The sequence below is a fragment of the Pseudomonas sp. NMI542_15 genome, from assembly GCF_021283425.1.
In the GTDB taxonomy this organism is placed as follows: Bacteria; Pseudomonadota; Gammaproteobacteria; order Pseudomonadales; family Pseudomonadaceae; genus Aquipseudomonas; species Aquipseudomonas fortuita.
In genome coordinates, this window is the sequence record NZ_JAJSRO010000007.1 from 113,817 (window position 1) to 169,653 (window position 55,837).

56 protein-coding genes (1 of these 56 running past the window's edge) are annotated in these 55,837 nt (G+C 62.0%); 21 read left to right on the plus strand and 35 right to left on the minus strand.

Annotation, left to right across the window (positions count from 1 at the left end; all coding sequences use genetic code 11):
* Positions 1-137, plus strand: the 3' portion of a protein-coding gene (locus LU684_RS12990; protein WP_016485033.1) for a ZIP family metal transporter. It extends 757 nt beyond the left edge of the window; the window shows 137 of its 894 coding nt (coding positions 758-894); the start codon falls outside the window, past its left edge; its stop codon occupies positions 135-137.
* 44 nt (positions 138-181) lie between these two features.
* Here the strand turns inward: LU684_RS12990 and LU684_RS12995 are convergent, their stop codons facing one another.
* The 10 genes from LU684_RS12995 to LU684_RS13040 form a co-directional block, all read right to left on the minus strand.
* The gene (locus tag LU684_RS12995; RefSeq protein WP_016485034.1) at positions 182-454 is read right to left on the minus strand and encodes an HPr family phosphocarrier protein; all 273 of its coding nucleotides are present in this window, start codon (positions 452-454) and stop codon (positions 182-184) included.
* A 19-nt stretch (positions 455-473) separates the two neighbouring features.
* Positions 474-1,328, minus strand: a complete 855-nt coding sequence (rapZ, locus tag LU684_RS13000) for an RNase adapter RapZ (protein ID WP_016485035.1) — start codon at positions 1,326-1,328, stop codon at positions 474-476.
* A 2-nt stretch (positions 1,329-1,330) separates the two neighbouring features.
* Positions 1,331-1,795 (minus strand): PTS IIA-like nitrogen regulatory protein PtsN, encoded by a 465-nt coding sequence (gene ptsN, locus LU684_RS13005; RefSeq protein ID WP_016485036.1) that lies wholly within the window; start codon positions 1,793-1,795, stop codon positions 1,331-1,333.
* 12 nt (positions 1,796-1,807) lie between these two features.
* A complete protein-coding gene (gene hpf, locus LU684_RS13010; RefSeq protein ID WP_016485037.1) occupies positions 1,808-2,116 on the minus strand; it encodes a ribosome hibernation-promoting factor, HPF/YfiA family in 309 nt (102 codons plus the stop codon).
* 79 nt (positions 2,117-2,195) lie between these two features.
* Complete coding sequence (locus LU684_RS13015; RefSeq protein ID WP_232894711.1) at positions 2,196-3,689, minus strand: RNA polymerase factor sigma-54; 1,494 nt, start codon at positions 3,687-3,689, stop codon at positions 2,196-2,198.
* Positions 3,690-3,866: 177 nt separating this feature from the next.
* Positions 3,867-4,592: an LPS export ABC transporter ATP-binding protein gene (lptB, locus tag LU684_RS13020; RefSeq protein ID WP_003255132.1), complete on the minus strand. Its 726-nt coding sequence runs from the start codon at positions 4,590-4,592 to the stop codon at positions 3,867-3,869.
* A complete protein-coding gene (lptA, locus tag LU684_RS13025; RefSeq protein ID WP_016485039.1) occupies positions 4,593-5,117 on the minus strand; it encodes a lipopolysaccharide transport periplasmic protein LptA in 525 nt (174 codons plus the stop codon).
* Positions 5,104-5,676, minus strand: coding sequence for an LPS export ABC transporter periplasmic protein LptC (gene lptC, locus LU684_RS13030; protein WP_016485040.1), 573 nt, complete (start codon positions 5,674-5,676; stop codon positions 5,104-5,106). Before lptC ends, lptA begins: the two co-directional genes overlap by 14 nt.
* An 8-nt stretch (positions 5,677-5,684) precedes the next feature.
* Positions 5,685-6,209, minus strand: coding sequence for a KdsC family phosphatase (locus tag LU684_RS13035; RefSeq protein ID WP_023046949.1), 525 nt, complete (start codon positions 6,207-6,209; stop codon positions 5,685-5,687).
* Between the two features lie 11 nt (positions 6,210-6,220).
* Positions 6,221-7,195, minus strand: a complete 975-nt coding sequence (locus LU684_RS13040; RefSeq protein ID WP_016485042.1) for a KpsF/GutQ family sugar-phosphate isomerase — start codon at positions 7,193-7,195, stop codon at positions 6,221-6,223.
* 248 nt (positions 7,196-7,443) lie between these two features.
* Between LU684_RS13040 and LU684_RS13045 the strand changes: the two genes are divergently transcribed.
* The 13 genes from LU684_RS13045 to LU684_RS13105 all read left to right on the plus strand — a co-directional run bounded on the left by LU684_RS13045 (position 7,444) and on the right by LU684_RS13105 (position 18,253).
* The gene (locus LU684_RS13045; protein ID WP_016485043.1) at positions 7,444-8,253 is read left to right on the plus strand and encodes an ATP-binding cassette domain-containing protein; all 810 of its coding nucleotides are present in this window, start codon (positions 7,444-7,446) and stop codon (positions 8,251-8,253) included.
* Positions 8,253-9,050, plus strand: a complete 798-nt coding sequence (gene mlaE / locus LU684_RS13050; protein WP_016485044.1) for a lipid asymmetry maintenance ABC transporter permease subunit MlaE — start codon at positions 8,253-8,255, stop codon at positions 9,048-9,050. The genes LU684_RS13045 and mlaE overlap by 1 nt, the downstream gene beginning before the upstream one ends.
* Positions 9,050-9,535 (plus strand): outer membrane lipid asymmetry maintenance protein MlaD, encoded by a 486-nt coding sequence (mlaD, locus tag LU684_RS13055; RefSeq protein WP_016485045.1) that lies wholly within the window; start codon positions 9,050-9,052, stop codon positions 9,533-9,535. Before mlaE ends, mlaD begins: the two co-directional genes overlap by 1 nt.
* 9 nt (positions 9,536-9,544) lie before the next feature.
* Positions 9,545-10,192, plus strand: coding sequence for an MlaC/ttg2D family ABC transporter substrate-binding protein (locus tag LU684_RS13060; protein WP_016485046.1), 648 nt, complete (start codon positions 9,545-9,547; stop codon positions 10,190-10,192).
* On the plus strand, positions 10,189-10,491 hold the full coding sequence (locus LU684_RS13065; protein WP_016485047.1) for an STAS domain-containing protein: 303 nt from the start codon (positions 10,189-10,191) through the stop codon (positions 10,489-10,491). Before LU684_RS13060 ends, LU684_RS13065 begins: the two co-directional genes overlap by 4 nt.
* Positions 10,492-10,608: 117 nt before the next feature.
* Positions 10,609-10,848, plus strand: coding sequence for a BolA family protein (locus LU684_RS13070; protein ID WP_003255121.1), 240 nt, complete (start codon positions 10,609-10,611; stop codon positions 10,846-10,848).
* A gap of 23 nt (positions 10,849-10,871) precedes the next feature.
* Positions 10,872-12,137, plus strand: coding sequence for a UDP-N-acetylglucosamine 1-carboxyvinyltransferase (murA, locus tag LU684_RS13075; protein WP_016485049.1), 1,266 nt, complete (start codon positions 10,872-10,874; stop codon positions 12,135-12,137).
* A 126-nt stretch (positions 12,138-12,263) separates the two neighbouring features.
* Positions 12,264-12,899, plus strand: a complete 636-nt coding sequence (hisG, locus tag LU684_RS13080; protein WP_016485050.1) for an ATP phosphoribosyltransferase — start codon at positions 12,264-12,266, stop codon at positions 12,897-12,899.
* A gap of 134 nt (positions 12,900-13,033) precedes the next feature.
* Positions 13,034-14,359: a histidinol dehydrogenase gene (hisD, locus tag LU684_RS13085; RefSeq protein ID WP_023046950.1), complete on the plus strand. Its 1,326-nt coding sequence runs from the start codon at positions 13,034-13,036 to the stop codon at positions 14,357-14,359.
* Positions 14,360-14,361: 2 nt separating this feature from the next.
* Positions 14,362-15,408: a histidinol-phosphate transaminase gene (gene hisC / locus LU684_RS13090; protein ID WP_016485052.1), complete on the plus strand. Its 1,047-nt coding sequence runs from the start codon at positions 14,362-14,364 to the stop codon at positions 15,406-15,408.
* A 257-nt stretch (positions 15,409-15,665) separates the two neighbouring features.
* Positions 15,666-16,316 (plus strand): FadR/GntR family transcriptional regulator, encoded by a 651-nt coding sequence (locus tag LU684_RS13095; protein WP_060517605.1) that lies wholly within the window; start codon positions 15,666-15,668, stop codon positions 16,314-16,316.
* A gap of 13 nt (positions 16,317-16,329) precedes the next feature.
* The gene (locus LU684_RS13100) at positions 16,330-17,610 is read left to right on the plus strand and encodes a CynX/NimT family MFS transporter (RefSeq protein ID WP_060517603.1); all 1,281 of its coding nucleotides are present in this window, start codon (positions 16,330-16,332) and stop codon (positions 17,608-17,610) included.
* A 157-nt stretch (positions 17,611-17,767) separates the two neighbouring features.
* On the plus strand, positions 17,768-18,253 hold the full coding sequence (locus tag LU684_RS13105) for a nuclear transport factor 2 family protein (protein ID WP_060517601.1): 486 nt from the start codon (positions 17,768-17,770) through the stop codon (positions 18,251-18,253).
* Here LU684_RS13105 and LU684_RS13110 read toward each other — a convergent pair.
* The gene (locus LU684_RS13110; protein WP_143499763.1) at positions 18,232-19,131 is read right to left on the minus strand and encodes a hypothetical protein; all 900 of its coding nucleotides are present in this window, start codon (positions 19,129-19,131) and stop codon (positions 18,232-18,234) included. The genes LU684_RS13105 and LU684_RS13110 overlap by 22 nt on opposite strands.
* A 28-nt stretch (positions 19,132-19,159) precedes the next feature.
* Here LU684_RS13110 and LU684_RS13115 point away from each other — a divergent pair, with 28 nt between their 5' ends.
* Positions 19,160-19,444, plus strand: coding sequence for a GIY-YIG nuclease family protein (locus LU684_RS13115; RefSeq protein WP_016485057.1), 285 nt, complete (start codon positions 19,160-19,162; stop codon positions 19,442-19,444).
* On the opposite strand, the gene yejK is transcribed toward LU684_RS13115, so the two are convergent.
* A complete protein-coding gene (yejK, locus tag LU684_RS13120) occupies positions 19,445-20,452 on the minus strand; it encodes a nucleoid-associated protein YejK (RefSeq protein WP_016485058.1) in 1,008 nt (335 codons plus the stop codon).
* A 370-nt stretch (positions 20,453-20,822) separates the two neighbouring features.
* On the opposite strand from yejK, the gene LU684_RS13125 reads away from it, so the two are divergent.
* Complete coding sequence (locus tag LU684_RS13125; protein WP_023046954.1) at positions 20,823-21,104, plus strand: HU family DNA-binding protein; 282 nt, start codon at positions 20,823-20,825, stop codon at positions 21,102-21,104.
* 51 nt (positions 21,105-21,155) lie between these two features.
* Here the strand turns inward: LU684_RS13125 and rlmF are convergent, their stop codons facing one another.
* The 5 genes from rlmF to LU684_RS13150 form a co-directional block, all read right to left on the minus strand.
* Positions 21,156-22,109, minus strand: coding sequence for a 23S rRNA (adenine(1618)-N(6))-methyltransferase RlmF (gene rlmF, locus LU684_RS13130; RefSeq protein ID WP_016485059.1), 954 nt, complete (start codon positions 22,107-22,109; stop codon positions 21,156-21,158).
* Positions 22,110-22,281: 172 nt separating this feature from the next.
* Entirely contained in the window at positions 22,282-25,128 is a 2,847-nt protein-coding gene (locus LU684_RS13135; protein WP_060517599.1) for a valine--tRNA ligase, read from the minus strand.
* A gap of 185 nt (positions 25,129-25,313) precedes the next feature.
* The gene (locus tag LU684_RS13140) at positions 25,314-25,679 is read right to left on the minus strand and encodes a hypothetical protein (protein ID WP_016485061.1); all 366 of its coding nucleotides are present in this window, start codon (positions 25,677-25,679) and stop codon (positions 25,314-25,316) included.
* A gap of 5 nt (positions 25,680-25,684) precedes the next feature.
* Positions 25,685-26,113, minus strand: a complete 429-nt coding sequence (locus tag LU684_RS13145; RefSeq protein WP_024717624.1) for a DNA polymerase III subunit chi — start codon at positions 26,111-26,113, stop codon at positions 25,685-25,687.
* Positions 26,114-26,163: 50 nt separating this feature from the next.
* A complete protein-coding gene (locus LU684_RS13150; protein WP_232894712.1) occupies positions 26,164-27,657 on the minus strand; it encodes a leucyl aminopeptidase in 1,494 nt (497 codons plus the stop codon).
* 301 nt (positions 27,658-27,958) lie between these two features.
* Here LU684_RS13150 and lptF point away from each other — a divergent pair, with 301 nt between their 5' ends.
* Both lptF and lptG read left to right on the plus strand, forming a co-directional pair.
* The gene (lptF, locus tag LU684_RS13155; RefSeq protein ID WP_016485065.1) at positions 27,959-29,074 is read left to right on the plus strand and encodes an LPS export ABC transporter permease LptF; all 1,116 of its coding nucleotides are present in this window, start codon (positions 27,959-27,961) and stop codon (positions 29,072-29,074) included.
* Positions 29,067-30,128: an LPS export ABC transporter permease LptG gene (lptG, locus tag LU684_RS13160; RefSeq protein ID WP_016485066.1), complete on the plus strand. Its 1,062-nt coding sequence runs from the start codon at positions 29,067-29,069 to the stop codon at positions 30,126-30,128. The genes lptF and lptG overlap by 8 nt, the downstream gene beginning before the upstream one ends.
* A 90-nt stretch (positions 30,129-30,218) precedes the next feature.
* Here the strand turns inward: lptG and LU684_RS13165 are convergent, their stop codons facing one another.
* From LU684_RS13165 to gcvH, 6 genes are all read right to left on the minus strand, one after another.
* Entirely contained in the window at positions 30,219-30,707 is a 489-nt protein-coding gene (locus LU684_RS13165; RefSeq protein ID WP_023046957.1) for an RDD family protein, read from the minus strand.
* Positions 30,708-30,802: 95 nt separating this feature from the next.
* A complete protein-coding gene (locus LU684_RS13170; protein WP_016485068.1) occupies positions 30,803-31,015 on the minus strand; it encodes a cold-shock protein in 213 nt (70 codons plus the stop codon).
* 356 nt (positions 31,016-31,371) lie between these two features.
* Positions 31,372-32,493: a glycine cleavage system aminomethyltransferase GcvT gene (gene gcvT / locus LU684_RS13175; RefSeq protein WP_060517597.1), complete on the minus strand. Its 1,122-nt coding sequence runs from the start codon at positions 32,491-32,493 to the stop codon at positions 31,372-31,374.
* A gap of 27 nt (positions 32,494-32,520) precedes the next feature.
* Positions 32,521-33,897 (minus strand): L-serine ammonia-lyase, encoded by a 1,377-nt coding sequence (locus LU684_RS13180; RefSeq protein ID WP_232894713.1) that lies wholly within the window; start codon positions 33,895-33,897, stop codon positions 32,521-32,523.
* 108 nt (positions 33,898-34,005) lie between these two features.
* Positions 34,006-36,861 carry an aminomethyl-transferring glycine dehydrogenase gene (gene gcvP, locus LU684_RS13185; RefSeq protein WP_016485071.1) on the minus strand — a complete coding sequence of 952 codons (2,856 nt, stop codon included), beginning with the start codon at positions 36,859-36,861 and terminating at the stop codon, positions 34,006-34,008.
* 11 nt (positions 36,862-36,872) lie between these two features.
* Positions 36,873-37,256, minus strand: coding sequence for a glycine cleavage system protein GcvH (gcvH, locus tag LU684_RS13190; protein WP_016485072.1), 384 nt, complete (start codon positions 37,254-37,256; stop codon positions 36,873-36,875).
* Between the two features lie 700 nt (positions 37,257-37,956).
* On the opposite strand from gcvH, the gene LU684_RS13195 reads away from it, so the two are divergent.
* Positions 37,957-39,348: an NAD(P)/FAD-dependent oxidoreductase gene (locus LU684_RS13195; protein ID WP_332880190.1), complete on the plus strand. Its 1,392-nt coding sequence runs from the start codon at positions 37,957-37,959 to the stop codon at positions 39,346-39,348.
* A gap of 78 nt (positions 39,349-39,426) precedes the next feature.
* Entirely contained in the window at positions 39,427-39,918 is a 492-nt protein-coding gene (locus LU684_RS13200) for a RidA family protein (protein ID WP_023046960.1), read from the plus strand.
* Positions 39,919-39,976: 58 nt separating this feature from the next.
* On the opposite strand, the gene gltS is transcribed toward LU684_RS13200, so the two are convergent.
* The 7 genes from gltS to arcD (LU684_RS13235) form a co-directional block, all read right to left on the minus strand.
* A complete protein-coding gene (gene gltS / locus LU684_RS13205; RefSeq protein WP_232894715.1) occupies positions 39,977-41,182 on the minus strand; it encodes a sodium/glutamate symporter in 1,206 nt (401 codons plus the stop codon).
* A gap of 127 nt (positions 41,183-41,309) precedes the next feature.
* Positions 41,310-42,818: a sigma-54-dependent transcriptional regulator gene (locus LU684_RS13210; RefSeq protein ID WP_023046961.1), complete on the minus strand. Its 1,509-nt coding sequence runs from the start codon at positions 42,816-42,818 to the stop codon at positions 41,310-41,312.
* An 85-nt stretch (positions 42,819-42,903) separates the two neighbouring features.
* The gene (locus LU684_RS13215; protein WP_016485077.1) at positions 42,904-43,272 is read right to left on the minus strand and encodes a DUF5064 family protein; all 369 of its coding nucleotides are present in this window, start codon (positions 43,270-43,272) and stop codon (positions 42,904-42,906) included.
* Between the two features lie 56 nt (positions 43,273-43,328).
* Entirely contained in the window at positions 43,329-44,258 is a 930-nt protein-coding gene (arcC, locus tag LU684_RS13220; protein WP_232894716.1) for a carbamate kinase, read from the minus strand.
* A gap of 103 nt (positions 44,259-44,361) precedes the next feature.
* Entirely contained in the window at positions 44,362-45,372 is a 1,011-nt protein-coding gene (locus tag LU684_RS13225) for an ornithine carbamoyltransferase (protein WP_016485079.1), read from the minus strand.
* A 69-nt stretch (positions 45,373-45,441) separates the two neighbouring features.
* Positions 45,442-46,704 carry an arginine deiminase gene (arcA, locus tag LU684_RS13230; RefSeq protein ID WP_016485080.1) on the minus strand — a complete coding sequence of 421 codons (1,263 nt, stop codon included), beginning with the start codon at positions 46,702-46,704 and terminating at the stop codon, positions 45,442-45,444.
* A 33-nt stretch (positions 46,705-46,737) separates the two neighbouring features.
* On the minus strand, positions 46,738-48,165 hold the full coding sequence (gene arcD, locus LU684_RS13235; RefSeq protein WP_016485081.1) for an arginine-ornithine antiporter: 1,428 nt from the start codon (positions 48,163-48,165) through the stop codon (positions 46,738-46,740).
* Between the two features lie 432 nt (positions 48,166-48,597).
* Between arcD (LU684_RS13235) and arcD (LU684_RS13240) the strand changes: the two genes are divergently transcribed.
* Positions 48,598-50,025, plus strand: coding sequence for an arginine-ornithine antiporter (gene arcD / locus LU684_RS13240; protein ID WP_023046962.1), 1,428 nt, complete (start codon positions 48,598-48,600; stop codon positions 50,023-50,025).
* Here the strand turns inward: arcD (LU684_RS13240) and LU684_RS13245 are convergent.
* The 5 genes from LU684_RS13245 to LU684_RS13265 all read right to left on the minus strand — a co-directional run bounded on the left by LU684_RS13245 (position 50,005) and on the right by LU684_RS13265 (position 55,547).
* Positions 50,005-50,418: a YbaN family protein gene (locus LU684_RS13245; RefSeq protein ID WP_016485083.1), complete on the minus strand. Its 414-nt coding sequence runs from the start codon at positions 50,416-50,418 to the stop codon at positions 50,005-50,007. The two genes, arcD (LU684_RS13240) and LU684_RS13245, sit on opposite strands and share 21 nt — an antisense overlap.
* 54 nt (positions 50,419-50,472) lie before the next feature.
* On the minus strand, positions 50,473-51,066 hold the full coding sequence (locus LU684_RS13250) for a biliverdin-producing heme oxygenase (RefSeq protein WP_016485084.1): 594 nt from the start codon (positions 51,064-51,066) through the stop codon (positions 50,473-50,475).
* Between the two features lie 202 nt (positions 51,067-51,268).
* Positions 51,269-53,857 carry a TonB-dependent receptor gene (locus tag LU684_RS13255; protein ID WP_232894717.1) on the minus strand — a complete coding sequence of 863 codons (2,589 nt, stop codon included), beginning with the start codon at positions 53,855-53,857 and terminating at the stop codon, positions 51,269-51,271.
* 126 nt (positions 53,858-53,983) lie between these two features.
* On the minus strand, positions 53,984-54,946 hold the full coding sequence (locus LU684_RS13260) for a FecR family protein (protein ID WP_232894718.1): 963 nt from the start codon (positions 54,944-54,946) through the stop codon (positions 53,984-53,986).
* An 88-nt stretch (positions 54,947-55,034) separates the two neighbouring features.
* Positions 55,035-55,547 carry an RNA polymerase sigma factor gene (locus LU684_RS13265; RefSeq protein WP_003255059.1) on the minus strand — a complete coding sequence of 171 codons (513 nt, stop codon included), beginning with the start codon at positions 55,545-55,547 and terminating at the stop codon, positions 55,035-55,037.
* Positions 55,548-55,837 lie beyond the last annotated feature (290 nt).

Consider the following 55,837-nt stretch of genomic DNA (forward strand, 5'->3'; position numbering starts at 1 on the left):
CGGCGGGGGCGATGCTGCTGGTGGTGACCCAGGAAATCATCCCGGAATCGCGCAGTAACGGCCATCATCGTCTGGCCAGCCTGGGGCTGTGCATCGGGTTTTGCCTGATGATGGTGATGGATACCGCGCTGTCCTGATTCATGATCAGGTTTACGCGTTCCCAGCAGGACCGTGCAGGCTTCTATTCGCCTTCGTCGAAGAAGTTGTTGATCAGCTCGACCAACGCATTCATCGCCTCGTTGTCCTGCTCGCCTTCGGTATGCAGGTGCACCTGGGTGCCTTTGCCGGCTGCCAGCATCATCACCGCCATGATGCTCTTGCCGTCCACCAGCGTGTCCGGCGCGCGCCCAACGCGCACCTGGCAGGGATAGCGGCCAGCCACGCCGACGAACTTGGCTGCCGCCCGGGCATGCAGGCCCAGCTTGTTGATAATGGTGATTTCGCGGGCGGGCATCGTGGGGCGGATCCTTGGGCTAGAGGTCGCGGTGGCGGACCTGGACGTTTTTCAGGGATTGCTGCAGCAACTGGCCAAGGCGCTCGGTTATGTACACCGAGCGGTGGTGGCCGCCGGTGCAGCCGATGGCAATGGTAACGTAGGCGCGGTTGCTGGCGGCGAAGCGGGGGAGCCACTTGAGCAGGTAGCTGGAAATGTCGCTGAACATGTCTTCGACATCTGGCTGTGCGCCCAGGTAGTCGATGACCGGTTGCTCGAGGCCGGAGTGTTCGCGCAGTTCAGGCTTCCAGTAAGGATTGGGCAGGCAGCGCACATCGAATACCAGGTCCGCATCGACCGGCATGCCCCGCTTGAAACCGAACGATTCGACCAGGAACGCGGTGCCAGGCTCGGGCTGGTTGAGCAGGCGCAGCTTGATCGAATCACGCAGTTGATACAGGTTCAGGTTGGTGGTGTCGATCTTCAGGTCAGCCAGGTCGGCGATCGGCCCCAAAAGCTCGCTCTCGACGCGGATCGCCTCGGCCAGCGAGCGGTTGGCATTGGTCAATGGGTGGCGTCGGCGGGTTTCCGAAAAGCGCTTGAGCAGCATGCCTTCGTCGGCATCCAGGAACAGCACATCACACTGGATATTGCGCGCGCGGGCTTCTTCGAGCAATTCGGGGAAGCGCGTCAGGTGGCTGGGCAGGTTACGTGCGTCGATCGACACTGCAACCTTCGGTTGCAGCAGTTCGGTGTTGATCAGCGCCTCTTCCGCCAGCTCCGGCAAGAGCGCGGCGGGCAGGTTGTCAATGCAGTAGAAACCATTGTCTTCCAGGACATCGAGGGCGGTACTCTTGCCGGAGCCGGACCGGCCGCTGACAATGATCAAGCGCATGTTCAGTGCTCGTTCTGTTCGTCCAGGACTACCTGGAAGAGGGCCTCGTTACTGCTGGCGCTACGCAAGCGATCACGAACTTCCTTGCGATCAAGCATGCTGGCAATCTGGCGCAGCAGTTCCAGGTGGGCATCGGTAGCGGCTTCAGGCACCAGCAAGACGAACAGCAGGTCCACGGGCGCGCCATCGATGGCGTCGTATTCGATTGGGGCGTCCAGGTGCAGCAGGGCACTGACCGGTGCGGAGCAACCTTCAAGCCGGCAGTGAGGGATGGCGATGCCATTGCCGAAACCGGTCGAGCCGAGTTTTTCGCGGGCGACCAGTTTTTCGAAGACGTCTTGCATCTCCAGTTCTGGCACTTGATCGGCGATGAGGTTCGCAACCGTTTCCAAGGCGCGCTTTTTACTGCCGCCCGGCACGTTCACGAGGGAACGGCCGGGGGTCAGGATGGTTTCAAGTCGGATCATGGATGAGGGGGATCAGCGGGCAGCTGCACCTTGCAGCAGGCTTTGCTGTTTTTCCTTGTGTTTTTTCAGTTGGCGGTCGAGCTTGTCGGCCAAGGCGTCGATGGCTGCATACATGTCTTGGTCTTCGGCATTGGCAACCACTTCACCGCCAGGAATCTGCAGGGTCGCTTCGACCTTCTGCTGCAGCTTCTCGACTTTCATGATGACCTGCACGTTGGTGATCTTGTCGAAGTGACTTTCCACGCGGGCGAGCTTTTCAAGCACATAATCGCGCAGTGGCTGGGTGACTTCTACATGCTGTCCACTGATATTGACTTGCATACAGCTTCTCCTTTATTGCCCGTGCATAAAGAGGCAGGTCTTGCACCTGCCCCACAAACGCTGTGGCGCATCTCAGGGGCTACATCAGTCGCTTGCGTTCGCTCGACGGTGCTATGCCGAGCGACTCGCGGTACTTGGCGACGGTGCGACGGGCTACCTGGATGCCTTGTGCCTCCAGTAAACCAGCGATCTTGCTGTCACTCAATGGCTTTTTCTGATTTTCCGCTGCAACCAGTTTTTTGATGATCGCGCGGATCGCTGTAGACGAGCATTCTCCGCCTTCGGAGGTGCTGACGTGGCTGGAGAAAAAGTATTTCAGTTCGTAGATGCCACGCGGGGTGTGCATGTATTTTTGCGTGGTAACCCGAGAGATGGTCGACTCATGCATCCCCACCGCTTCGGCGATGTCATGCAGCACCAGCGGCTTCATTGCTTCATCACCATGGTCGAGGAAACCGCGCTGGTGCTCGACGATCTGCGTGGCAACCTTCATCAGGGTTTCGTTGCGGCTTTGCAGGCTCTTGATGAACCAGCGCGCTTCCTGCAACTGGTTGCGCATGAAGGTGTTGTCGGCACTGGTGTCGGCGCGGCGCACGAAGCCTGCGTATTGCGGGTTGACCCGCAGGCGCGGGATGGCTTCCTGGTTCAGCTCCACCAGCCAGCGGTCGCTGTCTTTGCGCACGATGACGTCGGGCACCACGTACTCGGGTTCGCTGGACTCGATCTGTGAGCCAGGGCGCGGGTTGAGGCTTTGTACCAGCTCGATGACCTGGCGCAGCTCGTCTTCCTTGATTTTCATGCGCCGCATCAGCTGGCTGTAGTCGCGGCTGCCGAGCAGGTCGATGAAATCGGTGACCAAGCGCTTGGCTTCGGTCATCCACGGAGTGTTGGCAGGCAGCTGGCGCAGTTGCAGCAGCAGGCATTCACCCAGGTTACGGGCGCCGACGCCGGCCGGTTCGAACTGCTGGATACGGTGCAGCACCGCTTCGACCTCGTCCAGCTCGATATCCAGCTCCGGGTCGAAACCGGCGCAGATTTCCTCAAGGGTGTCTTCCAGGTAGCCCTGGCCGTTCATGCTGTCGATGAGGGTAACGGCGATCAGGCGGTCGGTGTCGGACATCGGCGCCAGGTTCAGTTGCCACAGCAGGTGGCTTTGCAGGCTTTCGCCGGCCGATGTGCGGGTGGTGAAGTCCCACTCATCGTCATCGTTGCTCGGCAGGCTGCTGGCGCTGGTCTGGTAGATGTCTTCCCAGGCGGTATCGACCGGAAGCTCGTTGGGGATCCGCTCGCCCCACTCGCCATCTTCCAGGTTGTCGGCACTGACGGTGCTTTCCTGAAAGCTGTTGTCCTGGGCTTCGGCTGCCGGCTTGTTCTCGGCGTTGTCCGCCATCGGGTCGCTGTTGTCGAAGTCCTCGCCGTCTTCCTGACGTTCGAGCATCGGGTTCGACTCCAGCGCTTCCTGGATTTCCTGTTGGAGGTCCAGGGTGGAAAGCTGGAGCAGACGGATGGCCTGTTGCAACTGCGGTGTCATCGTCAGTTGCTGGCCCATTTTTAGGACGAGCGATGGTTTCATGGCTGGGGCTTAATACCTTGTTCGCCGGCGCGCATGCGCCATCCACTACACGAGGGCGCCGGGGCGCCAGATCAAGCAAGTTTTATGCCTTAAATTGTAGCGTTTGCCTAGAGCGCTGTAACAACTTTACCCGCGGTTTCACGGCTATGTGCCAGTGCTCCAGGCGCTTCCCCTGGGTCAGAGCCGGAACTCGTGGCCCAGGTAAACCTCTTTGACCAGGTCGTTGGCCAGGATGGTCTCGGCATCGCCTTCAGCGATCAGCCGGCCATCATTGACGATATAGGCGGTCTCGCAGATATCCAGCGTCTCGCGCACGTTGTGGTCGGTAATCAGCACACCGATGCCCTTGGCCTTGAGGTGGTGGATGATCTGCTTGATGTCACCAACCGAGATCGGGTCGACACCGGCGAAGGGTTCGTCCAGCAGGATGAACTTGGGTGCGGTTGCCAGGGCGCGGGCAATCTCGACGCGGCGGCGTTCACCACCGGAAAGGCTCATGCCGAGGTTGTCGCGAATGTGGCTGATGTGGAACTCCTGCAGCAGGCTTTCCAGCTCTTTGCGGCGGCCGTCGCGGTCGAGGTCCTTGCGGGTCTCGAGAATGGCCATGATGTTGTCGGCCACCGACAGTTTACGGAAGATCGAGGCTTCCTGCGGCAAGTAGCCGATGCCGGCACGGGCGCGGCCGTGCATGGGCTGGTGGCTGACATCGAGGTTGTCGATGAGCACGCGCCCCTGCTCGGCCTGGACCAGCCCGACAATCATGTAGAAGCAGGTGGTCTTGCCGGCGCCGTTGGGGCCGAGCAGGCCGACGATCTGGCCACTGTCGATCGACAGACTGACATCACGTACGACCTGCCGCCCCTTGTAGCTCTTGGCCAGATGCTGGGCTTTGAGGGTTGCCATTTACTCGGCCTTCTTCTTGGGCTGGATCACCATGTCGATGCGCTGACGTGGCTGGGTCACGTTGCCACCACGACCGGCGGTCGCCACCTGGGACTTGGTGTTGTAGACGATCTTCTCGCCTTCGGTCGTGTTGCCCTCGTTTTCGACCTTGGCGCGGTCGGTGAGGATCACGGTGTCTTTCTGCGCCTGGTACTGGATTGTCACTGCCCAGCCTTTCATCTTGTCTGGCTTGGCAGCGCTCTGTTGTTGCTCGAAGTAGGCCAGGTTGCCGACCGAGGTGACCACATCGATGTCGCCGTTGGCGGCGCGGGTCATGGTCACGGTGTTGCCTTTGATCATCATCGAACCTTGGGTGATGATCACGTCACCGGTATAGGTGGCCACGCCTTGCTTGTCATCCAGATGGGCCTGGTCGGCCTGGATGCGGATCGGCTGATCACGGTCATTCGGCAGTGCGAAGGCGCTCGCGCTTCCCAGTGCTGCGCTCAGGCTGAGCAAAAGGGGGAGGGTTTTAACGAGCCTCATACTGTCCTCTTACGTTAGAGAGCAGGTCCATCCTGCTTTCTTTCAAATACGCTTTCATTCCTTTGCCCGTAGTCGTGCCACCGGCGCCGTCGATTCTAACGGCTTGCTCGGTCTGCGCATATTGCTTCTGCGGGAACACGGTCATGCGTGAACTGGTAATGATGGTTTCACGCTGTTTTTCGTCGATGCGTGCAATCCGTACCTTGTCGATCAGCTCGACCTCGGTGCCGTCCGGGTTGACCTCGGCGCGAGTGCTTTGCACGTGCCACGGGTATTGGGTGCCGCGGTACAGGTGCAGGTCCGGCGTGGTCACCAAGGTGATTTCGCTGGTCTTCATGTGCTCGACCTTGTCGGCGGTCATTTCGTACTGCAGCTTGCCGTCGGGCAGAAATTGCACACTGTGGGCGTTGATCGCATAGTAGTCGATGGCGCTTTCGTCGACCTGGGCCACCGGCTTGTCGAGGAAGCTTTCCGGGCTGACATTCCAGTAGCCGACCGCCGCCAGCAGGGCGGCGATCACTGCTAGCAGCGCAATATTGCGGGCTTTCTTGCTGAACATGGGCAGCCTTACAGGTAGTTGGCGTTGGCAGCGTCCAGGGTACCCTGGGCCTGCATGATCAGTTCGCAGAATTCACGGGCTGCGCCTTCGCCGCCGCGTGCCTGGGTCACGCCGTGAGCGTGCTGGCGAACAAACGGGGCGGCGCTGGCCACGGCCATGCCCAATGCCACCCGGCGAATGACCGGCAGGTCGGGCAGGTCATCGCCCAGGTAGGCCACTTGATCATAGCTTAGGCCCAGTTCGGCGAGCAGGCCGTCAAGCACGACCAATTTGTCCTCGCGGCCCTGGTACAGGTGCGGGATGCCGAGGTTTTTTGCCCGGCGCTCGACCACAGGGGTTTTGCGCCCGCTGATGATCGCGGTGGTCACACCCGAGGCCATGAGCATCTTGATGCCCTGGCCGTCGAGGGTATTGAAGGTCTTGAACTCGCTGCCATCTTCGAGGAAGTACAGGCGCCCGTCGGTGAGCACGCCGTCTACGTCGAACACTGCCAGCTTGATGGCTTTGCCGCGTTGCATGAGGTCCTGGTTCATTCCATCGCTCCTTACATTACACCGGCGCGCAGCAGGTCGTGCATGTTCAGGGCGCCGGTCGGGCGGCCCTCGCGGTCCACCACCACCAGTGCGCTGATCTTGTGGTCTTCCATGATCTTCAGGGCTTCGGCAGCGAGCATGTCGGCGCGGGCCGTTTTGCCGTGCACGGTCATGACCTGGTCGACCAGGGTGGTGTGTACGTCGATGTTGCGGTCCAGGCTGCGGCGCAGGTCGCCGTCGGTGAAGATCCCGGCCAGCGTGCCGTCGGCTTCGACGATCACGGTCATGCCCAGGCCTTTGCGGGACATTTCAAGCAGCGCATCCTTGAGCAGGGTGCCGCGGGCTACCTGGGGCAGCTCGTCGCCGCTGTGCATCACGTTCTCGACCTTGAGCAGCAGGCGACGGCCCAGTGCACCGCCCGGGTGCGAGAAGGCAAAGTCTTCAGCGGTGAAACCGCGGGCTTCGAGCAGGGCGATGGCCAGGCAGTCGCCCAGCACCAGCGATGCCGTGGTGGAGGAGGTGGGTGCGAGGTTAAGCGGGCAGGCCTCTTGCGCGACGCGGGCGTCGAGGTTGACCTCGGCGGCCTGGGCCAGGGGCGAGTCCGGGTTGCCGGTCAGGCTGACCAGCTTGATGCCCAGGCGCTTGATCAACGGCAGCAGGGTGACGATTTCGGCAGTGCTGCCGGAATTGGAAAGCGCAAGGATGACATCATCGCGGGTAATCATGCCCATGTCGCCATGGCTGGCTTCGGCCGGGTGCACGAAAAACGCCGGGGTCCCGGTGCTGGCCAGGGTGGCGGCGATCTTGTTGCCGATATGCCCGGACTTGCCCATGCCGACCACGACCACCCGGCCCTTGCTGGCCAGGATCAGCTCGCAGGCTTTGACGAAATTGTCGTCGATGCGCGCCAGCAGGGCCTCTACGGCCTCGAGTTCCAGGCGCAGGGTGCGTTGGGCGGATTGAATCAGCTCGCTGGATTGGCTCATGTCGAGAAAGCAATGCCTGATGAAAAGGTCGCGATTATACGCGCAATGACGAAAACCCTCACCCCTTCGATTGCTGTAGCGAATGTCATCAAAGCCTGTCACGGGGCTGAACGACTGCTTGTCCGGCCTTGGGGCGGCACTGTCAGCGGTGCTATAGTTCGCCGCTATTCGGCCTGCCAGGGGCGCTTGTGCCTTCCTGATGGAGGCCGGCGTCCATTAGGACGAGGCTGCACTAGCAAGGAGTCTAGATGAGTGTGGATAGCGCCTACGCGGTCGAGTTGAAGGGGGTTACCTTCAAACGTGGTTCGCGCAGCATTTTCAGCAACGTCGACATTCGCATCCCGCGCGGCAAGGTCACCGGCATCATGGGGCCATCGGGTTGCGGCAAGACCACGTTGCTCCGCCTGATGGGTGCGCAATTGCGCCCCTCCAGCGGTGAGGTATGGGTTGCCGGCCAGAACCTGCCGACGCTGTCGCGCAGCGACCTGTTCGACGCCCGCAAACAGATGGGTGTGCTGTTTCAGAGTGGCGCGCTGTTCACCGACCTCGATGTGTTCGAGAACGTCGCGTTCCCGCTGCGCGTGCACACCCAGCTGTCGGACGAAATGATCCGCGACATCGTGCTGATGAAGCTGCAGGCCGTGGGCCTGCGGGGTGCCATCGACCTGATGCCTGACGAATTGTCCGGTGGCATGAAGCGCCGTGTGGCGCTGGCGCGGGCAATTGCCCTGGACCCGCAGATCCTTATGTACGACGAGCCGTTCGTCGGCCAGGACCCGATCGCCATGGGCGTACTGGTGCGCCTGATCCGCTTGCTCAACGATGCCCTGGGCATTACCAGCATCGTCGTTTCCCACGACCTGGCGGAAACCGCCAGCATCGCCGACTACCTCTACGTGGTAGGCGACGGCCAGGTGCTGGGGCAGGGGACGCCCGACGAGCTGATGGGCTCGGACAACCCTCGCATTCGCCAGTTCATGAAGGGCGACCCGGACGGCCCGGTACCCTTCCACTTTCCTGCGCCTGACTACCGCGCCGACCTGCTGGGAGCGCGTTGATGCGCAGAAAATCCTTACTCGAACGTGTTCGCCTGCTGGGCCGTTCGGCAATCGATGTGCTGGCCGTGCTCGGGCGTTCCTGCCTGTTCCTGTTCCATGCGCTGGTTGGCCGTGGCGGTATCGGCGGCGGCTTCCAGCTGCTGACCAGGCAGCTGTACTCGGTGGGCGTGTTGTCGCTGGCGATCGTTGTCGTGTCCGGGGTGTTTATCGGCATGGTGCTGGCGCTGCAGGGCTACAGCATCCTGGCCAGGTACGGCTCGGAGCAGGCAGTGGGGCAGATGGTCGCCCTGACCCTGCTGCGTGAGCTCGGCCCGGTGGTAACGGCGTTGCTGTTCGCCGGCCGTGCAGGGTCCGCCCTGACCGCCGAAATCGGCAACATGAAGTCGACCGAGCAGCTGTCGAGCCTGGAAATGATCGGCGTCGACCCGCTCAAGTACATCGTCGCGCCGCGCCTGTGGGCCGGTTTCATCTCGCTGCCGTTGCTGGCGCTGATTTTCAGCGTGGTCGGCATCTGGGGTGGCTCGTGGGTGGCCGTGGACTGGCTGGGCGTCTACGAAGGCTCGTTCTGGGCCAACATGCAGAACAGTGTTTCTTTCACTGACGACGTGCTTAACGGGCTGATCAAGAGCCTGGTGTTCGCCTTCGTCACAACCTGGATTGCCGTATTCCAGGGGTACGACTGCGAGCCCACCTCAGAAGGGATCAGCCGTGCCACCACCAAGACCGTGGTCTATGCCTCGTTGGCAGTGCTGGGTCTGGACTTTATTCTGACCGCCTTGATGTTTGGAGATTTCTGATGCAAAACCGCACCCTGGAAATCGGTGTCGGCCTGTTCCTCCTGGCCGGGATCCTGGCGCTGCTGCTGCTGGCCCTGCGTGTCAGCGGGCTGTCGGCCAGCCCGAGCAGCGATACCTATAAAGTTTATGCCTACTTCGACAATATCGCCGGTTTGACGGTCAGAGCTAAAGTGACCATGGCCGGTGTGACCATCGGCAAGGTCACCGCCATCGATCTGGACCGGGATTCCTACACCGGTCGGGTGACGTTGCAGCTGGACAAGTCGGTGGACAACCTGCCGACCGACTCCACGGCCTCGATCCTGACTGCCGGTCTGCTTGGCGAGAAGTACATCGGCATCAGCGTGGGCGGCGAAGATCAGGTGCTCAAGGATGGCGCGACCATCCACGACACCCAGTCGGCCTTGGTGCTGGAAGATCTGATTGGCAAGTTCCTGCTCAACTCCGTTGGCAAGGAACCGAAAGAAGCGCAACCGGCTAATTAAGGAGTATCCATGATTTCGATCCTGCGACGTGGCCTGCTGGTCCTGCTGGCGGCCTTCCCCCTGCTGACCCTGGCGGCGCAGTCGCCTCACGAGGTGGTTCAGGGCACGACCAATGAACTGCTGGGTGACCTCAAGGCCAACAAGGAGCAGTACAAGTCCAACCCCAGCGCCTTCTACGATGCGCTCAACCGCATCCTGGGCCCGGTGGTGGACGCTGACGGTATTTCCCGCAGCATCATGACCGTCAAGTACTCGCGCAAGGCCACACCTGAGCAGATGCAGCGCTTCCAGGAAAACTTCAAGCGCAGCCTGATGCAGTTCTATGGCAATGCGCTGCTCGAATACAACAACCAGGGCATCGTCGTCGACCCGGCCAAAGCCGATGACGGCAAGCGCGCCAGCGTAGGCATGAAGGTCACCGGTAACAACGGTGCCGTTTACCCGGTGCAGTACACCCTGGAAAACATCGGTGGTGAGTGGAAGGTGCGTAACGTCATCGTCAACGGCATCAACATTGGCAAGCTGTTCCGTGACCAGTTTGCCGATGCCATGCAGCGCAATGGCAACAACCTGGACAAGACCATCGACGGCTGGGCGGGTGAAGTGGCCAAGGCCAAGCAGGCAGCAGACAGCTCGCCTGACAAGGAAGTGAAATGAGTGAGGCCGGCGTAAGCATGGCTGAGCCAGGCGTTATGCGCCTGGCCGGCGTGCTGGACTACCGTACCGGCCCCGCCTTGCGCAAGCAGGGCAAGTCGCTGATCGACGCCTCCCGCGAGCCGCACCTGGTGCTGGATTGCTCGGCTGTCGAAAAGTCGTCGAGCGTTGGCCTGTCGCTGTTGCTTGCGTTCATTCGCGATGGCCAAGCCACCGGCAAGGCCTGCGAGGTCCGCGGCATGCCTGACGACATGCGGGAAATTGCCGAGGTCTATGACCTTGATGAAGTGCTGGCAACCTGATGGCCCGGCACGGATGATGGCCCCTCGGTCAGCGAAGCCCTCGTTGGGCTTCGCAGGCGGGGGGCTTTTTTGTATGATGGCCGACCCGTGCGCATCGGGCGCCGATTGAGGTTGAGCATGCAGGCCGTAGAAGTTAAAAGCTTCCTTGAAGAGAAATTGCCGGGTTCCCGGGTCGAAGTTGAAGGCGAAGGCTGCAACTTCCAGTTGAACGTGATCAGCGACGAGTTGGCTGGCCTGAGCCCGGTCAAACGCCAGCAGGCGATCTATGCTCACCTGAACCCATGGATCGCCAATGGCAGCATCCATGCGGTAACCATGAAATTTTTCAGCAGCGCAGCCTGGGCTGAGCGCACCTGAGCCAACTTGGCGGCGAGACTCCAATGGACAAACTGATTATTACTGGCGGCGCTCGCCTTGACGGCGAGATCCGCATTTCGGGCGCGAAGAACGCAGCCTTGCCGATTCTGGCGGCGACCCTGCTGGCCGATGGCCCGGTCACCGTGGGCAACCTGCCACACCTGCACGACATCACCACCATGATCGAGCTGTTCGGCCGCATGGGCATCGAGCCTGTGATCGACGAGAAGCTGTCGGTGGAGATCGACCCACGCACCATCAAGACCTTGGTTGCGCCTTACGAGCTGGTCAAGACCATGCGCGCCTCGATCCTGGTACTGGGCCCGATGGTTGCCCGTTTCGGCGAAGCCGAAGTGGCCCTGCCTGGCGGTTGCGCCATTGGTTCGCGCCCGGTCGACCTGCACATCCGCGGCCTCGAGGCCATGGGCGCGAAGATCGAAGTGGAAGGTGGCTACATCAAGGCCAAGGCGCCTGAGGGTGGCCTGCGCGGTGCGCACTTCTTCTTCGACACCGTCAGCGTCACCGGTACCGAGAACATCATGATGGCCGCTGCCCTGGCCAAGGGCCGCAGCGTGTTGCAGAACGCCGCGCGCGAGCCTGAAGTGGTCGACCTGGCCAACTTCATCAATGCCATGGGCGGCAATGTCCAGGGCGCCGGTACCGACACCATTACCATCGATGGCGTCGAGCGCCTGCATTCGGCCAGCTACCGCGTCATGCCGGACCGCATCGAGACCGGTACCTACCTGGTCGCTGCTGCCGTGACCGGTGGCCGCGTCAAGGTCAAGGACACCGACCCGACCATCCTTGAAGCCGTACTGGAAAAACTCAAGGAAGCCGGTGCCGACATCAACACCGGCGAAGACTGGATCGAGCTGGACATGCATGGCAAGCGGCCAAAGGCCGTCAACCTGCGTACCGCCCCGTACCCGGCGTTCCCGACCGACATGCAGGCGCAGTTCATTTCGCTCAACGCCATTGCCGAAGGCACCGGCGCGGTGATCGAAACCATCTTCGAAAACCGCTTCATGCACGTTTACGAAATGCACCGCATGGGCGCGCAGATCCAGGTCGAGGGCAACACTGCCATCGTCACTGGCGTCAAGTCGCTCAAAGGTGCCCCGGTCATGGCCACCGATCTGCGTGCGTCCGCCAGCCTGGTGCTGTCGGCGCTGGTTGCCGAAGGCGATACCCTGATCGACCGCATCTACCACATCGACCGTGGTTACGAGTGCATCGAAGAGAAACTGCAGATGCTCGGCGCGAAAATCCGCCGCGTACCGGGCTAATAGCCCGCAGGTGCAAGGATGCACCTTCGGGCTAATAGCCCGCAGGTGCAAGGATGCACCTTTCGAATTGAATGCGGCCAGGTCGATGACCTGGCCGGCAGCAGCCGCTTAAGGACCGACGTTCCAATGTTGACCATCGCGCTTTCCAAAGGCCGTATTCTCGACGACACCCTGCCGTTGCTGGCCGAGGCCGGTATTGTGCCGACCGAGAACCCGGACAAGAGCCGCAAACTGATCATCCCCACCACGCAGGACGATGTGCGCCTGCTGATCGTGCGTGCGACCGATGTGCCGACCTATGTCGAGCATGGTGCCGCCGACCTGGGTGTGGCCGGCAAGGACGTGCTGATGGAGTACGGCGGCCAGGGTATGTACGAACCCCTGGACCTGCAGATTGCCCAGTGCAAGCTGATGACTGCCGGCGTGGTCGGCGCACCCGAGCCCAAGGGCCGCCTGCGCGTGGCCACCAAGTTCGTCAACGTAGCCAAACGCTACTACGCCGAACAGGGCCGTCAGGTCGATATCATCAAATTGTACGGTTCGATGGAACTGGCACCGCTGATCAACCTCGCCGACAAGATCATCGACGTGGTCGACACTGGCAACACTCTGCGTGCCAACGGCCTGGAGCCCCAGGACCTGATCGCCACGATCAGCTCGCGCCTGGTGGTCAACAAGGCTTCCATGAAAATGCAGCACGCCCGTATCCAGAGCCTGATCGACACGCTGCGTCAAGCAGTCGAATCGCGACACCGCGGCTGACTCTCTACCGACTGCGCGCGGCTTTCGCCGTCGCGCCCGTCTATCCGCGTCATAGCCACTTTTCTCGGGTGCCCGCGCGGATGGACTGGTAGCCTAGGGTGCCTGAGCATTCGCTAATAATCGAGGCCCTCGCCATGACCGTGTCCACTGCAATTGCCCGTCTCAACGCTGCTGATCCGGATTTCGCCCGACATCTGGATCATCTGCTGAGCTGGGAGAGTGTGTCCGATGACGCGGTCAACCAGCGCGTGCTCGACATCATCAAGGGCGTGCGCGAGCGCGGCGATGCGGCACTGGTAGAGTTCACCCAGCGTTTCGACGGCGTTTCGGCCAACAGCATCGATGACCTGATCCTCGGTCGCGAGCGCCTGGAGCTGGCCCTGACCCGCATTACCCCGGTCCAGCGCGAAGCCTTGGAAAAGGCCGCCAACCGCGTGCGCATGTACCACGAACGGCAGAAGCAGGACTCCTGGCAGTACACCGAGGCCGACGGCACTGTGCTGGGTCAGAAGGTCACCCCGCTGGACCGTGCAGGCCTGTATGTGCCGGGCGGCAAGGCGTCGTACCCTTCGTCGGTGCTGATGAACGCCATTCCGGCCAAGGTTGCCGGCGTGGCCGAAGTGGTAATGGTAGTGCCGACCCCGCGTGGCGAGGTCAACGAACTGGTGCTGGCTGCCGCCTGCATCGCCGGTGTGGACCGCGTATTCACCGTCGGTGGTGCCCAGGCGGTTGCTGCACTGGCCTACGGCACCGAAAGCGTGCCGCAGGTGGACAAGATCGTCGGCCCGGGCAACATCTACGTAGCCACCGCCAAACGCCACGTATTCGGCCAGGTAGGCATCGACATGATCGCCGGCCCGTCGGAAATCCTCGTGGTATGCGACGGCCAGACCGACCCGGACTGGATCGCCATGGACCTCTTCTCCCAGGCCGAGCACGATGAAGACGCCCAGGCCATCCTGGTCAGCCCGGATGCCGCATTCCTCGACCGTGTTGCGGCCAGCATCAGCAAGCTGCTGCCGACCATGGAACGTGCCGACATCATCGAGAAGTCGATCAATGGCCGTGGTGCACTGATCCAGGTGCGTGACATGCAACAGGCCATGGATGTGGCCAACCGCATTGCCCCGGAGCACCTGGAACTGTCGGTGGCCGACCCGCAAGCCTGGTTGCCGCACATTCGCCACGCTGGCGCGATCTTCATGGGCCGTCACACCAGCGAAGCGCTGGGCGATTACTGCGCCGGGCCCAACCACGTGCTGCCTACCTCCGGCACCGCGCGGTTCTCGTCGCCGTTGGGGGTGTATGACTTCCAGAAGCGTTCGTCGATCATTTTCTGCTCCGAGCAGGGCGCGTCCGAGCTGGGCCACACGGCTTCGGTCCTGGCCCGTGGCGAGTCGCTGACCGCCCACGCCCGCAGCGCCGAATACCGTATCCTGACCCAAGAGAAGGGGAACTGAGCATGAGTCGATTCTGGAGCCCCTTCGTCAAGGACCTGGTGCCTTATGTGCCGGGCGAGCAACCCAAGCTGGCCCGTCTGGTCAAGCTGAACACCAACGAAAACCCCTACGGCCCGTCGCCCAAGGCGCTGGAGGCCATGCGTGGCGAGCTTAACGACAACCTGCGCTTGTACCCGGACCCGAACGGTGACCGGCTGAAGCAGGCGGTCGCCGAGTACTACGGCGTAACCCCGGCGCAAGTGTTTGTCGGCAACGGCTCGGACGAGGTGCTGGCGCACATCTTCCACGGCCTGTTCCAGCACGATGCGCCGCTGTTGTTCCCGGACATCAGCTACAGCTTCTACCCGGTCTATTGCGGCCTGTACGGTATTGCCTTCGAGCAGGTGGCGCTGGATGAGCAGTTCCAGATCCGCATCGAGGACTACAACAAGCCAAATGCCGGCATCATCTTCCCCAACCCCAATGCGCCGACTGGCTGCCTGATGCCGCTGCAGGCGGTGGAACAGTTGCTGCAGGCCAACCGTGACTCGGTGGTGGTGGTCGATGAGGCCTACATCGATTTCGGTGGCGAGACGGCCATCAGCCTGGTGGACCGCTACGACAATCTGCTGGTTACCCAGACGTTGTCGAAGTCGCGCTCGTTGGCTGGCTTGCGGGTGGGGCTGGCGGTAGGGCATCCGGACCTGATCGAGGCGCTGGAGCGGATCAAGAACAGCTTCAACTCCTATCCCTTGGACCGTGCTGCGATCGTTGGCGCGGCGGTGGCATTCGAAGACCGCGAGTATTTCGAGGAAACCTGCCGCAAGGTGATCGAGAGCCGCGAGGTCTTGGTCAGGCAGCTTGAGGCCAAGGGTTTCGAGGTACTGCCTTCGGCCGCCAACTTCATCTTTGCCCGCCACCCGCACCAAGATGCCGGCGAACTGGCTGCACGCCTGCGCGAGCAAGGTGTGATCGTGCGCCACTTCAAGCAGCCGCGCATTGCCCAGTTCCTGCGCATTACCATCGGCACGCCAGACATGAACCAGGCGCTGCTCGATGCGTTGAACTGACGTGATTGATGGCCCTGCGCTTCCACAGAGCAGCTGCTAACTGCCTGATTTAGCAGTCGCCCTGTGGGAGCGGGCTTGCCCCGCGAACACCGGCGAAGCCGGTGCCAGGCACCGCGCCCCCTATTCGCAGGGCATGCCCACAGCCTAACGGCTGCTCTCTTCGACCCCGAACGCCTGGGTTCAAATACCTGGTGGTTTGCCCGGCTGCCCGATATCCACTAAGCTCTGTCGATTCATCGGATGATTGGTTGAGTGAGATGGGTACCGAGTTGACCAAGCGCTCTCTCGTGGAGCTGGCCGTGGAGCGCATGCGCGAGCGTATCGTGATGGGCGATTGGCAGGTCGGGCAGCGCTTGCCGACTGAGCCGGAGCTGGCCCATCAGCTGGGCATAAGCCGCAACACCGTGCGCGAGGCGATGCGCGTGCTGGCTTTCAGTGGCCTGGTGGAAATTCGTCAGGGCGACGGTAGCTACTTGCGCACGGCGCATGACCCCTTGCAGGCGGTGCAGGCAATGTCGCGCTGCACCCCGGAGCAGGCCCGGGAAACCCGCCATATCCTTGAGGCTGAAGCCGTTGGCCTGGCGGCGCTGCGCCGAACGGATACTGATCTGCAAGCGCTGCGTGATGCCTTGGCCGGCAGTGCCGGGCACTTTCACGGGGATGTCGATGAATATGTAGCGTGCGACCTGGTATTTCACCAGCGGCTGGTCGATGCCGCGCACAACCCGGCGTTAAGCGAGCTGTACCGGTACTTTGCCGGGGTGGTGGCGGCTGCTCTGAAGCACAACATGGCAACCGTGCCCCGTTGCCAGGCCACGTTCGATCTGCATGGGCAGATCCTCGACGCCATCGAACAACGTGATGCGGAGCGGGCCAAGCGCCTGAGCCGTACCCTCATCGAATCCTGACTCCGAGAAGGCCATGGCTGAATCCATAACCCATAACACCCCGCGCAACGAGCGCGACCTCGATGAGCTTTTGATCGATGCCGAAGCTGACGATGAGCAGGTTCAGCAGCAACCTGTGGTGTTGCGGCGGCCTTGGCTGTTGCTGCTTGGCCTGGTGCTGGTTGCATTGAACCTGCGCCCGGCGCTGTCGAGCATGGCGCCGGTGCTGGGGCAGGTGTCCGAGGGCCTCGGGCTTAATGCCTCGCAGGCCGGCTTGCTGACCACCTTGCCGGTACTTTGCCTTGGCTTGTTTGCCCCGCTGGCACCGGTGCTCGCGCGGCGCTTTGGCAGCGAGCGGGTGATCCTCGGCATTCTCGTCACCCTGGCGCTAGGCATCGTGGTACGAAGCGCCTTTGGGGCTGTCGGGGTGTTTCTCGGCAGCCTGATGGCGGGGGCCAGCATCGGCATCATCGGCGTCTTGTTGCCAGGTATCGTCAAACGCGACTTCCCGCAACATGCTGGCACGCTGACTGGCGTCTACACCATGGCGTTGTGCCTGGGTGCGGCGATGGCGGCGGGGGCGACGGTGCCTTTGGCCCAGCATTTTGAGGGTGGCTGGGCAATGGGGCTGGGCTTCTGGGCGTTGCCGGCGTTGCTGGCCATGTTGGTGTGGCTGCCGCAGGCGCGACGGGGGCATGGCCTGCACAAGGTGGCCTATCGCGTGCGTGGCCTGTGGCGTGACCCGCTGGCCTGGCAGGTAACCCTGTACATGGGCCTGCAGTCATCGCTGGCGTACATCGTGTTCGGTTGGTTGCCGTCGATCCTCATCGGCCGCGGCCTGAGCCCGACCGACGCAGGCCTGGTGTTGTCGGGGTCGGTGATCGTGCAACTGGTCAGTTCGCTCAGTGCGCCCTGGCTGGCCACCCGTGGCAAGGACCAGCGGCTGGCCATCGTGCTGGTCATGCTCATCACCCTGGCCGGCCTGTTCGGTTGCCTGTATGCACCGTTGTCCGGGTTGTGGGGATGGGCCGTGGTGCTGGGCCTGGGGCAAGGTGGCACCTTTGCCCTGGCGCTGACCTTGATCGTGCTGCGCTCGAAAGATGCCCATGTGGCGGCGAACCTGTCGAGCATGGCCCAGGGGGTAGGTTACACCCTGGCGTCGATGGGGCCGTTTGCGGTGGGCCTGGTGCACGACATCACCGGGGGCTGGGCGGCACTGGGCTGGATTTTTGCCGTGCTGGGCATTGGCGCCATCGTATTCGGGCTGGGTGCCGGGCGTGCTTTGCATGTGCAGGTGACCTGCGAGAAAGTTTGAGGCCCGTGCTGGCACTGCCGGCGCTATCGCGGGTAAAGCCGCTCCCGCTGGCATTGCACACATTTTGCGGGCAGCGTGATCCCAGTGGGGCCGGCACTGGCATAAGCCTGCGGGGCAGATTATGGTGCTGTTTTCGAGCCCTGGACGGACCTGCCCCATGAGCGACGCCAACCGCGACCTGATCACCCGCTTCTACCAGGCTTTCCAGCGCCTGGACGCCGAGGCCATGGTGGCCTGTTACAGCGACGATATCGTTTTCAGCGACCCGGTTTTCGGCACCCTGCGCGGCAGGGATGTGGGCGACATGTGGCGGATGCTCGCTACCCGGGCCAAAAACTTCACCCTGGCATTCGACAGTGTGCGCGCCGACGAGCGCAGTGGCGGCGCGCACTGGGTGGCGACCTACCTGTTCAGCCAGACCGGCCGTGTTGTGGTCAACGACATCCAGGCACGGTTTGTGATTCGCGACGGGTTGATCTGCCAGCATGACGATACCTTCGACTTGTGGCGCTGGTCGCGGCAGGCGTTGGGTGTGCCGGGTATGTTGCTGGGGTGGTCACCCATGCTCAAGAACAAGGTGCGCCAGCAGGCCTTCAAGGGCCTGCGGGCTTACCAGCACAGTCAGGGCAGCGCTACAGCCTGATCGCCGTCGTGGTAGCTGAACCTGGCACCGTCCTGCAGTGACTTCGGCAGTTGTATGCGGATGACGGGAATGAAGCTGCCGTGGGTCTGGTGCCAGTCGCGTTGGTCCGCCTGAGCCTGCTCAAGCGCGCCGTATGGGCCGTCGATGTAGAAGAACGATTGGATGGGCAAGCTGCCGGAGCGTGCTTCGTCCCACGCGCCGATCATCACCTCGTTCCACGGGAATGGCATTTCAGCGGCGAACAATTGCTTGACCCGCAGGCTTTGGTGGAAAGCCTCGGCCCGCTCCGGCACCCGGGCGCGCTGGATGTCGAAGGCACATTGCTGTTTGTAGTCACCGGTTTTTCTGAACTGTGCGATCCAGTCCTCGGCCGTCAGGATGCCTTGCTCATGGCAGACGGTTTCGACATCCGCCGTCTGGCGGTTGTCGCCGCAGCCGCGGGAGCCGCGTTCCCAGGTATCGCCATCGCTGGGCATGGCGCAGAGCATTTCATAGCGCAGGGTGCCTTTGGGCCTTTGCAGCATGGGGTGCAGGGTGAAACCGCTGCGGCCATCTTCTGCCAGGCGGGTCACCGGAATATCTGCGCGCAGGTAGGAAAACGACACCGCACCTTTGGCCTTGGAGTTGGGGCTGTGGTGCCAGGTGTGATACGCGGGCGAGGGCCGGGTCGACCTTAGCAGCACCCCGGAACAGGCATGGGCGGGTACGGCTTCGCCCTCGCATTGTGGCGGGGTCGCGTCGTAGTTGGCCTGCATTTTTTGGGCGACCTTTGCGCCGATCGAGGCGTTGGCGGTAACGGCGATGGTCGACAGCGTTGCACCGAGCAGTATTTGCGGTAGTGTGCGGAACATGATGTAGCCCTCAAGCGTTGGGCTCACCAAATTAATCATCGAAAGAGCTGGCGTCGTGAGTGAAGAATTGCCGCAACCGGTAGCGAAACCCTGGTATGTCTACCTTGTGCGTGCCGCCAATGGTTCGCTCTACTGCGGCATCAGTGACGACCCGCAGCGGCGTTTCGTGGCGCATCAGAAAGGGCAGGGCGCGCGGTATTTCAAGACCAGCCCCGCGCAGGCGCTGGTGTATGTGGAGCAGTGGCCGAACAAAGGCGAGGCATTGCGCCAGGAGCGCCTGGTGAAGCGGCTGCGCAAGTCGGCCAAGGAGGCGCTGGTCGCCTCCTATGCAGGCAGCTGATCAGTCCTTGCGGCGCTTGAGCTGATCGACCAGCTGCGTTGGCAGGCCCTTGATGACCAAGGTACCAGCCTCTTCGTCATATTCAACCTTGTCCCCCAGCAGGTGCGCCTCGAAGCTGATCGACAGGCCTTCGGCCCGGCCAGTGAAGCGACGGAACTGGTTGAGGGTGCGTTTGTCTGCGGGGATTTCCGGAGACAGGCCGTAATCCTTGTTGCGGATATGGTCGTAAAACGCCTTGGGCCGGTCCTCGTCGATCAGGCTGGACAGCTCTTCCAGCGTGACCGGTTCGCCCAGCTTGGTCTGGGTGGTGGCGTAATCGACCAGGGTCTGGGTCTTTTCGCGGGCAGACGCTTCCGGCAGGTCTTCGCTCTCGACGAAGTCACTGAAAGCCTTGAGCAGGGTGCGGGTTTCGCCTGGGCCGTCGACGCCTTCCTGGCAGCCGATGAAGTCGCGGAAATAGTCCGAGACCTTTTTGCCGTTCTTGCCCTTGATGAACGAAATGTACTGTTTGGAACTCTTGTTGTTCTGCCATTCCGACAGGTTGATGCGCGCTGCCAGGTGCAGCTGGCCAAGGTCTAGGTGGCGCGAAGGCGTTACATCAAGCTCGGCGTTCACTGCCACGCCTTCGCTGTGGTGCAGCAGGGCAATCGCCAGGTACTCGGTCATGCCTTGCTGGTAATGGGCAAACAGGGTGTGCCCGCCGGTGGACAGGTTGGACTCTTCCATCAGCTTTTGCAGGTGTTCCACCGCCACGCGGCTGAAGGCGGTGAAGTCCTTTTCCTCATCGAGGTACTGCTTCAGCCAGCCACTGAGCGGGTAGGCCCCAGACTCACCGTGGAAAAAACCCCAGGCCTTGCCTTGCTTGGCGTTGTAACTGTCGTTGAGGTCTGCCAGCAGGTTTTCGATGGCATCGGATGCGGCCAGCTCGGCGTCGCGGGCATGCAGTACAGCAGGGCTGCCATCGGGCTTTTTGTCGATCAGGTGAACGATGCAATGACGGATTGGCATGGGATTCTCGGCGAGCTGCAAAAGTTGGCAAGTTTACCCTAGACACAAGGTGATGCAGTGGCCGTATGTTGGCAGATATGTCGGTTGTTCGTTTTTTGTTCAGTTTTCTGCGTTTTAGGCTAAAACCCCCGAAAAACCTGCATTAAATCGAAGTGCGCAGCGGATATTTATCCATTCCTGTGGTAGTTTTGCGCGGTCTTGCGCCCCTCGTGTGGCGCAGTGCTGGCAGCGTGCTGTCGTCGTGTCGAACCAAACGCCGATTTATGTATCTACATACGCAATTGGCGCGGCCCTCCACTGTAAGGGGCTGGCCCGATAACGTCGTAGTTCGCTGCATAACCATCGAATTTGATAGGGAAGGAACACCACCATGGCATTGACCAAAGACCAACTGATTGCCGACATCGCCGAATCGATCGCCGCGCCAAAAACCACCGCCAAGAACGCTCTGGAGCAACTGGGCCAGATCGTTGCCGACCAGCTGGAAAACGGCGCTGAAATCACTCTGCCAGGCATCGGCAAGCTGAAAGTCTCCGAGCGTCCTGCCCGTACCGGCCGCAACCCTTCGACTGGCGCTGCCATCGAAATCGCTGCCAAGAAAGTCGTCAAGTTCGTTCCAGCCAAAGTGCTGACCGATGCCATCAACAAGTAATTGTTGAAGCGTTGACAAAAACCGCGCCTGGCTTGCCCAGGCGCGGTTTTTTCATGCCTGGGTTTTACGCCGGGCGTGCCAGGCCTTGCGCGCGGCGTCGTCCTGGAAGCTCCAGGCGACCATGCGGCTCTGCTTCTGGCCCTGGCCCATGTCATGGATGCGCACGGCTTTGGCGCCTGCTTTGCTGAGCGCAGCCTCGATACCCGGCAGGTTGCTGGCTTTGGATACCAGGCTGGTGAACCACAACACCTGCTCGGCGTATTGCACGCTTTCGCCAACCAGTTGGCTGACAAAGCGGATTTCACCGCCTTCACACCACAGTTCATTGTTCTGGCCGCCGAAGTTCAGCACCGGCAGCTTGCGCTTGGGGTCCTGCTTGCCCAGGTTCTTCCACTTGCGTTGGCTGCCACGGGTGGCTTCCTCGCGCGAGGCATGGAAGGGCGGGTTGCACAGGGTCAGGTCGAAGCGGTCGTCGTCCTGCAGCAAGCCGCTGAGAATATGCGCGCGGTTGGCCTGCTGGCGCAGGGTGATGGCCTTGCCCAGGCCATTGGCCTGGACAATGGCTTTGGCCGAGGCCAGGGCCACGGGGTCGATGTCCGAGCCGAGGAAGCGCCAGCGGTAGTCACTGTAGCCCAGCAGCGGGTAGATGCAGTTGGCGCCAACGCCGATATCCAGCGCACGCACCTTGGCGCCCTTGGGGATTTCACCCGCATTGTCGTCGGCCAACAGGTCGGCGGCCACGTGGATGTAGTCGGCGCGGCCGGGAATGGGCGGGCACAGGTAGTCGGCGGGGATGTCCCAGTGCTGAATGCCGTACTGGGCCTTGAGCAGGGCACGGTTGAACACCCGCACGGCTTCGGGGTTGGCGAAGTCGATGCTGGGTTTGCCGTGTGGGTTGGTAATGGTGAAACGGGCCAGGTCAGGGTGGGCCTTGATCAGGCTGGGGAAGTCGTAACGGCCCTGGTGGCGGTTGCGCGGGTGCAAGGTGGGTTTGTTTTGGGTCATGCTCGGGTCCGGTGCTGCAGGTGCTGGCCAGAGGGCCGCTGTGGGCCCATTCGCGGCACAAGGCCGCTCCCACAGGATAGCGGCGCCCTTCAAACCGGCGCCGTCCCTGTAGGAGCGGCCTTGTGCCGCGAACGAGGGCAAAGCCCTCGCGGGTCAGGTCAGCATTGTCAAGTTACAGCGCAGCAATCCGCGCATGCTGCTCGGTGAAGTTGGCGAGGGCCTGTTCGGACTCGGCCAGCTTGGCGCGTTCCTTCTCGATGACCGCAGGCGGTGCCTTGTCGACGAAGGCGGCGTTGGAGAGCTTGCCGCCCACGCGTTGCACTTCGCCTTGCAGACGCTGGATTTCCTTGTTCAGGCGCGCCAGCTCGGCATCCTTGTCGATCAGGCCAGCCATAGGCACCAGCACTTGCAGGTCACCGACCAAGGCAGTGGCCGACAACGGCGCCTCATCAGCATCCCCCAGGACGGTGAACGACTCGACCTTGGCCAGTTTCTTCAGCAGCGCTTCGTTTTCCTGCAGGCGGCGCTGGTCGTCGGCGTTGGCGTTCTTCAGGAACAGCGGCAGTGGCTTGCCTGGGCCGATGTTCATTTCGGCGCGGATATTGCGCAGGCCGACCATCAGCTCCTTCAGCCACTCGATGTCGCCTTCGGCAGCCGCGTCGATACGGGCTTCATTGGCCACTGGCCAAGGCTGCAGCATGATGGTCTTGCCTTCGATACCGGCCAGCGGCGCGATACGCTGCCAGATTTCTTCGGTAATGAAAGGCATGAACGGGTGCGCCAGGCGCAGCGCCACTTCCAGTACGCGCACCAAAGTGCGGCGGGTGCCACGGGCGCGCTCGACCGGGGCGTTTTCGTCCCACAGTACCGGCTTGGACAGTTCCAGGTACCAATCGCAGTACTGGTTCCAGATGAACTCGTACAGCGCCTGGCTGGCCAGGTCGAAGCGGAACTGCTCCAGCTGGCGGGTCACTTCGGCTTCGGTGCGCTGCAGCTGCGAGATGATCCAGCGGTCAGCCAGCGACAGCTCGTAGGCTTCGCCGTTCTGGCCGCAGTCCTCGCCCTTGTCCAGCACATAGCGGGCGGCGTTCCAGATCTTGTTGCAGAAGTTGCGGTAGCCTTCGACGCGGCCCATGTCGAACTTGATGTCGCGGCCAGTGGAGGCCAGCGAGCAGAAGGTGAAGCGCAGGGCGTCGGTGCCGTAGCTGGCGATACCCTCGGGGAACTCGGCCTTGGTCTGCTTGGCGATTTTCTCGGCCAGCTTGGGCTGCATCATGCCGCTGGTGCGTTTTTCCAGCAGGGCGTCGAGGGTAATGCCGTCGACGATGTCCAGCGGGTCGAGGACGTTGCCCTTGGACTTGGACATCTTCTGGCCCTGGCCGTCGCGTACCAGGCCGTGCACATACACGGTCTTGAACGGTACCTGCGGGGTGCCATCTTCGTTCTTGATCAGGTGCATGGTCAGCATGATCATGCGCGCAACCCAGAAGAAGATGATGTCGAAGCCGGTTACCAGCACATCGGTGGAGTGGAACTTCTTGAGGAACTCGGTCTGTTCCGGCCAGCCCAGGGTGGAGAAGGTCCACAGGCCCGAGCTGAACCAGGTGTCGAGTACGTCGTCGTCCTGGCGCAGGGCCACGTCGGCGCCCAGGTTGTGCTTGGCACGCACTTCGGCTTCGTCGCGGCCAACGTAGACCTGGCCGGCCTCGTCGTACCACGCCGGGATGCGGTGGCCCCACCACAGCTGGCGGCTGATGCACCAGTCCTGGATGTCACGCATCCAGGAGAAGTACATGTTCTCGTACTGCTTGGGCACGAACTGGATGCGGCCATCTTCCACGGCAGCGATGGCAGGTTCTGCCAGCGGCTTGGTGGAAACGTACCACTGGTCGGTCAGCCACGGCTCGATGACGGTGCCCGAACGGTCGCCTTTCGGCACTTTCAGGGCGTGGTCGTCAATGCTCACCAGCAGGCCCTGGGCGTCGAGGTCGGCAACGATCTGCTTGCGCGCGACGAAGCGGTCGAGGTTGGCGTACTGGGCAGGCAGGCGGGTGTCGACCTGCTCGTTGATACTGCCGTCGAGGTTGAAGGCCTGGGCACTGGCCAGCACGAAGGCGTTCTTGTCGAAGATGTTCAGCAGTGGCAGGTTGTGGCGCTTGCCGACTTCATAGTCGTTGAAGTCGTGAGCCGGGGTGATCTTCACGCAGCCGGTACCGAACTCGGGGTCGCAGTAGTCGTCGGCGATGATCGGGATGCGGCGGCCGACCAGCGGCAGTTCGACGAACTTGCCGATCAGTGCCTGGTAGCGTTCGTCGTTCGGGTTGACCGCAACGGCTGCGTCACCCAGCAGGGTTTCCGGACGGGTGGTGGCGACGACCAGGTAGTCCAGGCCTTCGGCGGTCTTGGCGCCGTCGGCGAGCGGGTAGCGCAGGTTCCACAGGTGGCCTTTTTCGTCGTGGTTTTCCACTTCGAGGTCGGAGATGGCCGTGTGCAGCTTGGTGTCCCAGTTGACCAGGCGCTTGCCGCGGTAGATCAGGCCGTCTTCATGCAGGCGCACGAAAGCTTCCTTGACCGCTTCGGACAGGCCGTCGTCCATGGTGAAGCGCTCGCGGCTCCAGTCTACCGACGAGCCCAGGCGGCGGATCTGGCGGCTGATGTTGCCGCCGGACTGGTCCTTCCATTCCCAGACCTTTTCCAGGAACTTTTCGCGGCCCAGGTCATGCCGGTTCTGGCCCTTGGCTTCGAGCTGGCGCTCGACCAGCATCTGGGTGGCGATACCGGCGTGGTCGGTACCTGGCTGCCAGAGGGTGTCGCGGCCTTGCATACGGCGGAAACGGATCAGGGCATCCATGATCGCGTTGTTGAACCCGTGGCCCATGTGCAGGCTGCCGGTCACGTTCGGCGGCGGGATCATGATGGTGTAGGACTCGCCTGCACCTTGTGGGGCGAAATAGTTCTCGGACTCCCAGGTGTTGTACCAGGAAGTTTCGATGGCGTGCGGCTGGTAGGTCTTATCCATGCGCGGCGGGACCCTGTGCATTTATTCGGGAAAGCCGGGAAGTATAACCAAGCTGGGGTGTTGAGGCGACAGCCGCTGGGGCTGCTTTGCAGCCCATTCGCGGCGCAAGGCCGCTCCTACAGGGATCGCGGTGCCTGCAGAAGCGGCCTTGTGCCGCGAATGGGCCGCAAAGCGGCCCCGGAATATCACTCGGTTCGCTTGATCAAGCGCTCGATCCGCGCATCCAGCCGGCGCTTGATCTCGTTTTCGATATGCGGGGTGAAGTCGTTGATCACGTCCTGCATGATCATCTGCGCCGCTGCGCGCAGCTCGCTTTCCAGGTGCAGCAGGGTGTCCTGCCGGCGGGTCTGCGGGTCTTCCTCGGGCTCGACAGCGATCGGTTTGCTATCAGGTGCAGGGTGACCGGCAGGTTCTTCCAGCAGCAACGGGATCTGCTCCACCGTCTCGGTCAGCAGCGGCGGTTGCAGGTCGGCATCGCCAAGCAGCTGGCGGATCGACTCGAGGTCATCGAGCAGATGGGCGGAGTCGGGCAAAGGGGAGGGCTTGTCCATCGTCGTCAAAGTCGCTGTAAGCGGTGGTCTTGCAGAGCATAGCCCTGTTCGCGGTAGAAACGGAATCGTTCACGGGCGGATTGGCGGATGCCAGGCTCTTCCACCACGATTTCGGCCACGCGCTCGAACTGGCCGACGAAGCCCGGCACGCCGGCCCCCAGGTTGATCAGCAGGTCGCGGTGATCGCCCGCGCTGTCATCCAGGCCAAGGGCCACGCCGGCATCGGCATGCAGCTCGGCCAGGTCGTGGGGCACGAAGGCCTCACCCTTGAAGCGCCACAAACGCAGGTCCAGCTCGTTGCGCTGCTCGGCATCCTGGCAATGCAGATAGACCCGGTGACCGAGGCGCCAGGCCTTTTCGCACAGTTTGCAGGCGAAATCGAGCCGCGCCGACAGCGAGTCGGTGGGCAAGATGTAGAAGTCGACTTTGCTCATGGTGGTCATCGCCGGCCGATGGTGCGCTAGACACCACCGGCCTCACGGCATCAGGCGCCAGCGCGGTCCAGCAGGTACTGGGTCAGCAGGGGCACCGGGCGGCCTGTGGCGCCCTTGTCCTTGCCACCACTGATCCAGGCGGTACCGGCGATGTCCATGTGCGCCCAGTTGTAGGCCTTGGCGAAGCGCGACAGGAAGCAGCCTGCGGTGATGGTCCCGGCCTTCGGCCCGCCGATGTTGCCCATGTCGGCGAACGGGCTGTCCAGCTGCTCCTGGTATTCGTCGAACAGCGGCAATTGCCAGGCACGGTCGTCGGCGCGCTTGCCAGCGTCGAGCAACTGGCCGACCAGGTCGTCATTGTTGCCCATCAGGCCGGTGGTGTGGCTGCCCAGGGCGACGATGCAGGCGCCGGTCAGGGTGGCGATGTCGATCACCGCCTGCGGCTTGAAGCGCTCGGCGTAGGTCAGGGTGTCGCACAGCACCAGGCGGCCTTCGGCGTCGGTGTTGAGAATTTCCACGGTCTGGCCGCTCATGGTGGTGACGATGTCACCCGGGCGGGTGGCGCCGCCGCTTGGCATGTTCTCGGCGCAGGCCAGCAGGCATACCAGGTTGACTGGCAGTTGCAGTTCAAGCACTGCACGCAGGGTGCCGAGCACGCTGGCAGCGCCGCACATGTCGTACTTCATTTCGTCCATGCCGGCGCCTGGCTTGAGGCTGATGCCGCCGGTATCGAAGGTGATGCCCTTGCCCACCAGCACGAACGGCTTGTCAGCCTTCTTGCCGCCCTGGTAGTTGAGCACGATCAGGCGCGGTGGCTGGTCGCTGCCCTGGCCCACGGCGTAGAACGCGCCCATGCCCAGGTCCTTGATCTTCTTCTCCTCCAGTACCTCGACCTTCAGCGCCTTGTGCGCCTTGCCCAGGTCCTTGGCCTGTTCGGCGAGGAAACTTGGGTGGCACAGGTTAGGCGGCAGGTTGCCCAGGTCGCGGGTGAAGGCCATGCCGGTGGCAATGGCGCTGGCGTGCTTGACGGCACGCTCGACTTCCGCCTGGCCGGCCTTGTCGGCCAGCAGGGTGACTTTTTTCAGGGCGCGTGGCTCGACCTTCTGGCTCTTGAAGCGGTCGAACACGTACTCGCCGTCGAGCAGGGTTTCTGCCAGCAGGCGGTATTTGCCGTAGTGGGCATCGCGGTTGTTGACTGCGACATCGTCCAGGGCCAGCACGGCATCGGCGCCATTCAGGCCCTTGAGCACGCCGGCCACGCTGGCGACCAGTTTGCGCCAGGTGCGGTCACCCAGGGCTTCGTCCTTGCCACTGCCCACCAGCAGCACGCGCTCAGCTTTCAGGCCCTGCAGGTTCTGCAGCAGCAGGGTCTGGCCTGGCTTGCCCACCAGGTCGCCGCGTTTGAGCACAGCGCTGATGGCACCTTCGCTGGCCAGGTCGACCGCCTTGGCAACGGCGCCAAGCTTGCGGTTTTCACCTACCGGAATGACCAGAGTGGCAGTTTTTACGGATGCAGCAGCTACGCTTTTTACAACCAGTTCCATGTCAGGGTCCCCGAATGATCGATACAAGTGGCGCTGTGTGTTCCAGCGCTCAGGACGGGCTTGGCCGCGTAGTCGCGCGCCAGCGGAAAAGCTGCCAGTTTGAGCCTGCGGCAAGCGTGCTGACAACCCCGATATGCGCCTTCATGCGCGGCCAAGTGACAGGCGCGGTCAATCACAGGATAATGCGCGCACTTTACATGGAGGTTCGCCTTTGGCGAACCGGCATTGGTCTTGGCTGTACTAAGTCATTGTTTGGCGCCATTGCATGGCAGTCCGCCCTGACAACCCAGGAGTGTCTGGTTTGATCGTCTTTCGTTATCTGTCCCGCGAGGTCCTGGTGACCTTGAGCGCCGTCAGCGCAGTGCTGCTGGTGATCATCATGAGTGGGCGCTTCATCAAATATCTGGCCCAGGCCGCCCAGGGCGTGCTCGATCCGGGCGTGCTGTTCCTGATCATGGGCTTCCGGCTGCCGGGTTTCCTGCAACTGATCCTGCCTCTGGGGCTGTTCCTCGGCATTTTGCTGGCTTACGGGCGGCTGTACCTGGAAAGCGAGATGACCGTGCTGTCTGCAACCGGTATGAGCCAGCAGCGCCTGTTGGGGCTGACCATGGCGCCGGCGGCCCTGGTTGCCCTGCTGGTGGCCTGGCTGAGCCTGAGCCTTGCGCCGTTGGGCGTTGCCCAGGTGCAGCAGATCATTGCCCAGCAGGACACGCTGACCGAGTTCGACACCTTGGTGCCGGGCCGCTTCCAGACCCTGCGTGACGGTTCGCGGGTGACCTACACCGAGCAGCTGTCGGACGACCGCGTCAACCTGTCCGGGGTGTTCATCTCCGAGAAGCGCTTCAACCAGGACAAGACCAAGGACCGTGCCCCGTCGGTACTGGTCGCTGAAAAAGGTCACCAGGAGATCCAGGCCGACGGTAACCGCTACCTGGTGCTGGAAAACGGCTACCGCTATGACGGCAATCCTGGTCAGGCCGATTACCGTGCGATCAAGTACGACACCTATGGCGTGCAGCTGCCCAAACCGGAAGTGGCCGAAGAAGTGACCGAGCGCGAAGCCATTCCCACTTCCGAGCTGATCGGCAAGGAGGGCCTGCGAGAGCGCGCCGAGCTGCAGTGGCGGTTGTCGCTGCCGATCTTGGTATTCGTCGTTACCTTGCTGGCGGTGCCGCTGTCCCGGGTCAACCCCCGTCAGGGCCGCTTCCTCAAGCTGCTGCCGGCTATTCTTTTGTACATGGCTTACCTGACAATGCTGATTTCCGTACGTGGCGCCCTCGAGAAGGGCAAATTGCCGATTGGCCTGGGCATGTGGTGGGTCCACGGCCTGTTCCTGTTGATCGGCCTTGGCCTGTTGTACTGGGAACCGCTGCGCCTCAAGCGTGCCGCCCGTCGTGCGGAGGTGGCCCATGGGTAAGCTGGACCGCTACATCGGCCAGAGCGTGCTGCTGGCCATTCTGGCCGTGCTGGGCATCATCCTCGGCCTGGCCTCGCTGTTCGCCTTCATCGACGAGATGGGCGACCTGAGTGATACCTACACGTTGATGGAGGCCGGCAACTTCGTCCTGCTGACAGCACCCCGGCGGCTCTATGACATGCTGCCGATGGCGGCCTTGATCGGCTGCCTGATCGGCCTGGGCAGCCTGGCCAGCAGCAGCGAACTGACCATCATGCGTGCGGCCGGGGTGTCTATCGGCCGCATCGTCTGGGCGGTGATGAAGCCGATGCTGGTGCTGATGCTGGTAGGGCTGCTGATCGGCGAATACGTGGCACCGGTGACCGAGAACAAGGCCCAGGCCGACCGTTCCCTGGCCCAGGGCGGTGGTGAGGCGCAGAGCTCCAAGCGCGGCATGTGGCACCGCCAGGGTGAAGAGTATGTGCACATCAACTCCGTACAGCCCAACGGCCTGCTGCTGGGTGTGACCCGTTACCGCTTCGACAGCGAGCGCAAGATCGTCACCTCAAGCTTCGCCCGCCGCGCGCAGTACCAGAACGACCACTGGCTGCTCGCCGACGTGCGTACCACCTACTTCCGTGGCGACCACACCGAAGTGGTCGGCGCGCCGCAGGAGCGCTGGGACGTTTCGCTCACGCCAGAACTGCTCAATACCGTGATCCTGGCGCCGGAGTCGCTGTCCATTACCGGGTTGTGGGATTACATCCACTACCTGTCCGACCAAGGCCTGAACAATGCCCGTTACTGGTTGGCGTTCTGGACCAAGGTGCTGCAGCCGATGGTTACCGCGGCGCTGGTGCTGATGGCGATCTCGTTCATCTTCGGCCCGCTGCGTTCGGTCACCCTGGGCCAGCGTGTGTTCACCGGTGTGCTGGTGGGTTTCGTGTTCCGTATTGCCCAGGACCTGCTGGGGCCTTCTAGCCAGGTGTTCGGCTTCCCGCCGCTGCTGGCGGTGGTGATCCCGGCGGGGATCTGTGCCTTGGCCGGTGTCTGGCTGTTGCGTCGGGCGGGTTGATGGCCTGAGCTGCATGAAAAAGCCGACCTCAGGGTCGGCTTTTTTGTGGCTGATGGCCCTATGGCCGGAGCAGGCAACACAACGCTCAAGTCATCTCTTTTGCTTCGGTACCCGCACCAGCTGGCTTTCCGAATAGATGTCATGCCAGCCACGCTTTCGCTTGTCGATCAACACCCAGAAAAAACCCAGCCCCAGGCACAGCCATGAGGCAATGGATACCACGAAGCGCAACAATGCCTGCCACAGGCTGATGGCTGAGCCATCGGCATTCTGCACGCGCACGCCCCACACCTGCATGCCCAGCGTCTGCCCGCCATGGGTCCAGAACTTGGCAAAGAAGCCGAACAAGGCGAACAGCAGTACCGTCGACAGTAGCGGGTCGCCATCCAGTGCACCGGCCTCGGTCAGCTCACGCATGCGCGCTTCGCCAATGATCGCCATCTGGATCAGCTTGTAGGCACCGGCGGTCACGATCAGCAGTGCAGTACACAGCAGGAAGTCGTAGAACATCGCGGCCAGTCGTCGGCCAAAGCCAGCGGCGGGGAAGTCACCCTGTGGGAGAAGGTGGGGCTTGGGCATCGCTGGGCAGCTCCGAATGGAAAAGGCTCATTCTATGGAATTGCAAGCAAAAAAAAGCCCCTGCGCGTCAACGCAGGGGCTCTTTTATAGAAGTTTCAGCCTTCTGCCTGGACTTCGTCAGCCTGCATGCCCTTTTGGCCTTGCACAGCAATGAAGGTCACTTTCTGGCCTTCTTTCAGGCTCTTGAAGCCGTTACCTTGGATTGCGCGGAAGTGCACGAACAGATCCGGACCGGTCTCTGGGGTGATGAAGCCGTAACCTTTTTCGTCATTGAACCACTTGACGGTACCGCTCTGACGCTCAGCCATTGTCTTATTTCCTATGAAACTAATTTTTGATGACAGTTTCTTCTGCATTGTTTGTAAGCAAAAGATTACTGGGCTGGGTTGCAGGAAAGTAAGAGACGTCGAACGGGTTGTAGCAGATTGCGGCTACTGGCCCAGGTCACGAACTGTTGCGACCCATGCAAACACAGTGCAGTGACTCTACGCCAACTCCCGAGCGAAAAACAAGCCCTTGCCCGCAGGGGAAATCGACCGCTTGCCGATAACCGACCGAATTGTCGGAAACGGCATGGCGCCTGGCCTGGCGCCATGTTCAAAAGTTATTGGGCAGGTTCGAAATCGAATATCTCGAACCTGACCGCAACCTTCACAAAGCCGTTTCAGCCACGGTAGTAACGTTGCGCCACGAAAGGCATTTTGCTGACCTTCAGGGCAACCTTCTTGCCACGCACTACGGCAAACAGTGCGGTATCGAGTGCAGCATGTTCATTATCGACATAACCCATTGCAACCGGTGCGCCGAGTGTCGGCCCGAAGCCACCGCTGCACACTTTGCCCACCGGTTTATCGTTGGCATCAACAATATCGGCGCCTTCACGTACCGGCGTGCGCTCCTGGGGCAACAGGCCAACACGTTTGCGCGCCACACCGTCGCGCTGGTGGGCAAAGATCGCTTCGGCGCCGGGGAAGCCGGCAGCACGTGCACCGTCGGCACGGCGCACCTTGGAAATCGCCCACAGCAGGCTGGCTTCGATCGGGGTCGTCTCGGTATTCATGTCATGGCCATACAGGCACAGGCCGGCTTCCAGGCGCAGCGAGTCCCGCGCGCCCAGGCCAATGGGCTGTACTTCGGGCTCGGCCAGCAGGCTGCGGGCCAAGGCGTCGGCGGCATGGACCGGTACCGAAATTTCGTAGCCGTCTTCGCCGGTGTAGCCTGAGCGGCTGACGAAGCAGTCTTCACCCAGCAGTTTTACCGGCCGGAACTGCATGAAGGTCATGCCGGCCACTTCCGGGGCCATGCGCTCCAGCACCTTGACCGCGGCCGGCCCTTGCAGGGCGAGCAGGGCACGTTGGTCGAACAGCGGCTGCACCTCGCAACGGCTCCCGATGTGTGTTTGCAGGTGGGCCAGGTCCTGGTCCTTGCAGGCTGCGTTGACCACCAGGAACAGGGTATCGTCGCCCAGGTTGGCAACCATCAGGTCGTCAAGGATGCCGCCTTGTTCATTGGTGAACATGGCATAGCGCTGCATGCCCACCGGCAGGTCGATGATATCCACCGGCACCAGGCTTTCCAGGGCCTTGGCGGCATCGGCACCGCGCAGGATGATCTGGCCCATGTGCGAGACATCGAACAGGCCGGCCTGCTCGCGGGTGTGCAAATGCTCCTTGAGCACGCCCAGCGGGTACTGCACCGGCATGTCGTAGCCGGCGAACGGCACCATGCGCGCACCCAGTTCCAGGTGCAGGGCGTGCAGTGGGGTCTTGAGCAGTGTTTCGGACATCGGTGACTCCTTGGTTTTATTGTGGGGTCAACATTCGATGATGTTGACGGCAAGACCGCCGCGGGCGGTCTCCTTGTATTTGCTTTTCATATCGGCGCCGGTCTGGCGCATGGTGCGGATGACCTTGTCGAGCGACACGAAGTGCTGCCCGTCGCCGCGCAAGGCCATGCGCACGGCGTTGATCGCCTTCACCGAGCCCATGGCATTGCGCTCGATGCAGGGCACCTGAACCAAGCCGCCGATCGGGTCGCAGGTCAGGCCCAGGTTGTGTTCCATGCCGATTTCGGCAGCGTTCTCCACCTGTTGCACGCTGCCCCCCATCACTTCGCACAGTGCCCCCGCCGCCATGGAGCACGCCACGCCGACCTCGCCCTGGCAGCCCACTTCGGCGCCGGAGATAGAGGCATTCTCCTTGTACAGGATGCCGATGGCTGCGGCGGTGAGCAGAAAACGCACCACCCCGTCTTCGCTGGCGCCCGGCACGAAGCGCATGTAGTAGTGCAGCACCGCCGGGACGATGCCCGCCGCGCCATTGGTGGGCGCGGTAACCACACGCCCGCCATTGGCATTTTCCTCGTTCACCGCCAGGGCATAGAGGTTGACCCAGTCGAGCACCGACAGCGCATCGCGCAGGCTGGCCTCCGGGTGACGGCTCAGCTGGCGGTACAGGGCTGGGGCCCGCCGCTTGACCTTGAGCCCGCCTGGCAGAATGCCCTCATGCTGGCAGCCGGCATCGACACAATCCTGCATCACTTGCCAGATACGCAGCAGCCCGGCGCGGGTTTCTGCCTCCGGGCGCCAGGCGGCCTCATTGGCCAGCACCACCTGGCTTACCGACAGGTTCTGCGTGGTGCAGTGGCCAAGCAGTTCCTTGGCGGTTTTGAACGGGTAGGGCAGCACGGTGCTGTCCTCGACGATGCGGTCGTGGCCGGCGGCATCCTCGTCGACCACGAAACCACCGCCCACCGAGTAGTATTCGCGGCTGCGGATTTGCAGGCCGGCGTCGTCGAAGGCGCGGAAGATCATGCCGTTGGGGTGGTAGTCCAGTGGCTTGCGGATCATTGCCAGGTGTTGTTTCTCGTTAAAGGCAATGTCGTGTTCGCCGAGCACACGCAGGCGGCCGCTGTCGCGGATCACTTGCAGGCGCGCGGGGATGGATTCGGTGTCGACGGTGTCCGGGTGCTCGCCTTCGAGGCCGAGCAAGACCGCCTTGTCGCTGCCGTGGCCCTTGCCGGTTGCGCCCAGCGAGCCATACAGCTCGGCCTTGACGCTGGCGGTGCGGGTGAGCAGGTCATCACGGCGCAGCCCTTCGGCGAACCGTGCGGCGGCGCGCATCGGGCCGACCGTGTGGGAGCTGGAGGGGCCGATGCCGATCTTGAACAGGTCGAAGACGCTCAGTGACATGGTGGTTCCTCCAGCCAGGGATATTAGGCGGACGGTGAAGCCTGTGGGGGCGGGCGCGCCCGCTCCCACAGAGGTCCACCTCAAGTCAGGTAGCGGGCCTGAGCGCAATCAGGCGTCCTGATAGCTCTCGATCGACGGGCAGGCGCACACCAGGTTGCGGTCGCCGAACACGTTGTCGACCCGGCCAACCGGCGGCCAGTACTTGCTTTCCACAAGGCTTGGCAGCGGGTAAACCGCTTGTTCGCGGCTGTAGCCGTGGGCCCATTCGCCAACCAGTTCGGCCGCAGTGTGCGGAGCGTTCTTCAGCGGGTTGTCGTCCTTGTCCACGGTACCGCTCTCGACCGCACGGATTTCTTCACGGATCTGGATCATCGCGTCGCAGAAGCGGTCCAGTTCTTCCTTGGACTCGCTTTCGGTCGGTTCGATCATCAGCGTGCCGGCCACCGGGAAGGACATGGTCGGGGCGTGGAAGCCGAAGTCGATCAGGCGCTTGGCCACGTCGTCGACGCTGATGCCGCTGGTGTCCTTCAGCGGGCGCAGGTCGAGGATGCATTCGTGGGCCACCAGGCCATTGCCACCGGTATACAGAACAGGATAGTGCTCTTCCAGGCGGCGGGCGATGTAGTTGGCGTTCAGAATGGCCATCTGCGAAGCACGCTTGAGGCCGGCACCGCCCATCATGCGGATGTACATCCACGTGATCGGCAGGATGCTGGCGCTGCCGAACGGTGCGGCGCACACCGCACCTTGGGTGTTTTCCAGCTGCGCGTGGCCAGGCAGGAACGGCGCCAGGTGCGACTTGACGCCAATCGGGCCAACGCCCGGGCCGCCACCACCGTGCGGGATGCAGAAGGTCTTGTGCAGGTTCAGGTGGGACACATCGCCGCCGAACTTGCCCGGGGCGCACAGGCCGACCATGGCGTTCATGTTGGCGCCGTCGATGTACACCTGGCCACCGTTATCGTGAATGATCGCGCAGATTTCGCCGATCGCTTCTTCGAACACACCGTGGGTCGACGGGTAGGTGATCATGATCGCGGCCAGGCGCTCGCGGTGCTCGATGGCCTTGGCGCGCAGGTCCTCGACATCGACGTTGCCGCGGGCGTCACAGGCGGTAACGACGACGCGCATGCCAGCCATGTGTGCGGTGGCCGGGTTGGTGCCGTGGGCCGACGACGGGATCAGGCAGATGTCGCGGTGCGCTTCGCCACGGCTGCGGTGGTAGGCGCGGATAGCCAGCAGGCCTGCATATTCGCCCTGGGAGCCGGCGTTGGGCTGCAGCGACACGGCGTCATAGCCGGTGGCGGCGCAGAGCATGGCTTCCAGCTCGGTGGTCATCTGCAGGTAGCCCTGGCTCTGTGCGGCCGGGGCGAACGGGTGCAGGTTGCCGAACTCGGCCCAGGTGACCGGGATCATTTCGCTGGCGGCGTTCAGCTTCATGGTGCATGAGCCCAGCGGGATCATGCTGCGGTCCAGTGCCAGGTCCTTGTCGGCCAGGCGGCGCAGGTAGCGCATCAGCTCGGTTTCGCTGTGATAGCGGTTGAATACCGGGTGTTCGAGAATGGCCGACTGGCGCAGCAGGGCAGCCGGCAGCAGGGAGCCGGTGCTGGCTGCCAGTGCGCTGAAGTCAGGCTGTGCCTGCTCGCCACCCAACAGCTGCCACAGCGACTCGACGTCAGCCTGGGTGCTGGTTTCGTCCAGCGACAGGCCGACATGTGCGGCGTCTACCTGGCGCAGGTTGATGCCCTGGGCGCGTGCCTTGTCATGCAGGCTGGCAGTGGTACTGCCGGTGGCCAGGGTCAGGGTGTCGAAGGCGCTGCCGCCCACCACCGATACGCCCAGCGCCTTCAGGCCGGCGGCCAGAATCGCGGTCAGCGCATGGGTACGCTCGGCAATGCGCTTGAGGCCGGCCGGGCCGTGGTAAACGGCGAACATGCTGGCGATGTTGGCCAGCAGCACCTGGGCGGTGCAGATGTTGCTGGTGGCCTTTTCGCGACGGATGTGCTGCTCGCGGGTCTGCATGGCCAGGCGCAGGGCAGTTTTGCCGAAGCGGTCGATCGATACGCCGACCAGGCGGCCCGGCATGTCGCGCTTGAACGCGTCACGGGTGGCGAAGTAGGCCGCGTGCGGGCCACCGAAGCCCAGTGGTACGCCAAAACGCTGGGCGCTGCCGATGGCCACGTCGGCGTCGAACTCGCCCGGTGGGGTCAGCAGGGTCAGGGCCAGCAGGTCGGCCGCGACGGCGACCAGGGCATTGGCGGCGTGGAAGCGCTGTACCACTTCACGGTAGTCGAACACTTCACCGTTGCTGGCCGGGTATTGCAGCAGGGCGCCGAAGAAGGCGCTGACATCCCCCAGCTCGCGCTCGTCACCGACCACCACCTCGATACCCAGCGGCTCGGCACGGGTGCGCAGCACGTCGAGGGTTTGCGGGTGGCAGTGCACGGAGGCGAAGAAGGCGTGGCTGGCCTTGTTCTTCGACAGGCGCTTGCAGAACGTCATGGCCTCGGCCGCAGCAGTGGCTTCGTCGAGCAGGGAGGCGTTGGCGATCGGCAGGCCGGTCAGGTCGCTGATCAGGGTCTGGAAGTTCAGCAGCGCTTCCAGGCGGCCTTGGGAGATTTCTGGCTGGTACGGGGTGTAGGCGGTGTACCAGGCAGGGTTTTCCAGCAGGTTGCGCAGGATCGGCGCTGGGGTGTGGGTGTTGTAGTAGCCCTGGCCGATGTAGCTTTTGAACAGCTGGTTCTTGCCGGCGATGGCCTTGAGCGCAGCGAGCGCGTCGGCTTCGCTCTGGCCATCGTGCGAGCCAAGCACGCTGGTGCCCTTGATGCTGTCGGGGATGACTGCGGCGGTCATGGCGTCCAGCGAGTCGAAGCCCAGGGCGGCGAGCATGGCCTGCTCGTCAGCGGCGCGCGGGCCGATGTGACGGGCAATGAATTCGTTGGCGGTACCGAGGTTGATGGTCATTGCGGAACTCCTCAGGCGTCGTCGTTGGCTTTGATAAGGCGGTCGTAGGCGTCCTGGTCGAGCAGGGCGGTGACTTCGCTCCTGTCGGCTGGGTTGAAGCGGAAGAACCAGCCTTCGCCCATCGGGTCTTCGTTGACCAGTTCAGGGCTGCTTTCGAGCTGGCCGTTGACCTCGACCACTTCACCGGCCAGGGGCATATACACGCCGCTGGCGGCCTTGACCGATTCGACGGTGGACGCTTCGCTGCCTTTTTCATACTGCTGCAACTCTGGCAGTTGCACGAACACCACATCGCCAAGGGCGTTCTGCGCGTAGGCGGTGATACCCACGGTGACGCTGCCATCGGCTTCGACGCGCAGCCATTCGTGATCTTCAGTGAAACGCAACTCGCTCATGGGGAATCCTCGGGAAGCAGGGCGTTGGGCGCGGTGGGTCCGCGATCTTGGGTTGGTATTCCCTTAGCAAAAACGCGGCCAATCACAAAAAATATATATAAAACAACAAGTTACTTGTTTTTTGCGTTCGCCTTGCGGTTCTTGTGGAACGAGAACGCTACAGATGGCGAAGCATAAAAAAGCGTTTGGGGATCAAACCCTTGCGCAGCCGCTTTCTAACGGGGTTGTACTGATTTCGATACGGTGTATTTAAATCGATACACCCATGGTTTCACGGGCTGTCGCTGGAACCACTGCATATCAATTCTAGGAACACAAGTTTGACCCAAACGGCGGAATTAATAAGTTTCAAATAGCCGGCTTTTTAATGAGGTTATTGCTCCAACGAAACTAATCCGGATGCGTGCTGCGAAGTCAAGTTGATCAGGTAAAGATGCGGTGTCGCGATCTCAACTATTTATGTCTCCTGCATATTAGTTTGCAAATGGCTGAACTAATTATTTGCCCGCTGCGATTTAACCGGCACGGGTGCATCACCAGAATCGCCCCCCTTGAATGTTAATGCTCAGCCTGACTGCCTGGCCCGCAAAGTGGGTCAGGAAGGCTGTCGGGCAACCAGGTGTCTCGCCGTCTGGGCGGATGCAACCAACACCGGATACCAGGAAAGGAAAGTGTCATGGGAATGACGAGGCGTAAGTTTTTGATCGGCAGTGGCGTCTTGGCTGTTGCGGGGGGCGCGGGGATTCTGACCCCCCTGCTGACGCGCGAAGGCAGGCTGATCCCCGGCAAACCACGGTTTGGTTTTGTAGGGGGCACTGAGGGAGAGCTGCCCAAGCAGGCGGATGTAGTCGTCGTTGGCGCGGGCATTCTTGGGCTCATGACGGCGATCAACCTGGTCGAACGTGGCCTTTCCGTAGTTGTCGTTGAAAAAGGTGAAATTGCCGGCGAGCAGTCGTGCAGGTTTTATGGTCAGGTGATGACCTACAAGATGCCGGACGCAACTTTCCAGTTGCACCATCTTGCCAAGCAACGTTGGCGTGAAATGAATGCCAAAGTGGGTGCAGATACCAGCTATCGCACGCAAGGTCGGGTGGAAGTGCCGTTCGATGAAGAGGACCTGGAAGGCGTCAGGCAGTGGATCGATAGCAAAGGCCGTGAAGTGGCAGCGGATATACCGTTCAACACGCGAATCATCCAGGGCAATGAACTTGAACAGCGTCTGCGTGGAGCATCGTCAAACTGGAAGGTCGCGGGTTTCGAAGAAGATTCCGGTAGCCTCGATGCCGAGCGCGCATCGTTTGTCATGGCGGAGTACGCCAAGAAAATGGGCGTGCGTATCTACACCCACTGCGCTGCAAGAGGGCTGGAGACCCAGGCGGGAGCCATCTCTGATGTGGTGACCGAGAAGGGCGCCATCCGGACTTCGCGGGTGATCGTGGCGGGTGGGGCTTGGTCCAGGCTGTTCATGCAGAACCTGGGGGTCGATGTGCCGACCTTGCCCGCTTACCAGTCCCAGCAAATCATCAGTGCGGCCCCCCGTGCACCCGGCGGCAACGTTGCATTGCCGGGGAATATCTACTTCCGTGAGCAGGCCGACGGTACCTACGCCACTTCGCCACGCGTCGTGGTTGCCCCGGTAGTGAAAGAGTCGTTCATGTACGGCTACAAGTACCTGCCTCTGCTGGCCATCCCGGACTTCCCGGTGCACATCTCGCTCAACAAGCAGCTCATTGATTCGTTCATTCAGCCAACCCACTGGAGGCTGGACGAAGTTTCGCCTTTTGAGAAAAACCGGCTGATGACGGCGGCCCCGGACCTTCCGGAGCTGAATGCATCTCTGGAAAAACTCAAGGTCGAGTTCCCTGCCTTCAGTGATGCGAAGCTGATCGATCAGTGGAGCGGTGCGATGGCCATTGCTCCGGATGAGAACCCCATCATTTCGCAGGTCAACGAGTACCCGGGGCTGGTCCTCAACACCGCAACCGGCTGGGGAATGACGGAGAGCCCGGTGTCGTCCGAGCTGTCGGCCGATTTGCTGCTTGGCAAGGCGCCCGTGCTGGACCCGAAACCCTTCAGCCTGTATCGATTCTAAGCGCACCTGGCGCAATGGAATGACCCGTGTGCGCATCATCCATGCGTGCACATGCTTGGTACTTTTCAGGAGAACACCATGAAAGTCGCTTTGAACACCGTGGCTGCACTGGCATTGGCCGGTATCGGCAGCGCCCATGCACAAGATATCGTGCGCCATGGCGCAGGCAGTTTCCCGATCTCGTCAGCTGTAGAAGTCCCCGCGGGCAAGACGGTCATCTACCTGAGTGGTTCGGTCCCGTCGGTTATCCATCCCGATGCACCCAAGGAGTCACTGGAAGCCTACGGTGACACCAAGGCACAAACCATCAATGTGCTTGAAAACATTCAGCAGCAACTGAAAGAACTGGGTCTTGGCCTCACGGATGTGGTGAAGATGCAAGTGTTCCTGGTGGGTGGGCCAGAGAACGGCGGCAAAATGGATTTTGACGGTTTCATGGCCGGCTATACCCAGTTCTTCGGGCCTGCCGCCAAACAGCCGGTTCTGCCCGCGCGTTCCGCGTTCCAGATTGCGGGCCTGGCACACCCGGCCTGGCGCGTTGAGATCGAAGTTACAGCGGTTCGTCCCTGAGCGGATGTGCTTCGTCCTGGGCCAACGCCCAGGACGGCCAGCAACAGGGTTGGCTGAGTTACCCCGCGATAAACAAGGGCAATGCCAAGTACAGCTTGATCACGATGACATTGATGATGTCGATGAAGAACGCGCCCACCATCGGCACTACCAGGAAGGCGATGTGCGAGGCGCCATAGCGCTGGGTCACTGCTTGCATGTTGGCAATGGCCGTCGGCGTTGCACCCAGGCCGAAGCCACAGTGCCCGGCCGCCAGCACCGCCGCATCATAGTTGCGGCCCATCACCCGGAATGTCACGAAGATCGCAAACAGTGCCATGACCAGCGTTTGCGCGGCCAGCAACGCAAAGAACGGTAAGGCCAGTGCCGCCAGGTCCCACAACTTGAGCGACATCAAGGCAATGGCCAGGAACAGGGACAGACTGACATTGCCCAGCACCGAAACTTCTCGTTCGAACACACGATAAAAGCCGAATGCCGAAAGCCCGTTGCGCAGCAGTACACCCACGAAGAGTACGCAAACGAATGTCGGCAGTTCGAATGCCGTGCCTCTCAATACTCCATTCAGTAATGTACCGGCCAGCAAACTGACGGCAATCAGTGCCAGCGTTTCAATAAATGAAAAAGAGGTGATCAGGCGCTCTTTATTCGGCTGTTCAAAGCCTTTTGGCAGGTGTGGAACTTCTTCTTCCACCCCCTGCGTCTTTACCCGCTTGATCAGCAACCTGGCAACCGGGCCACCAATCAAGCCGCCCAGTACCAGGCCGAAGGTGGCAGAGGCCATCGCCAGTTCGGAAGCCGAAGCCACCCCAAACTTTTCAGTGAACGTGGCGCCCCAGGCGGCGCCCGTGCCGTGGCCCCCGGACAGGGTGATCGAACCAGCCAGCAGGCCCAGCAATGGGTCGAGCCCCAATGCCGTTGCCAGGGCTATGCCCATGGCGTTCTGCACCAGCAGCAAGCCAGTCACCACCAGCAGGAACACAGCGACCACACGGCCGCCCTTCTTCAGGCTGGCGAAGTCTGCACTCAGGCCGATGGCGGCGAAGAACGCCAGCATCAACGGTGTCTGCAATGAGGTATCAAACTGGACCTGTACATCGAAACTGCGCAATGCCAAGAGCGCCAAGGCCACTACCAATCCGCCTGCAACAGGTTCCGGGATATTGTAAGCGCGCAGGAAACCAATGCGTGCGACCAGCCCGCGCCCCAGTAGCAATACCAGGGAGGCGGCTACAAGTGTCCCGTAAAAATCGAGTTCAAACATCAGGGTACTCTTCGTTCAAGGTGACATGCGAAATAACGATGTCATCATTCTACGGCGAGCACGCCAGTCAATTGCGGCCAAGCGGCTAGGAAAAGTCTGAATGAGCTGTCGGCTTTGACGACGCGTATCAAAGTTTTCCGGGTATTCCATATTTACGCAGCCGCTGGGCAATAGCGGTATGCGAAGTTTGCAAGCGCCCGGCCAGCTGACGCGTCGACGGGTAACTGGCATACAGGCGCTGTAACAGTTCGCGCTCGAAATCACCCACGGCCTGTTCCAGGCTGGCCACTTCACCGTCCTGTCCTCTTGCCACCGAGGTGCCGGCGATGTCCAGGTCGCCGATATCCACCAGGTTGCCCTCGCAGATGGCCGCAGCGCGGAAGATTACGTTTTGCAGTTGACGCACATTGCCCGGCCACGGGTTGGCCAGCAGTGCCGAATGGGTGGCCGGGGTCAGCCGGCAGGCTGGGCGCTGGATCTGCGTGCAGGCCTGCTGCATGAAGAAGTGCGCCAGCATCAGGATGTCCTGGCCCCTGTCACGCAGTGGCGGTACCTGCAGGTTGAGCACGTTGAGGCGGTAGAACAGGTCTTCGCGGAAGCTGCCTTCGGCGACCATGCGCTCCAGGTCGCGGTGGGTGGCACTGATGATGCGCACATCCACCTTCACTTCGCGGTCGCCGCCCACCCGGCGGAAGCTGCCATCGCTGAGAAAACGCAGCAGCTTGGCCTGCAGGTAGGGTGACATTTCGCCAATTTCATCGAGGAACACCGTGCCCTGGTTGGCCAGTTCCATCAGCCCGGGCTTGCCACCGCGTTGCGCGCCGGTGAAGGCACCGGGTGCATAACCAAACAGCTCGCTCTCGGCCAGGCTCTCGGGCAGTGCGGCGCAGTTCAGGGCGAGGAACGGGGCGGCGTGGCGGCTGCTGATGGCGTGGCAGGCGCGGGCGACCAGCTCTTTGCCAGTGCCGGTTTCGCCGTGCACCAGCAGCGGTGCATCGAGCGCCGCCACGCGCAGGGCGCGGGCCTTGAGCGTGCGGATGGCGGGCGACTCGCCGAGCAGGGCATCGAAGCCTTCGGCATGGTCGTGGTGCAGGGCCGACAGGCGCTCGCCCATGCGCGTGGGCGGGTAGAGCGTGAGCAGGCCACCTGCGTTGGTGATCGGCATGGCGTCCAGCAGCAGGCTTTGGCCGTTGAGCTGCATTTCGCGCATGGGCAGGTGGAAGTTGTTGTCCAGCAGCGCCTGCAGCAGCGCGGGGTCGCCAAACAGTTCGCCCACCGAACGCCCGGCGGATTCGCGGCCGCACAGGGCGATCAGCGCCGGGTTGGCCAGCAGCACCAGGCCTGCGCTGTCCACGGCCAGTACCGGGTCGCTCATCGCCGCCAGCAGGGCGTCGAGCTGCAGGTGGCGGCGCTGGCCGGGGAGGATGTCGACCACGTCCACCGATTGCACGCCCTGCACCTCGAACAGTGCGTCATGCAGTTCTTCGAGCACGGCAGGGCTGAGGGTGGGAGCATCGATGTAAACGTTCGGCGGGACCATCTCCACCGCGTCCAGGTTGAGGTTGCGGGCACCGAGCAGGGCGAGGACTTCCTGGGTGATGCCGACGCGGTCGATGAAGCTGACATGGATGCGCATTGGGGAGGGGCAAGGTGGTGGCCGGGGAGGGCGGTAGTATGCCTTAACATCGCCGGGGCTGCGCAGCAGCCCCAAGTACGCGAAATCACTCCAGATGTTCAGGCTTGATGGGGTCGCCCGATTTCACGTCAAGCTTTTCGCGAATGTCCGCGAACATATCGTCATAGAGCTTGTGCGGCGAACTCAGTGTCTCGAATTTTTTCGGCGGCGCGAGATATGACTGAGCCTTGCGGGTCAGCAGCATGAGGAAGCTGGGCAATACCTGGTCCTTGGCGAGGAAGAACTTTTCTTCCACCGGCTTGCCTTCGATGCTGCCATGCATGCGGAACTGAATGCCTCTGCCTTCCTTGGGGTCCGACGCTGCCTCGTAGTCGATGTTCAGGTCATAGCTGTGGTCGGCACTGTTCAGCGCAGAGCGCTCGATATGTACATGACCAGGTTCATAATGGGCCATGGCTAGCTCCTTTGGAAGGTCGAAAACGGCGGGCGCCAGGCACCCGCCAACTGCATTCAACGGTAGCTGATCCCAGGCTTCTCGGTGGAGACCCGTGTGCCAGCAGTACCTTTGACAATGTCTTCAATGTTTTCCAGCGAACTGATCACTGCCACCTTGCCGGTGTTGCGGGCAAAGTCACTGGCAGCTTGCACTTTTGGCCCCATGGAGCCTGCGGCGAAGCCAAGGCGCTCGAGTTCGTCCGGATGGGCCTGGGCAATGGCTTTTTGCGTGGGCTTGCCCCAGTCAATGTAGGCCGCGTCGACGTCGGTGGCGATAATCAGAAGGTCGGCTTCCAATTGCTCGGCCAGCAGTGCAGAGCACAGGTCTTTGTCGATCACCGCTTCAATGCCCTTGAGCTTGCGGTTTTCATCGTACATGGTGGGGATGCCGCCACCGCCTGCGCAAATCACGATGCTGCTCTTTTCCAGCAGCCACTTGATCGGGCGGATTTCAAAGATGCGCTTGGGTTTCGGGCTGGCCACCACACGGCGGTACTTGTCGCCATCGGCCTTGACCACCCAGCCTTTCGCTTTGGCCAGGCGCTCGGCCTCTTCCTTGCTGTAGACCGGGCCAATGAACTTGGTCGGGTCCTTGAAGGCGGGGTCGTTGGCGTCCACTTCCACCTGGGTCAGCAGGGTGGCGAATGGCACCTCGAAATCCAGCAGGTTGCCCAGTTCCTGTTCGATCATGTAGCCGATCATGCCTTCGGTTTCGGCACCCAGCACGTCCAGCGGGTAGGCCTCGTCAGGCTTGTAGGACAGGGCCTGAAGCGACAGCAGGCCGACTTGCGGGCCGTTGCCGTGGGCAATGACCAGTTCGTTGCCAGGGTGGATCTTGGCGATCTGTTCGGTGGCGGTGCGGATATTGGCGCGCTGGTTGTCAGCGGTCATGGGCTCGCCGCGACGCAGCAGGGCGTTGCCGCCCAATGCAACAACGATACGCATGGGGAATGTCCTTTACGCAGATGGGGTGAGCACCTCGATCCTTTGTGGGAGCTGGCTTGCCGGCGATCACCGGCGAAGCCTGCCCCCAGGCGCGGGGCGATTGTCAGAGGTCAGCCAGGGTCGAAACCAGAATCGCCTTGATGGTGTGCATGCGGTTTTCCGCCTGCTCGAAGGCGATGCAGGCCGGCGACTCGAACACGTCGTCAGTCACTTCGATGCCGTTGGCCAAGTCCGGGTACTGTTCGGCAATCTGCTTGCCGACCTTGGTGTCGGAGTTATGGAACGCCGGCAGGCAGTGCATGAACTTGGTCCGCGGGTTGCCGGTGGACTTCATCAACTCGGCATTCACCTGGTAAGGCTTGAGCTGCTTGATGCGCTCACCCCAGGCTTCGATCGGCTCGCCCATCGAAACCCACACGTCGGTATGAACAAAGTCCACACCCTTGACCGCCGCTTTCGGGTCTTCGGTGAGGGTGATGCGGGCGCCGCTTTCCTCAGCGTACTTCTTGCAGCGCTCGACCAGGTCGTCATGCGGCCACAGTGCCTTGGGCGCGGCGATGCGCACATCCATGCCGAGCTTGGCGCCAATCAGCAGCAGCGAGTTGCCCATGTTGTTGCGGGCGTCGCCCAGATAGGCGTAGCTGATGTCGTGCAGCGGCTTGTCGCTGTGCTCGCGCATGGTCAGCACGTCGGCAATCATCTGGGTCGGGTGGTATTCGTCAGTCAGGCCGTTGAATACCGGCACACCAGCGAACTTGGCCAGCTCTTCGACGATTTCCTGCTTGAAACCCCGGTACTCGATCGCGTCATACATGCGCCCAAGCACGCGAGCGGTGTCTTTCATGCTCTCCTTGTGGCCGATCTGCGAAGAGTTGGGGTCGATATAGGTGACGTTGGCACCTTGGTCGTAGGCAGCGACTTCGAAGGCGCAGCGGGTACGGGTGGAGGTTTTTTCGAAGATCAGCGCAATGTTGTTGCCCTTCAGGTGCTGCTGCTCGGTACCGGTGTACTTTGCACGCTTGAGGTCGCGGGACAGGTCCAGCAGGTAGCGCAGCTCGCGGGTGGTGTGGTGTTCCAGGCTGAGCAGGTTGCGGTTGTGAATGTTGAACGCCATGATTGCTTCTCCTTGAGTCCGGTAGTGTCCCGGCCGGCGCTTTGTGGGCGCGGCCGGGTGCAATGGTCGTTAGTAATCGATCGGGTCACGCACAATCGGGCAGGTCATGCAGTGGCCGCCGCCCCGGCCCCGGCCCAGTTCGCCGGCGCTGATGGTGATGACCTCGATACCGGCCTTGCGCAGCAGGGTGTTGGTGTAGGTGTTGCGGTCGTAGCCGATGACCACGCCCGGCTCGAGGGCCACCACGTTGTTGCCGTCATCCCATTGTTCGCGCTCGGCGGCAAAGCTGTTGCCGCCAGTCTCGACCACCCGCAGCTTGTCTTTCTTGCCCAGCAACTGCTCGGATACCACCTCGAGGAACGAGGCATCCTGCGGCGCGATGTTCATGCCATAGGGCTTGCTGGAATCTGGGGTGATGATGAATGGCTTGATCTCTTTCACCACCTCCGGGAATACCGTTACCAGGTCGCGGTCGCAGAAGCTGAACACGGTGTCCAGGTGCATCGCCGCGCGGGACTTCGGCAGGCCAGCGACGATGATTTTCTCGGCCGCGCCCTTCTCGAACAGGTTCTGAGCCAGTTGGCCGATGGCATGGCGCGAAGTGCGCTCACCCATGCCGATCAGCACGATGCCCTTGCCGACCGGCATCACGTCGCCGCCCTCGAGGGTGGCGTTACCGTGATCCTTGTCCGGGTCGCCGTACCACACCTGGAAGTCGGCGCCGGTGAATTCCTTGTGGAACTTGTAGATGGCGGTGGTCAGCAGGGTTTCCTGACGTCGCGCAGGCCAGTACATCGGGTTGAGCGTCACGCCACCATAGATCCAGCAGGTGGTGTCACGGGTGAACTGAGTGTTGGGCAGCGGCGGCAGAATGAAGCTGGAGTGGCCCAGGTACTTGTTGTACATCTTGATCACTTCGGCGCCTTCGCTGACTGGAAGGTCCTGGCCCGCCACGCCGCCAATCAGGAACTCCGCCAGGTGGCGTGGCTCCAGCCCTTCGAGCCAGCTGCGCACCTCGTTGGTCAGGCCGACACCCACGGTGTCAGAGGTAATCTTGCGGTCAAGGATCCACTTGAGGGCTTCGGGTTGCTGCACGATGTCGGTCAGCAGGTTGTGCATTTCCAGCACATCCACGCCGCGCTCGCGCATTTTGGTGACGAAGTCGAAATGGTCACGCTTGGCCTGGTCGACCCAGATCACATCGTCGAACAGCAGCTCGTCACAGTTGCTCGGCGTCAGGCGCTTGTGCGCCAGGCCCGGCGAGCAAACCATCACTTTGCGCAGTTTGCCGGCTTCGGAGTGGACACCGTACTTCTGTTTTTCAGCGGACATGGTTTCATTCCTCCAATTGAACGAAGACGTGGGTCAAAGGGTCAGGAAGCCGTCGTACAGGCCATAAGCTGCCACCAGGGCGCCGATGACCACGGCTGCGAAGATCAGTTTTTCCACGTTGGTGAAGATGGGTTGGCCAACTTCACGCTTGGCTTTGGCGAACAAGATCGCCCCAGGTGCGTAGAGCAGGGCCGAGAGCAGCAGGTATTTCACGCCGCCGGCGTACAGCAGCCAGATGGCGTATAGCAGGGCGATGCCGCCGATGATCAGGTCTTTCTTGCGTTCGGCCAGGGCCTGCTCGTAGGTTTCGCTGCGCAGTGCCAGCAGGAACGCATAGGCTGCCGACCACAGGTAGGGCACCAGGATCATCGAGGTGGCGAGGTAGATCAGCGACAGGTAGGTGCTGTTGGAGAACAGCGTGATTACCAGGAAGATCTGCACCATGGCATTGGTCAGCCACAGGGCGTTGGCCGGGACCTGGTTGGCGTTTTCGCGGCGCAGGAACTCCGGCATGGTGTGGTCCTTGGCGGCGGCGAACATGATCTCGGCACACAGCAGTACCCACGACAGCAGCGCCCCCAACAGCGAGATGATCAGGCCGACGCTGATCAGCACCGCGCCCCAGTGGCCGACCACATGCTCCAGTACGGCAGCCATCGACGGGTTCTGCAGCTTGGCCAGTTCCGGTTGGGTCATGATGCCCAGCGACAGCACGTTCACCAGCACCAGGAACAGCAGCACGGTGACAAAGCCGATGACCGTGGCCTTGCCCACGTCAGAGCGTTTTTCCGCCCGGGACGAGAAGATGCTCGCGCCCTCGATGCCGATGAACACCCAAACGGTGACCAGCATCATGTTGCGCACCTGGTTCATCACGCTGCCAAGCTCCGGTGTGCCTACGGCCCAGATGTCAGCGGTGAAGATGTCGAGCCTGAAGGCGAACAGGCAGATCAGGGCGAACAGCACCAGCGGTACGACTTTGGCCACGGTGGTGACCAGGTTGATGAACGCCGCCTCCTTGATGCCGCGCAGCACCAGGAAGTGCACCGCCCACAACAGGATCGATGCGCCAATGATGGCGGCCGGCGTGTTGCCTTCACCGAAGATCGGGAAGAAGTAGCCCAAGGTGCTGAACAACAGCACAAAGTAGCCGACGTTACCCAGCCAGGCACTGATCCAGTACCCCCAGGCCGAAGAGAAGCCCATGTAGTCACCGAAACCGGCCTTGGCGTAGGCATACACCCCGCCATCCAGGTCAGGCTTGCGGTTGGCCAGGGTCTGGAACACAAACGCCAGGGTCAGCATGCCGACCGCGGTGATGCCCCAGCCAATCAGTACGGCACCAACCCCTGCGCTGGCGGCCATGTTCTGCGGCAGCGAAAAGATCCCGCCGCCAATCATGGAGCCGACGACAAGTGCAACTAACGCGCCGAGCTTCAGTTTTCCAGATGAATCAGACATTTAACAACTCCTGCCAGGAGAAAGTTGACGTCAGCATAAATCTGACGCCGTTGCCGTTTGCTGACTTGTGTCAGTTTAAGGCGCCGTGAAGTAGGAAATTTCCTTCACGGGTGCTCCTGGAGAGTGCCGACAGCTTAAGCTGCAAGCCTTGCGCGCTGGCACCTCCATGTCTTTCTAGAGCAATCGCTCTGCTCAGCCTGCGATGCTTGAAACTAGTCGGTTTTGTGGGTTTCGCAAATTTTTCACAAGCATTTTGAGTTTTATCAGGAACTTTCCCAGCGGCCTTGCAACTGCTGGTTTTTAATGCCACGTATATAGACAATGCAGTTATGAGTGCTATAGCTTGATTGGCCTGTTCCATTATAAGTAACCACTCATATATGGCCGGCGAGGCTGTTTCAATGGTATGACAGCGCGAAAAATGGGGGATGCATGAGCGAACCGGGACAGAAGCTGCGCCTGGGCGCGCTGATCGCGCTGGTGGTCGGCTCGATGATCGGTGGCGGGATCTTCTCGCTGCCGCAGAATATGGCAGCGCGTGCCGATGTCGGGGCGGTGCTGATCGGCTGGTGCATCACCGCCGTTGGCATGCTGGCCCTGGCGTTTGTGTTCCAGACCCTGGCCAACCGCAAGCCGGAACTGGACTCCGGGGTATACGCCTATGCCAAGGCGGGTTTCGGCGACTACATGGGCTTCTCTTCGGCCTGGGGCTACTGGATCAGCGCCTGGCTGGGCAATGTCGGCTATTTCGTACTGCTGTTCAGCACCCTGGGCTTCTACTTTCCGGTATTCGGTGAAGGCAATACGCCGATCGCCATCGGCTGTGCCTCGCTGCTGCTGTGGTCGGTGCATTTTCTGGTGCTGCGCGGCATCAAGGAGGCCGCGTTCATCAACCAGGTGACCACCGTGGCCAAGGTGGTGCCGCTGCTGATGTTCGTGGTGATTGCGGCGTTCGCCTTTCGTGCCGATATCTTCACCCGTGACATCTGGGGCATGAGCAACCCGCAGTTCGGCGGCGTGCTGGAGCAGGTGCGCAACATGATGCTGGTGACGGTATTCGTGTTCATCGGCATCGAAGGCGCCAGTGTGTACTCCGGCCGCGCCGCGCGCCGCTCGGATGTGGGCAAGGCCACCGTCATCGGGTTTCTCGGTGTGCTGGCGCTGCTGGTGCTGGTCAACGTGCTGTCGCTGGGGGTGATGACCCAGCCGGAACTGGCCGGGTTGCAGAACCCGTCGCTGGCCTCGGTGCTGGAGCACATCGTCGGCCCTTGGGGTGCCTTGCTGATCAGCCTCGGGCTGGCGGTTTCGCTGCTGGGTGCGTTGCTGTCGTGGGCGCTGCTGTGTGCCGAGATCCTGTTCGCCACGGCACGGGACAAGACCATGCCGCGCTTTCTGGCCAAGGAAAACGCCAACCATGTGCCCGCTAACGCCCTGTGGCTGACCAACTGCATGATCCAGGGCTTCCTGCTGATTACGCTGTTCTCTGCCGGTACCTACACCAGCCTGATCTACCTGGCCTCGTCGATGATCCTGGTACCCTACCTGTGGTCGGCGGCGTATGCCTTGCTGCTGGCGGTACGGGCAGAAACCTATACCGGGCAGCCGGGGTTGCGGCGCAAGGATTTGCTGGTAGCGCTGGTTGCCTTGCTGTATGCCGTGTGGCTGTTGTATGCCGGCGGGCTCAAGTACCTGCTGCTGTCGGCGCTGCTGTATGCCCCCGGCGTGATCCTGTTTGCCAGGGCCAAGCATGAGCAGGGCCAGGCGTTGTTCACCACTTGGGAAAAGCTGATTTTCGCCGCAGTGCTGGCGGGCGCAGGGCTTGCGGCCTACGCCCTGTATTCAGGGTTGCTGAGCTTGTGACGGGGCGGGGCAGGCGTGCTCCGGGCGTGACCAGATCCACAGGTTGCCCAGGGTCATGCCGCCGATTGCCAGAAACACCGGCCAGTGGTGTTGCAGAAACGTCAGCATCAGCCCCGCACACAGCAGCATGCTGATGGTGGCGCTGACCTTGGCACGGCGCTGGATCACCTTGCCATTGCGCCAGTTGTAAAGGATTGGCCCGAACAGCCGGTGGTTCTCCAGCCAGGCAGAAAGGCGCGGCGAACTGCGGGTCGCCGCCCAGGCGGCCAGCAGGATGAATTCGGTGGTCGGCAAGCCGGGAATGACGATCGCGACCAAGCCCACCCCCAGGCTCACGTAGGCCAGGATTCCGTACAACAGGCGGGCGATCTTCGAGCGGGCAGGTCGGGTCATGGTCTCACTGCAAAAAGCGGTTTGGCCACCGGTAGGGTGGCCGGATTCGGCGTATCAGACCAGCGCGGTATCCGCAGCATAGGCATGTTTGAGCAGCTCGGTGAACCGCTCGAAGGCGGCCACTGCACCGCGCTCGGCAGCGGCTTCCTCCTCAGCCGACAGCTCAAGGCTATCGAGGATGCGAGTGAACTGTTTCCAGCCCTCGGCACGGCCACCGGCCGGCTCACCCAGGTGGCGGGCACCAAAGCTGTCAGACAGTTCCAGGGCCACGGCACGCTTGATCAGAAACGCAGCGCCCAGTTTGGAGCCTTCAGAGACGAAGATCCAGCCCATTGCCTCGCCCAGGCTCGGGTTGACCAGGGCGCCCGGCACGGCGGCTGGCACTTCGGTGTCCAGGTCTGCGAGGTCCAGGCGTGCCTGCTCGGCACGGCAGCGCTCGGCCAGATCGGGAACGATGGCGATCAGCTGCGGATCGTTGTACAGGGCTTGCAGCTCGGACTGGAACAGGTACTGGGCAACGACGAAGCGGGCGAAGCTTTCGCGGCTGTCGAAAGGCGCGTGGGATTTGACCAGGGCATCCAGCTCTGCGTGCGGGGCGTGGGTGATCTGGTTCAGGCGCTGGGAGCGCAGGGCTGGGCGTTCGGTCATGGGGGCAGTCCTTGGAAAGAGGGGCGTTTAGATACAAGACGAAACAGCGGCGGCGGGACAGTAAAAAAACTGGGTTGTAGTGTTGTCTGTACCGGCCTCTTCGCGGGCACGCCGCTCCCACAGGTTCAACGCAGGCCGTGGACCTATGATGTTTCTGTGGGAGCGGGCGCGCCCGCGAAGGGGCCGGTACAGGCGTAAGGGATCAGATATCCCAAACCACATTGATACCGAAGTTGCGCCCCGGCATGGTCAGGCGGTCGATGTTGGCTGGCTGGGTCACAGCCGCTTCACCCTGGCCGTCGTAGCTGCGCACCGAATCCCACTGCCAGTACTTCTTGTCGGTGAGGTTGTACAGGCCGGCGTTGATGGTCACGTCGTCGGTGACCTTGTAGTAGCCGGTCAGGTCCAGCACACCGTAGCCCGGGGTGCGGAACTTCGAGCTCGCACCATCTGGCGAGTAGAAGCTGGAGTCGTCGACGCGGGTCTTGCGCTTGACCAGTGTCCAGCTCAGCAGGCCACCGTAGTTCTGCTGCTCGTAACCGAGGCCAAACACGCCCTTCAGTGGGTTGACGGTGTTCAGCGGCTCACCGGTGTCGTCGTTACGGCCATAGGTGTAGGCAATCGAACCCTGGGTATACAGGCCTTGCGGCGCGCCGAAGCGGTCGAGGTTCAGGCGGCCCTTGACCTCGGCACCCTTGATGGTGGCGTGCTTGATGTTGTTGGCCTGGAAGGTTTGTTCCAGGTTGGCGCTTTGCACCGCATCTTCGTCGATGAAGTCGCGGTACTTGTTGTAGAACACCGCCACGTCGAAGTTACCCGCGTCGAAGTTGCCACGCAGGCCGGTTTCGTAGCTCTTGCTCTTTTCCGGTTCCAGGCCTGGGTTGCCTTCTACGCGATAACCTTCCTCAAGGTTCACGAATTTCCCGTACATGGACTTGGCGGTCGGGGTGCGGAAGCCTTCGGCATACTGACCATACCAGGTGTAGTTGTCGTTGAAGGCGTAGGTCAGGCCGAACTTGGGCGAGACGCGGTGCCACTTCTTGTCCGAGTCGTCCTGGGAGGTGGGCGCTGTGCCGGTGGACTCCAGGCCACGCAAGAATTCGTCGGTGAACTTGGGTTCCATGCGCGTGTAGTCGTAGCGCGCGCCGGGCATGAAGGTCCAGTTATTCCAGCGGATCTCGTCCTGCACGAACAGGCTGTAGGTGTTCACGGTCGGGTCCGGGAAGTCACTGACCAGAACCTGGCCGTCTGCCGGGCGTTCGGCGCCGGCGGCGGAGCAACCGGAGCCCACGGCCAGGCAGGTGCCCGTGCCGCTGCGCGAGCCAGTGATTTTCTCGTGCTTGATGGTGGTGCCATAGGTCAGCAGGTGGTCGGTGGCGCCGATGCTGAAGGCCTTGTCCAGCTGGGCATCGAATACCCACTGGCGGTCTTTGTAGGTCGTGTCACGCGTGCGCAGTACCTGGCGGCCAGGCGGTGCGTAGACTTCTTCGGTGTGCTGGTCGGTCTTGGCGATCTGGTAGTTGAGGCTCCACTGGACGTGGTCAGCGACCAGCGAATCCAGGCCAAACTCATGGTTGATGCCATAGCGCTCGCGGGTAATGGTGTCGTTGCCACTGCGCGCCTTGTAATAGCCCATGCCACCAAAGCCCGGAATGAACGGCCCGCCCACCGCGCTGAGGATGTTCTGGTCGCGGTCATCCTTGTAGCGCTCGTAGGTGAAGCCCAGGCGGGCGTCGTCGTCGTAGTTCCAGCCAAGCTTGGCCAGCACGTTGGTGGTGCGCACGTCCATCGGGTTGGCTTCGGTGCGCGACAGGCCGGCACCGCTGTGGCCGCCATGGGTTTCGGTCTCGTGGCCGTTGCGCTGGCTCAGGTGCAGCAGGCCATCGAAATCACCCTCGCGGCCGGCGACGGTGGCGGAGGTGAGCCAGCTTTCGTCGGCCGAGCTGTAGCCGGTCTTCAACCGTGCACCCACGTCCTTCCCGGGCTTGATGATGTCGTCGGGGTCGAGGGTGAAGTAGCTCACAGCACCGCCGATGGCGTTACTGCCGTACAGCACCGAGGCCGGACCGCGGAGGATTTCCACACGCTTGACGATTTCCGGGTCGACGTAGTTGCGTTGGGTCTGTGCATAGGGGCCGTAGAAGAAGCTGTCCGGGATCGACACACCGTCGACCTGGGTGAGGATCCGCTCGCCGTCGATACCACGGATGTTGTAGCCGTTCAGGCCGCTGCGCTGGCCGGTACCGGCCACCGACACACCCGGCTCGTAGCGCACCAGGTCCTGGATGCTGTTGACGTTCTGCCGGTCCAGTTGCTCGCGGGTCTGTACGCTGACAGTGCTCGGCACCTGGCTGACGTCCTGGGCGCTACGTGTGGCGCTGACGGTCACCTGTTGCAGGGCGATCACGTTGCCGCCGGTCTGACGTTCGAGGATCACGTTGCCGTTGCTGATCTTGCGAAAACCCAGCCCGGTACCCTGCAGCAGGCGCTTGAGGGCGGCATCTGCTGGCAGCGAGCCTTGCACGCCCGGCGAAGCCACGCCGTCAGCCAGCTCGGCGCTGAAACCGACCTGCCAGCCGGTGACCTGGCTGAAGGCATTGATCGCCGATACCAGCGGTTGCTGGCCGATGCTGAAGCGGTAATCACCCATACGCGGGCTACTGGCGCGGGCCGGTTCGGCGGCCAGCACCGGCAGGCTGCAGGCACCGCTGGCGAGCAGGGCCAGGGTCAACAGGGACAGTTGCCCGGTTCGGCGGGGAAGGGTGTACGAGCGGGTAGGACCAGTGGACATCGAAAGCGCTCCCTGATGCGCGGACTGTTATAGGTGATTGCTGTTCTCGTTTTCAAACAAGAATCAGTTGCATTGGCTATAACGAGACGGGCGGGGCAGGGCGATCGCGTAAAAATAATTTCGGGGTCAGTTCAGAATCACCAGCGCAGGGTACTCATGCAGCTGTGCCGAGGTGATGTGGGCCAGTGCGCGCAGGGTTTCCAACGGCTGGTCAAGGCGGTAGTTGCCGGTGACTGCAACGTCTTCCAGCTGCGCATTGCGGTTGATGATCCAGCCTGGGTAGTAGCGACGCACTTCAGCCAGTACCTGGCTGAGCGGGCAGTTCTCGAACACTAGGCGGCCGTCGACCCAGGCCAGGTCCTTTTGCAAGTCGGCGCGTTGGCGCTGGCCGAAGCCTTGGGGGCCGACGCTGATGCTATCCCCGGCACTCAGGCGAATGCGTTGGTCGCGTGCCCCTTGCAGGTCGACATCGCCGCGTTGTACCCGTACCTGGGCCTCGCCGTCGAGGTAGCGCACGGCAAAGTCGGTATCGCGCACCTGTGCGCGCAACGGCCCGGCCTCTACCTCAAGTGGCAGCTGTGCGCCGTCGGGTATCTGGAAGTAGGCCTCACCCTGCAGCAGGCGGGCGATCTGGCGGCCGTCACGGTGGTCGCTGGCAAATGCCGAGTTGGTGTTGAGCAGGACTTTTGCGCCGTCTTCCAGTTGCAGGCGCTGGCGCTCGCCCACCACGGTCAGGTGGTCGGCCTGCAAGCGTGTGGGCAGGTTGCCGACGGTGAACAGCCCGACCAGCAGCACTGCTGCGGTGGCCAGGGGTTTCCAGTGGCTGCGCAGGCGCCCGCGCCATGAGCGGCGTTGCTGCTGGTGCATCTGCGTGGCTGCCTGGTGCAACGGTATACCGTTCCACAGCGCCTCTGCTTCGACATAGGCCTCGGCGTTTTCCGGCGCAGCGCTCAGCCAGGCTTCAAAAGCCAGGGTGTCCTCGGTATTGGCGCATTGCAGGCGCACCAGCCAGTCCAGCGCCTCGTCCATGGCACGCGCACGGGCACTAGGCCCGGCAGGTGACGGGCGAGGGGCAGGGCTGTCGGTCACGGTAAATCCTTGAATGGTTTTTTGCGAATGATCAAGGCTAAGACGGGGTGTGGCAAGGGCTTTGCGTCGCCGTTCGCCGGCGGTCAGCTTACTTGAGGCGTTCGGCAACACCCATGCAGATCGCCATGATCAGTTTCAGTTCCTTTTGCACCGTACTGGGCGAAACACTGAGTTGTTCGGCAATTTCCAGGTAGGTGGCGCCGTGCAGGCGGCTGAGGATGAAAATGCGCTGCTGGCGTTCACTCAGCTGGTTGAGGCTGACGCTCAGGTGCTTGAGCAGTTGCTCGGCATGGGCGGCATCCTCGCTGCTGGTGGCGGGGGCGGCCACGCTGTGCAGCACTTCGTCGGGCACGTCGTCGACCAGCATGCGCGCCTGTACCCGGCGTGCGCGCAAGTGGTCCAGTGCCAGGTTGCGCGCGGTCTGGAACACGAACGGCTCGATGTGCTCGATGGGCCGTTCGCCCAGGGCGCGCGACACCCGCAGGTAGGTTTCCTGCAGCAGGTCTTCGGCCGTGCTGGGGTTGCCGACCATGCGCTGCAAGGTGCGCAACAGGGTAAGGCGCTGGACGAGGAAGACGGAGTTGAACCGGGACTGACTCACAGGGGGACCTGGCCGACGAAAGTTTAATGATAATGCTTATCATCTTCCCTGTTGGTCAAGTGTGGATGTGTTAGGAAATGGTAAAGATTGTGAGTGACGTGTGTATGGCGATGGATATCCTGTGCTTTTGAGATCGAGCGCCGCCCGCGCGGCGCTTCGCGGGACAAGCCCGCTCCCACATTTGTTTCGGGCCAGTCATGCCTGTGCAATTAGCGCGCGTACCCCTTGGTGCACGACGCGACATCGAAGGGGACAAACAAGGGACCGCGCGCCATGGATCAGGATTGATT

Excerpts from the sequence above, each read along its gene's own strand:
- LU684_RS12995 (WP_016485034.1), bottom strand. The coding sequence starts at position 454 with ATGCCCGCCCGCGAAATCACCATTATCAACAAGCTGGGCCTGCATGCC.
- rapZ (WP_016485035.1), bottom strand. The coding sequence starts at position 1,328 with ATGCGCTTGATCATTGTCAGCGGCCGGTCCGGCTCCGGCAAGAGTACC.
- ptsN (WP_016485036.1), bottom strand. The coding sequence starts at position 1,795 with ATGATCCGACTTGAAACCATCCTGACCCCCGGCCGTTCCCTCGTGAAC.
- hpf (WP_016485037.1), bottom strand. The coding sequence starts at position 2,116 with ATGCAAGTCAATATCAGTGGACAGCATGTAGAAGTCACCCAGCCACTG.
- LU684_RS13015 (WP_232894711.1), bottom strand. The coding sequence starts at position 3,689 with ATGAAACCATCGCTCGTCCTAAAAATGGGCCAGCAACTGACGATGACA.
- lptB (WP_003255132.1), bottom strand. The coding sequence starts at position 4,592 with ATGGCAACCCTCAAAGCCCAGCATCTGGCCAAGAGCTACAAGGGGCGG.
- lptA (WP_016485039.1), bottom strand. The coding sequence starts at position 5,117 with ATGAGGCTCGTTAAAACCCTCCCCCTTTTGCTCAGCCTGAGCGCAGCA.
- lptC (WP_016485040.1), bottom strand. The coding sequence starts at position 5,676 with ATGTTCAGCAAGAAAGCCCGCAATATTGCGCTGCTAGCAGTGATCGCC.
- LU684_RS13035 (WP_023046949.1), bottom strand. The coding sequence starts at position 6,209 with ATGAACCAGGACCTCATGCAACGCGGCAAAGCCATCAAGCTGGCAGTG.
- LU684_RS13040 (WP_016485042.1), bottom strand. The coding sequence starts at position 7,195 with ATGAGCCAATCCAGCGAGCTGATTCAATCCGCCCAACGCACCCTGCGC.
- LU684_RS13045 (WP_016485043.1), top strand. The coding sequence starts at position 7,444 with ATGAGTGTGGATAGCGCCTACGCGGTCGAGTTGAAGGGGGTTACCTTC.
- mlaE (WP_016485044.1), top strand. The coding sequence starts at position 8,253 with ATGCGCAGAAAATCCTTACTCGAACGTGTTCGCCTGCTGGGCCGTTCG.
- mlaD (WP_016485045.1), top strand. The coding sequence starts at position 9,050 with ATGCAAAACCGCACCCTGGAAATCGGTGTCGGCCTGTTCCTCCTGGCC.
- LU684_RS13060 (WP_016485046.1), top strand. The coding sequence starts at position 9,545 with ATGATTTCGATCCTGCGACGTGGCCTGCTGGTCCTGCTGGCGGCCTTC.
- LU684_RS13065 (WP_016485047.1), top strand. The coding sequence starts at position 10,189 with ATGAGTGAGGCCGGCGTAAGCATGGCTGAGCCAGGCGTTATGCGCCTG.
- LU684_RS13070 (WP_003255121.1), top strand. The coding sequence starts at position 10,609 with ATGCAGGCCGTAGAAGTTAAAAGCTTCCTTGAAGAGAAATTGCCGGGT.
- murA (WP_016485049.1), top strand. The coding sequence starts at position 10,872 with ATGGACAAACTGATTATTACTGGCGGCGCTCGCCTTGACGGCGAGATC.
- hisG (WP_016485050.1), top strand. The coding sequence starts at position 12,264 with ATGTTGACCATCGCGCTTTCCAAAGGCCGTATTCTCGACGACACCCTG.
- hisD (WP_023046950.1), top strand. The coding sequence starts at position 13,034 with ATGACCGTGTCCACTGCAATTGCCCGTCTCAACGCTGCTGATCCGGAT.
- hisC (WP_016485052.1), top strand. The coding sequence starts at position 14,362 with ATGAGTCGATTCTGGAGCCCCTTCGTCAAGGACCTGGTGCCTTATGTG.
- LU684_RS13095 (WP_060517605.1), top strand. The coding sequence starts at position 15,666 with ATGGGTACCGAGTTGACCAAGCGCTCTCTCGTGGAGCTGGCCGTGGAG.
- LU684_RS13100 (WP_060517603.1), top strand. The coding sequence starts at position 16,330 with ATGGCTGAATCCATAACCCATAACACCCCGCGCAACGAGCGCGACCTC.
- LU684_RS13105 (WP_060517601.1), top strand. The coding sequence starts at position 17,768 with ATGAGCGACGCCAACCGCGACCTGATCACCCGCTTCTACCAGGCTTTC.
- yejK (WP_016485058.1), bottom strand. The coding sequence starts at position 20,452 with ATGCCAATCCGTCATTGCATCGTTCACCTGATCGACAAAAAGCCCGAT.
- LU684_RS13125 (WP_023046954.1), top strand. The coding sequence starts at position 20,823 with ATGGCATTGACCAAAGACCAACTGATTGCCGACATCGCCGAATCGATC.
- rlmF (WP_016485059.1), bottom strand. The coding sequence starts at position 22,109 with ATGACCCAAAACAAACCCACCTTGCACCCGCGCAACCGCCACCAGGGC.
- LU684_RS13135 (WP_060517599.1), bottom strand. The coding sequence starts at position 25,128 with ATGGATAAGACCTACCAGCCGCACGCCATCGAAACTTCCTGGTACAAC.
- LU684_RS13140 (WP_016485061.1), bottom strand. The coding sequence starts at position 25,679 with ATGGACAAGCCCTCCCCTTTGCCCGACTCCGCCCATCTGCTCGATGAC.
- LU684_RS13145 (WP_024717624.1), bottom strand. The coding sequence starts at position 26,113 with ATGAGCAAAGTCGACTTCTACATCTTGCCCACCGACTCGCTGTCGGCG.
- LU684_RS13150 (WP_232894712.1), bottom strand. The coding sequence starts at position 27,657 with ATGGAACTGGTTGTAAAAAGCGTAGCTGCTGCATCCGTAAAAACTGCC.
- lptG (WP_016485066.1), top strand. The coding sequence starts at position 29,067 with ATGGGTAAGCTGGACCGCTACATCGGCCAGAGCGTGCTGCTGGCCATT.
- LU684_RS13165 (WP_023046957.1), bottom strand. The coding sequence starts at position 30,707 with ATGCCCAAGCCCCACCTTCTCCCACAGGGTGACTTCCCCGCCGCTGGC.
- LU684_RS13170 (WP_016485068.1), bottom strand. The coding sequence starts at position 31,015 with ATGGCTGAGCGTCAGAGCGGTACCGTCAAGTGGTTCAATGACGAAAAA.
- gcvT (WP_060517597.1), bottom strand. The coding sequence starts at position 32,493 with ATGTCCGAAACACTGCTCAAGACCCCACTGCACGCCCTGCACCTGGAA.
- LU684_RS13180 (WP_232894713.1), bottom strand. The coding sequence starts at position 33,897 with ATGTCACTGAGCGTCTTCGACCTGTTCAAGATCGGCATCGGCCCCTCC.
- gcvP (WP_016485071.1), bottom strand. The coding sequence starts at position 36,861 with ATGACCATCAACCTCGGTACCGCCAACGAATTCATTGCCCGTCACATC.
- gcvH (WP_016485072.1), bottom strand. The coding sequence starts at position 37,256 with ATGAGCGAGTTGCGTTTCACTGAAGATCACGAATGGCTGCGCGTCGAA.
- LU684_RS13200 (WP_023046960.1), top strand. The coding sequence starts at position 39,427 with ATGAAAGTCGCTTTGAACACCGTGGCTGCACTGGCATTGGCCGGTATC.
- gltS (WP_232894715.1), bottom strand. The coding sequence starts at position 41,182 with ATGTTTGAACTCGATTTTTACGGGACACTTGTAGCCGCCTCCCTGGTA.
- LU684_RS13210 (WP_023046961.1), bottom strand. The coding sequence starts at position 42,818 with ATGCGCATCCATGTCAGCTTCATCGACCGCGTCGGCATCACCCAGGAA.
- LU684_RS13215 (WP_016485077.1), bottom strand. The coding sequence starts at position 43,272 with ATGGCCCATTATGAACCTGGTCATGTACATATCGAGCGCTCTGCGCTG.
- arcC (WP_232894716.1), bottom strand. The coding sequence starts at position 44,258 with ATGCGTATCGTTGTTGCATTGGGCGGCAACGCCCTGCTGCGTCGCGGC.
- LU684_RS13225 (WP_016485079.1), bottom strand. The coding sequence starts at position 45,372 with ATGGCGTTCAACATTCACAACCGCAACCTGCTCAGCCTGGAACACCAC.
- arcA (WP_016485080.1), bottom strand. The coding sequence starts at position 46,704 with ATGTCCGCTGAAAAACAGAAGTACGGTGTCCACTCCGAAGCCGGCAAA.
- arcD (WP_016485081.1), bottom strand. The coding sequence starts at position 48,165 with ATGTCTGATTCATCTGGAAAACTGAAGCTCGGCGCGTTAGTTGCACTT.
- arcD (WP_023046962.1), top strand. The coding sequence starts at position 48,598 with ATGAGCGAACCGGGACAGAAGCTGCGCCTGGGCGCGCTGATCGCGCTG.
- LU684_RS13245 (WP_016485083.1), bottom strand. The coding sequence starts at position 50,418 with ATGACCCGACCTGCCCGCTCGAAGATCGCCCGCCTGTTGTACGGAATC.
- LU684_RS13250 (WP_016485084.1), bottom strand. The coding sequence starts at position 51,066 with ATGACCGAACGCCCAGCCCTGCGCTCCCAGCGCCTGAACCAGATCACC.
- LU684_RS13255 (WP_232894717.1), bottom strand. The coding sequence starts at position 53,857 with ATGTCCACTGGTCCTACCCGCTCGTACACCCTTCCCCGCCGAACCGGG.